This window comes from Streptomyces sp. RB17, assembly GCF_009604455.1.
In the GTDB taxonomy this organism is placed as follows: domain Bacteria; phylum Actinomycetota; class Actinomycetes; order Streptomycetales; family Streptomycetaceae; genus Streptomyces.
Map to the genome: position 1 here is coordinate 1 of NZ_WEGL01000009.1, position 57671 is coordinate 57671.

Here is a 57671-nt window from a genome sequence, read left to right on the forward strand (position 1 = left end):
TTGATGGGGTAAGGCTCCCAGTAGACGACTGGGTTGATAGGCCGGATCTGGAAGCCAGGTAACTGGTGGAGGTGACCGGTACTAATAGGCCGAGGGCTTGTCCTCAGTTGCTCGCGTCCACTGTGTTAGTTCTGAGGCAACGACCGTTGCCGGCTTTGAGCAGAACGCATAACTATAACTACAGAGTGTGCTTGTTCGCTCGAAACCATTAGGGTTTCGGTGGCCATAGCGTGAGGGAAACGCCCGGTTACATTCCGAACCCGGAAGCTAAGCCTCACAGCGCCGATGGTACTGCAGGGGGGACCCTGTGGGAGAGTAGGACGCCGCCGAACAATCTTTGGAAGGACCCCTGGTCCCAGCGTTCAGCTGGGACCAGGGGTCCTTTCGTTTTTACAATGCTTGCGGTAGTACCTAAGACAGGAGTCACCATGTCCACCAACTCTCCCGACGACCGACCGGAGCGCGACCAGCGGCGACGGGACAGTGGTGACCGGGGCGATCGCGGCGGCTACCGCGGCGACCGTGGCGGCTTCCGTCGCGACAACGACCGTCGCGAGAGCGACCGTGGCGGTTACGGCCGGCGGGACGACCACCGCGGCGACCACCGTGGTGACCGTGGCGGCTTCCGCCGTGACGACCGGCGTGATGACCGTCGTGACGATCGGCGTGATGACCGTCGTGACGACCGGGGTGGGTTCCGGCGTGACGACCGGGGCGGTTATGGCCGTAGGGACGATCGTCGTGAGGGTGACCGGGGTTCGCGTCCGGGCTTCCAGCGGGACGATCGTGATCGTGGGCCGCGTCGTGACGACCGGCGTGACGACCGGGGCTTCCGCCGCGACGACCGGGGCGGCGACCGTCCGCCCTTCCGCCGCGACGACGACCGGGGCAGCGACCGTCCGTCCTTCCGCCGTGACGACGACCGTGGCGGTTACGGCCGCCGCGATGACCATCGTGGTGACCACCGCGGCGACCGCGGCGGCTTCCGGCGGGACGATCGGCGTGATGACCGTCGTGACGACCGGGGTGGGTTCCGGCGTGACGACCGGGGCGGTTACGGCCGTAGGGACGATCGTCGTGAGGGTGACCGGGGTTCGCGTCCGGGCTTCCAGCGGGACGATCGTGATCGTGGGCCGCGTCGTGACGACCGGCGTGACGACCGGGGCTTCCGCCGCGACGACCGGGGCGGCGACCGTCCGCCCTTCCGCCGCGACGACGACCGGGGCAGCGACCGTCCGTCCTTCCGCCGTGACGACGACCGTGGCGGTTACGGCCGCCGCGATGACCATCGTGGTGACCACCGCGGCGACCGCGGCGGCTTCCGGCGGGACGATCGGCGTGATGACCGTCGTGACGACCGGGGTGGGTTCCGGCGTGACGACCGGGGCGGTTACGGCCGTAGGGACGATCGTCGTGAGGGTGACCGGGGTTCGCGTCCGGGCTTCCAGCGGGACGATCGTGATCGTGGGCCGCGTCGTGACGACCGGCGTGACGACCGGGGCTTCCGCCGCGACGACCGGGGCGGCGACCGTCCGCCCTTCCGCCGCGACGACGACCGTGGCGGTTACGGCCGCCGCGATGACCACCGCGGCGACCGTGGTGACCGCGGCGGCTTCCGCCGTGACGACCGTCGGGACGACCGGCGTGATGACCGCCGTGACGATCGGCGTGATGACCGTCGTGACGACCGGGGCGATCGCGGTGGGTTCCGTGGCCGGGACGATCGCGGTGGCCGTGGGCCCCGTCGGGACGACCGTGGTGGGCGGCCCGGTGGCTTCCGGGGGCGTGACGACCGGCGTGACGAGCGGCGCGACGACCGCCGGGGTGGCGGCCGCTTCCGCGACGAGCGGGACCGTGACCGGGACCGGGAGCCGATCAAGCGGCTGCCGATCCCGGAGGACGTCACCGGCGACGAGATCGACAAGGACGTGCGGCAGGAGCTTCAGAGCCTGCCCAAGACGCTCGCGGAGGACGTCGCCAAGAACCTGGTGATGGTCGCGCGGCTCATCGACGAGGACCCCGAGGGCGCATACGGCTACTCCAAGGTGGCCCTGCGCCTGGCGTCCCGCGTGGCCGCCGTACGCGAGGCCGCCGGGTTCGCGGCGTACGCCAGCCAGAAGTACGCAGAGGCCCTGGCCGAGTTCCGGGCCGCGCGGCGGATGACCGGCACCGTGGACCTGTGGCCGGTGATGGCCGACTGCGAGCGTGGGCTCGGCCGGCCGGAGAAGGCGCTGGACATGGCCGGTGCCCCGGAGGTGCACAAGCTGGACAAGGCCGGTCAGGTCGAGATGCGGCTCGTCGCGGCCGGCGCCCGGCGTGACATGGGCCAGCTGGACGCGGCCATCGTGACCCTGCAGAGCCCGGAGCTCGCCTCCAACTCGGTCCAGCCGTGGACCGCGCGGCTGCGCTACGCCTACGCCGACGCCCTGCTGGCCGTCGGCCGGGAGAGCGAGGCGCGGGAGTGGTTCGCGAAGGCCGTGGAAGCCGACCGGGACGGCAGCACGGACGCCTCCGACCGGCTTGCCGAGCTGGACGGCGTGGAGTTCGTCGACGCCCTCGACGAGAGCGAGGGTGAGCCGGAGAAGCCGTCGCAGGACGACGGCGACGGCGACAAGGACTGACGACAGCCACCGAAAGGCGGCAGTCACCGAAAAGGGGGCGGGTTCCGGTGGAACCCGCCCCCTTCGGCGTTTTGGGGCTCAGATCTCCAGCGCCCGCAGCACCAGCCCCGACGCCGGCTTCGGGCCGAACGACGTCGATTTGCGGGGCATCGTGACGCCCTGGCGGGCCAGGTCGCGTACGACCTCCTCGCGGACCGGGTGCATCAGGACGGCCGTACCGCCGTCGCGTTCGGCCTTGGCCACTGTCGCGGCCGTGTCGTGGATGTACGCGATGTGGGCCGGGGAGTCCTCGGGGATGTGCCAGACGTGGTCGAGGAGCGCGGCGTGCAGGACCGTGGCGTCCAGGGAGCGCCAGGCGGCCGGGCGGTCGGCCGGGATCGTCCGGGCCAGCAGGCCCGGATCGGGATGGTCGAGGAGGTGGAAGGCGCCGTCGCCGGCCAGCAGGAAGGCGTTGCCCGCGCAGGAGGCGTCCGCGAGTGCCTCCAGGGCCTCGGGGAGCGGTGCGTCGAGGTGCCGTACCCGGAACAGGCCCTCCACGGCCGCGAGGGCGTCTGCGACCGGCAGGCCGTGCAGCAGGCGGTGGATGGCGCGGACGCGCAAGGGGTAGCGGGCGGTGTCGACGAGCAGGACCAGGCCGTGGTCCCAGGGGCTGGGGGAGGGGTGCTCGGCGCGCAGCCGCAGGTAGGTGGCCCAGCGGTGGTGGCCGTCGGCGATCAGGGCCTGCTGGTGAGCGAGGTCGGACTGGATGCGGGCCAGGTCGGCGGGGTCGGTGACGTACCAGAGGCGGTGGTGGAAGCCGTCCTCGGTGGTCGTGTCCAGCAGCGGGGGCTTCTCCGCCGTGCGCTCGACGACCTCGGCCGCCGTACCGTCGCCGCGGTAGGTCAGCAGCAGCGGTTCCAGGTTCGCGCGCGTGGCCCGCATCAGGGCCGCACGGTCGGCGACCACGGGCGGCATGACGTCCTCGTGCGGCAGCACCACACCCTCGGCCGGTTCCGAGACGCGCAGCGCGCCGATGACACCGCGCTGGAGCATGCCGCTCTCGTCGCGCTGTTCGTAGACGTACAGGCCGGGCTCCGGGTCCGCGGTGAGGATGCCCTCGTCCAGCCAGCGGCGCAGGGTGTCCGCCGCCTGCTCGGTACGGGCGCTCGGGGTGCCGGCCTGGGGCAGGATCAGCCGGACGATGTTGTAAGGGTCCGCGGACTGGAGGTGGTGCACCCCGTCGGGGCGTACGACGACGTCGTACGGCGGTGAGGTGACGGAGGCGAGGCTGCCGACCCGGTCGGGGTCGTAGCGAAGGCCGCGGAACGGGGTGAGTTCCAGGCCTCGGCGCGCCGTTGCTTCCGAGTGACCTGCAGTGTTCATCCCGGCATCGTACGTGTGTCAGTGGCGTGCGGGATGATCGGGGGAAAGGCGATGGAAAGCCTTCGGACGTCGGCGAACGAGGAGCGATGTGGAATGAGCCAGGCGGTCAGGACGAGGCCCGAGGGCAGTGGGCAGCCCCTGAGCGAGGCGTACGACACGGCGCTGCTCGATCTGGACGGGGTGGTGTACGCGGGCGGGCACGCGATCGCGCATGCGGTCGACTCGCTCGCGGTGGCGCGCACCGGCGGGATGCATCTGGCGTACGTCACCAACAACGCGCTGCGGACCCCGGACGCGGTGGCCGAGCATCTGACGGAGCTGGGCATACCGACGGGCGCCGATGACGTGATCACCTCGGCGCAGGCGGTCGCGCGGCTGATCAGCGAGCAGGTGCCGGCCGGGGCGCGGGTGCTGGTGATCGGTGGCGAGGGGCTGCGGGTGGCGCTGCGCGAGCGTGGGCTGACTCCGGTGGAGTCGGCGGACGACGATCCGGCGGCGGTCGTGCAGGGGTACGGCGGGCCGGATCTGACCTGGGGCCGGTTCGCGGAGGCGTCGTACGCGGTGGCGCGCGGGGTGCCGTGGTTCGCGTCCAACACCGATCTGACGATCCCGAGCGGGCGGGGCATCGCGCCGGGCAACGGGGCGGCCGTGGAGGTCGTACGGATCGCGACGGGCAGGGAGCCGCAGGTGGCGGGCAAGCCGCTGCCGCCGATGCACAAGGAGACGATCATCCGGACCGGCGCCGAGCGGCCGCTGGTGGTCGGGGACCGGCTGGACACGGACATCGAGGGCGCGTTCAACGGCGGGGTGGACTCGCTGCTGGTGCTGACCGGTGTCACCGACGGCGCCCAGCTGCTCGCGGCGCCGCCGCAGCACCGGCCGACGTATGTGGACGCCGATCTGCGCGGGCTGCTCACCGGGCAGCCCGAGGTCACCGTCGGCAGTGACGGCTTCCGGTGTGGCGGGTTCACGGCGACGGCCGGCGCGGACCGGCTGGAGCTGGAGGGCGAGGGGGAGCCGCTGGACGGGTTGCGGGCGCTGTGCGCGGCGGCCTGGTCGGCGGCCGGTGACGGCTCCTGCGGACTGGACGGGGGGAAGGCGCTGGCGCGGCTCGGACTGTGAGGCGCTGATGCGGCTCACCACTGAGACGCATTCGCACCCCGGGGATCGAGAATCGAAGCGAGGGTAGGCTAACCTAACCTCGTGTTGGTCGACAGTCCTCCGGAACAGCGCGCGGAGACCGCCCCCGCGCCCCCAACCCGCCGGGCGGCAAGGGCCCTTGGGCTCCTGCTCTCCGCCGCGCTCCTGGTGCTCGTCGCCCTGGCGAGCATCGCGATCGGGGCGAAGGCACTGTCGCCGGACCAGGTCTGGCACGGCCTGTTCCACGACACGGGAACCTACGGCGACGTCGTCGTGGACGAGCGGCTCGCGCGCACGGTCCTCGGCCTGCTCGCCGGTGCCGCGCTCGGCCTCGCGGGCGCGGTGCTCCAGGCGCTCACCCGCAATCCGCTGGCCGACCCCGGGCTGCTCGGCATCAACGCGGGTGCCTCGGCCGCCGTGGTCACGGCCATCACCTGCTTCGGTGTCACCAGCTTCACCGGCTATGTGTGGTTCGCCTTCCTCGGGGCGGCGGCGGTCGGCACACTGGTGTGGTTCCTCGGCGGCAGCCGGGGCGCCACCCCGGTGCGGCTCGCGCTCGCGGGTACGGCGATCAGCGCCGCCCTGTACGGCTATCTCCAGGCCGCGATGATCCTGGACGACGCGGCGCTCGGCCGGATGCGCTTCTGGACGGTGGGTTCGCTGGCCTCGGCCACGGACTCGACCATCCTGCAGGTGCTGCCGTTCCTCGCGGCCGGCATGGTCCTCGCGCTCACGCTCGCCCGCCCACTGAACGCCGTGGCGATGGGCGACGACACCGCCCGCGCTCTCGGCGCGAACCTCAACCGCACCCGGGCCCTGGCCATGCTGGCCGCCACCGTGCTGTGCGGTGCCGCGACCGCCGCCTGCGGACCCATCGTGTTCGTCGGCCTGATGGTGCCGCACGTCGTGCGCTCCTTCACCGGCCCCGACCTGCGCTGGATCCTGCCGTACGCCACGGTCCTGTCGCCCGTGCTGCTGCTCGGCGCCGACGTCGTCGGCCGGGTCGTGGCCCGCCCCTCCGAACTTCAGGTCGGCATCGTCACCGCGCTCATCGGGGGCCCGGTCTTCATCTTTCTCGTACGACGGCGGAGGACGGCCCAGCTGTGAAGACCCGAACCATGAACCGGGCCGTACGCACCCCGGGCGGGCTCTCCCTGCGTCTGGACCTGCGGGCCCTGCTCGTCGTCGTCCTGCTGCTGGCCGCCGCGTGCGCCGCGGGCGTCGCGCTGATCGGCACCGGCGACGCGAAGATCCCGGCGTCCGACGTGCTCCGGACACTCGCCGGGAACGGCAACGCCTACCAGGACTTCATCGTCAACCAGCTGCGCCTGCCGCGGGTCCTGGTCGGCCTGCTGGTCGGCGCCGCGCTGGGCCTCGGCGGCGCGCTGTTCCAGTCCGTCTCCCGCAACCCGCTCGGCAGCCCGGACGTGCTGGGCCTGTCGCAGGGCTCCACGGCCGGCGCGCTGGTCGTCATCGTGCTGCTGTCCGGCAGCACCACCCAGGTCACCGTCGGCGCGCTGATCGGCGGCCTGGTGACCGGACTCGCCATCTACCTGCTCGCCTGGAGGCAGGGTGTGCACGGATACCGGCTCGTCCTGGTCGGCATCGGCGTCTCCGCGATCGCCACCGCGGTCAACGGCTATCTGCTCACCAAGGCCGACCTGGTCGACGCGGCCCGCGCGGTGGTGTGGATGACAGGCTCGCTCAATGGGCGGGACTGGGACCAGGTCTGGCCGCTGCTCGTCCTGTGCGCCGTCCTCGTCCCGCTGGTCCTCGTCAACGCGCGCGGGCTGAGGATGCTGGAGATGGGCGACGACGCCGCGAACGCCCTCGGCGTGCGCGTGCAGCGTGTCCGGCTCGTGCTGATGGTCTCCGCCGTACTGCTCACCGCGGCCGCCACGGCCGCCGCCGGGCCCGTCAGCTTCGTCGCGCTCACCGCGCCGCAGCTGGCCCGGCGCCTTACCCGCTCGCCCGGCCCGAACCTGGTGCCCTCCCTCTGCATGGGCGCCGCCCTGCTGGTCGCCGCCGACTGGGCCTCGCAACGCCTCTTCGGCGCCGACCAGCTGCCCGTCGGCGTGGTCACCGGCGTCCTCGGCGGCGGCTATCTGCTGTGGCTGCTGGTCACCGAGCGCAGGGCGGGCCGGATATGAGCGCCACCCCCGAGTCAGTCAGCAAGAGGAGCACCGTGAACCGCCTGTCCGCCGAGAACGTCACCCTCGCCTACGACCGGCGGGTCATCGCCGAGCAGTTGTCCGTGGAGATCCCCGACAACTCCTTCACGGTGATCGTCGGCCCGAACGCGTGCGGCAAGTCGACGCTGCTGCGGGCGCTGTCGCGGATGCTCAGGCCGAGCCAGGGCCGGGTGCTGCTCGACGGGCAGGTCATCCAGTCGACGCCCGCGAAGAAGGTCGCCCGGACGCTCGGACTGCTGCCGCAGTCGTCCCTCGCGCCCGACGGCATCACGGTCGCCGACCTTGTCGGCCGGGGCCGCTACCCGCACCAGGGCCTGCTGCGCCAGTGGTCGGCGGAGGACGAGCGGGTCGTGCACGAGTCGATGCGGCAGACGGGGGTGGCCGAGCTGGCCGAGAGGTATGTGGACGAGTTGTCCGGCGGGCAGCGGCAGCGGGTGTGGATCGCCATGGCGCTCGCCCAGCAGACCCCGCTGCTGCTCCTGGACGAGCCGACCACCTATCTGGACATCCAGCACCAGATCGACGTCCTCGACCTGTGCGCCGAACTGCACGAGGAACAGGGACGGACGCTGGTGGCGGTGTTGCACGACCTCAACCACGCCGCCCGCTACGCCACCCACCTCATCGCCCTGCGCGGCGGCGAGGTGATCGCCGAGGGCGCCCCGAACGACATCGTCACCGCCGAGCTGGTGGAGCGGGTGTTCGGGCTGCGCTGTCAGGTCATCGACGACCCGGAGACAGGGACGCCTCTGGTGGTGCCGGCGGCTCGAAGGGCACGGGTCACCGCAGCTTCCTGAGCCGAAGGTCTACAGCAGCTTCCTGAGCCGGAACAGATCGAGCAGGCTCGCCTCCAGCCTGACCCGGCCCTTGCCCCAGGCGGTCGCGAAGTTCAGCTCGCCGTCCACCAGGGCCACCAGGTCGTCGCCGGCCATGGCGAGCCGGATCTCGGCTCTCTCGCGCGGCGGGCCGGGACGGGTCTCGTCCACCTCGATCCGCCCGCCCGTCATCCGGCCGGTGAAGGTGACGTCCAGGTCGGTGATGTGACAGCTCACCGAGCGGTCCAGGGCGGCGGCCGCCCGGACGTCGCCCTCGGCGCCCTGCATGTTGTCCGAAAGCTTTCCCAGTGCGGCGCGGCACTCCTCGATCGTGGCCATCGCCCACGACGGTACCCCAGCGGTTCGGGGTAGCGTCGGGGCATGAACGACTCGGTTCCGGAGACGGAGATCCCGCAGGATTCGGTGCGGGAGGCGGTGGAGGCACCGGAGGCGTACGACCCCGCCTCGCCCGCCCCCCTGAACGTCCCGCGCACCCCCACCGGCAACGCCGAGGTCGACGCCCAGCTGGAGCGGCTGGCCGACGCCGACCACCTCGCCACCGACGGACACGTCGAGGTGTACGAGGATGTACACCGAGGGCTGCGCGACGCGCTCACCGCGCTCGACGCCCGCCCGGCACCACCGGCGCCCTCACCCTCGTACCGACAGGCGCCTTCACCGGCGTACCAAAACAGGAGCTGAACCCAACGTGGCAGGAGTCGCACGCCGTCGTCTGGACGCGGAGCTGGTCCGCCGGAAGCTCGCGCGCTCGCGCGAGCACGCCAGCCAGCTGATCGCCGCCGGGCGGGTCACCGTCGGCAAGACCGTGGCGACCAAGCCGGCCACCCAGGTGGAGACCGCCGCCGCGATCGTGGTGCAGGCCGACGACAGCGAGCCCGACTACGTCTCGCGCGGCGGGCACAAGCTCGCCGGCGCGCTGGAGGTCTTCGTCCCGCAGGGGCTCGTGGCCGAGGGCCGGCGCGCGCTGGACGCCGGCGCGTCCACCGGCGGCTTCACCGACGTCCTGCTGCGCGCGGGCGCCGCGCACGTCGTCGCCGTGGACGTCGGATACGGACAGCTCGCCTGGTCTCTCCGGAACGATGAACGCGTCACCGTCAAGGACCGTACGAACGTACGCGAGTTGACGCTCGAGGCGATCGATGGGGAACCTGTGGATCTTGTCGTGGGCGATCTGTCCTTCATCCCGCTCGGACTGGTGCTGCCGGCCCTGAAGCGGTGCGTGAAGCCGGACGCCGACCTGGTGATGATGGTCAAGCCGCAGTTCGAGGTCGGCAAGGAGCGGCTCGGCAGCGGGGGTGTCGTACGGAGTCCGCAACTGCGGGCGGAGGCCGTGCGGGGAGTGGCCGAGAAGGCCTGGGAGCTGGGGCTCGGGGTGCAGGGAGTCACCGCCAGTCCGCTGCCCGGCCCCTCGGGGAACGTCGAGTACTTTCTCTGGTTGCGGGCGGGGGCACCCCAGGTGGACCCGGCCGACGTAGACCGTGCAGTGGCGGAGGGGCCGCGTTGACACAGAACCTGGCGCGTACTGTTTTCCTGCTCGCCCACACCGGGCGGCCCGCGGCGATCCGCAGTGCGGAACTCGTCGTCAAGGGCCTGCTGCGGCATGGCATCGGGGTGCGGGTGCTGGAGGAAGAGGCGCGCGACCTGCCGCTGCCGGACGAGGTGGAGCTGGTCAAGGAGGCGACCCCGCAGTGCCTCGACGGGTGCGAGCTGCTGATCGTGCTCGGCGGTGACGGCACGCTGCTGCGGGGGGCCGAGTTCGCGCGGGCGTCCGGGGTGCCGATGCTCGGCGTCAACCTCGGACGGGTGGGGTTCCTCGCGGAGGCCGAACGGGACGACCTCGATCGGGTGGTCGACCGGGTGGTGGCGCGGTCGTACGAGGTCGAGGAGCGGATGACCGTCGACGTCGTCGTGCACCGCAACGGGGACATCGTGCACACCGACTGGGCGCTGAACGAGGCGGCCGTACAGAAGGCCGGCGCCGAGAAGCTGCTGGAAGTCGTGCTGGAGATCGACGGGCGCCCGGTGACGGGGTTCGGGTGCGACGGGGTCGTCCTGTCGACGCCGACCGGGTCGACGGCGTATGCCTTCTCCGCCGGGGGGCCGGTCGTCTGGCCCGAGGTGGAGGCGCTGCTGATGGTGCCGATCAGCGCGCATGCCCTGTTCGCCAAGCCGCTGGTGACCTCGCCGGATTCCGTGCTCGCGGTGGAGGTGCTGCCTCATGTTCCGCCGGGCGTGCTGTGGTGTGACGGGCGGCGGACGGTCGAGCTGCCGCCGGGGGCGCGGGTGGAGGTGCGGCGCGGGGCGGTGCCGGTGCGGCTTGCTCGACTCCATCACTCTTCGTTCACGGATCGGCTGGTTGCGAAGTTTGCGTTGCCGACGACCGGATGGCGGGGCGCGCCGCACCACTCGGCGGAGTGACAAAGGCGGGCCGTGTGCACGACCCACCCCGGACCTCGTATGGTCTGTTCCGTGTTGGAGGAGATGCGGATACGGTCGCTCGGGGTCATCGACGATGCCGTCGTCGAGCTGTCGCCTGGGTTCACCGCGGTCACCGGTGAGACCGGTGCGGGCAAGACCATGGTGGTCACCAGCCTGGGGCTGCTGCTCGGCGGCCGGGCGGACCCGGCGCTCGTGCGGATCGGGGCCGAGAAGGCGGTCGTGGAGGGGCGGGTCACCGTTCCCGACGACGCCGCCGCCGTCGTACGCGCCGAGGAGGCCGGGGCCGAGCTGGACGACGGGGCCCTGCTGATCAGCCGTACCGTTTCCGCCGAGGGACGCTCGCGGGCGCACCTCGGCGGGCGCAGCGTGCCCGTGGGGCTGCTCGCCGAGCTGGCCGACGACCTGGTGGCCGTGCACGGACAGACCGACCAGCAGGGGCTGCTGAAGCTGTCCAGGCAGCGGCAGGCGCTGGACCGGTACGCGGGCGACGCCGTCGCCGTACCGCTCGCCAAGTACACCGAGGCCTACCGGCGGTTGCGGGCCGTCGCCGTCGAGCTGGAGGAGATCACCACGCGCGCGCGTGAGCGGGCGCAGGAAGCCGACATGCTGCGGTACGGGCTCGAGGAGATCGCCGCCGTCGAGCCACGCGCCGGAGAGGACGCCGAGCTGGCCGAGGAGGCCGAGCGGCTGGGGCACGCCGAGGCGCTGTCGTCCGCCGCGACGGCCGCGCACGCCGCGCTCGCGGGCAATCCCGAGGACCCCGAGGGGATCGACGCCTCCACCCTCGTCGCGGGCGCCCACCGCGCGCTGGAGGCCGTGCGTGCGCACGACCCGGCGCTGGCCTCCCTCGCCGACCGGATCGGGGAGATCGGGATCCTGCTGGGCGATGTCGCCGGTGAGCTGGCGGGGTACGCCGACGACCTGGACGCCGATCCGCTGCGGCTGGCCGCGGTGGAGGAGCGCCGGGCCGCGCTGACCACGCTGACGCGCAAGTACGGCGAGGACGTGAACGCCGTCCTCACCTGGGCCGAGCAGAGCGCGGCGCGTCTGACCGAGCTGGACGGCGACGACGAGCGGATCGACGAGCTGACCGCCGAGCGGGACGCGCTGCGCACCGAACTGGGCGGGCTCGCACAGGCGTTGACGGACGCGCGGACGGAGGCCGCCGAGCGGTTCGCCGCCGCCGTGACCGCCGAGCTGGCCTCGCTCGCCATGCCCCACGCGCGCGTGTCCTTCGCCATCCGGCAGACCGAGGACCCGGAGGGCGTGGAGGTCGGCGGGCGTACGGTCGCGTACGGGCCGTCGGGCGTGGACGAGGTCGAGCTGCTGCTCGCCCCGCACCCCGGTGCCCCGCCGCGGCCCATCGCCAAGGGCGCGTCCGGCGGTGAGCTGTCCCGCGTGATGCTCGCCGTGGAGGTCGTGTTCGCGGGCACCGACCCCGTGCCGACGTATCTCTTCGACGAGGTCGACGCCGGTGTCGGCGGCAAGGCCGCGGTCGAGATCGGCCGCCGCCTCGCCAAGCTCGCCAGGACCGCGCAGGTCGTCGTGGTGACCCATCTGCCCCAGGTGGCCGCCTTCGCCGACCGGCAGTTGCTGGTCGAGAAGACCAACGACGGATCGGTCACCCGCTCCGGCGTCAAGGTCCTGGAGGGCGAGGAGCGCATCCGCGAACTCTCCCGGATGCTGGCCGGCCAGGAGGACTCCGAGACGGCCCGCGCCCACGCGGAGGAACTGCTGGCGACGGCCAGGGCGGATCTGTAGGCGGGCTCGGGTTCGGGTTCGGAGCGGGTGCTGACAGGGTGCTCGCCGAGGGTGCCACCCTCGGCGCCGCGCACTTCATGGGTCTCGAGCGCGTGGTGATTGGTCACATGGGGGCGCGCGTGCTCGGCGTCGCGCTGGGGGCGGCCGTCGTGGCGGGCGACCGGTGCGCGGGACTGCTCGCGCACGCCGGTCGCCGTCCTGGCCGCCGCCGTGCACGGGGACCGGGTGAGCGCCTGGGCGCAACCGCTGTGAGCGTCTGACCTGGCCGGACGCGGTCGCACGGCGTTCGGCCGCGCCGGGGTTTTCCTCACTCGTGTGGGTGACGTGCTCCGGCGCAGTGCCCCGGCCCGCCGCACAGTGCGCCCTCCGGATTTCCCGTAACGGCCGTTCCCCCTGGCATGCTTGAGCGCACACGGTCCGCGCGGCAGGCGCGCGGGGTACGTCCTTCCGCCCCCCTGAGCCCGCTACCTTCTGTACGTTTCCTCGTGACCGCCCACGCCGAACCAGGAGCCCCGGCCCCGTGAGCCCCCTGAGCAGCAACGCACCGCACGGCCAGTCGCCGCTGCGCACCGTGCAGGTGCTGGGGGGAGGCAACGCCGGCAGCAGCGTGCATGTGCGCTCGCTGGCCGAGGGGCTGGTGGCGAGGGGGGTGCGGGTCACCGTGTGCGCCCCCGTCGAGGCCGACCGCGCCTACGACTTCACCGGCGCCGGTGCCGAGCACGTGCACGTGCCGCGCAGCAGCGACCCCGTCTCGGTGGCCGCGCTGCGGACCGCCTGCGCCAACGCCGACCTGGTGCACGCGCACGGGCTGCACGCCTCCTTCCGGGCCGTCCTCGCACTCAGCGGCCGGAGCACCCCGCTGGTGGTCACCTGGCACAACCGGGCACGGGCGCAGGGCCCGCGGGCGCATCTGCTGCGGCTGCTGGAGCGGCGGGTGGTGCGGACGGCGGCCGTGGTCCTCGGCACCAGCTCCGACCTGGTGGACCGGGCCCGGGACACCGGGGCACGGGACGCCCGGCTCGCCCCCGTGGGCCTGCCGGGCCGGCGGCGGCCCGTCGTCCCCGACGACCCCGACCGGCTGCGCCCCAAGGTCCGGGCCGAACTGGGCGCCATCGGACGCCCGTTGCTCATCGCGGTCGGCTCCCTCGACCGGCAGCGCGGCTACGACCTCCTGCTCGACGCGGCCCGCGCCTGGCGGGACCTGGACCCCGTGCCGCTGGTCGTCATCGCCGGGGAGGGGCCGCTGCGGGCGGAGCTGCAGCGGCGGATCGAGGACGAGGAGCTGCCGGTGCGGCTCATCGGGCACCGGGGGGACGTGCCCGAGCTGCTCGCCGCCGCCGATCTGGCGCTGCTGACGAGCAGGTGGGAGTCGAGGTCCGTCCTCGCCCAGGAGGCCCTCTACGCGCGCGTGCCGCTCGTCGCGACCCGGGTCGGCGGCATCCCCGACCTCGTCGGCGACGCGGCCGAACTCGTCCCGTACGGCGACCCGGAGGCGCTCGCGTCCACCGTCGTGCGGCTCCTCGCGGACCCGGAGCGCCGGGAGGAGCTGCGCGAGCGCGGGGTGCGGCAGACTGCCGGCTGGCCGACCGAGGACGAGACGGTCGCCCAAGTGCTCAGTGTCTACGACGAGTTGACGCAGCCCCGGCCGCTCGCTTAGTGCCGGTGCCGAACGTGTGCCGCGCAGTTGCGACCGCGTCTCATGTCACCCAGAGTGACTTATCGTATCGATGAGATAGAAAAAATGATAACAGCTGTAATATCCCTATTATGCGGACGCGAACAGCGCAGACGCGGGAACGGATCCTGCATGCCGCAGCGGATCTGTTGACCCGCGAAGGTCGTGCGGCTGTTTCGACGCGGGCGGTGAGCGCCGCGGCCGGGGTGCAGCCGCCGACGCTGTACCGCCTGTTCGGTGACAAGGACGGACTGCTCGACGCGGTCGCGGCCTACGGGTTCCAGCAGTACCTCGCCGAGAAGCAGGCCCTCGGGGAAACCGACGACCCCATCGACGACCTGCGCCGGTCCTGGGACCTGCACGTGGGGTTCGGCCTTTCCCGGCCGGGTTGCTACGTACTGATGTATGGCGAAGGGCGTTACCGCAGGGACATTCCGGCAGGGCTGGAGACCATTGCGATTCTGCGCCGGAACATCGCCCGGGTGGCCGCTGCCGGCCGGCTTCGCATGAGTGTGGAGCGCGCGACCCAGCTCATGCACGCCAACGGGGTCGGAGTCGTGTTGTCGCTGCTCTCCACTCCGCCGTCCGAACGGGACCCCGAGCTGCCGGCGGTCGCTCGTGAACACGTGCTGCGAACGATCACGACGGTGGGTGACATCGAGCCCGAGGCGCCGGCGGACGTCGTGAGCCGGGCCGCGGCGCTGCGCGAGGCCTTGCGCGACAGCGGCACCAGGGCCCTGACGCAGGCCGAGCGCGCGCTGCTGGCCGATTGGCTCGATCGCCTCGCCGACACGGGCGAGCCGGGTCCTGCCGCCCGAGGAACACCCGGCAGAAGGGATGACCGCGATGCCCACAGGTGACCAGACGGCTCCGACGGCCGTGCGGGGAGCGCCGCGGTCGGCGGGGCAGATGATCGGCGCTGCCATCGCGGTCGTCGACGGGACGGGGACGATGGTGGGCTGGACGCAGGCTGCCCAGCGACTCACCGGATTCTCCGCCGCCGAGGTGGTCGGCCGCTCCGCCGCGGAGGTGCTGGCACCTGAGGACGGCGTGAAGGCATCGGAATGCGCGGAGCGGTGCCGTGTCGAGGGCGGCTGGTCCGGACTCGTCGGTCTTCGCCACCGCGACGGCGGCCGACTGGAGGTGAATCTGCGGGTCGCCCCGCTGGCGGGGCAGGACGGGCGGATGCGCTGGCTCGTCTCCGCGACCTGCATGGCCGACATCTCCTCGTCCCCGGTGAACGGACTGGGACTGGATTCCCTCCTGTCCAGTGCGCCGATCGGCATCGCCGTCCGTGATCCGGAGCTGCGCTGCACCTGGGTGAACGACGCTCTGGCGCTCCAGGACGGCATCTCTCGCGAACAGCGGCTGGGCCGACGTCTGACGGAGGTGCTGCCGGGATGCGACGCCGAAGTGGTCGAGGCGGTGATGCGGCGGGTACTGGAAAGCGGCATTCCGGCGGTGGACCACGAATACCGGCTGAGCCCGTCGGCGACGGTCCCGAGGCGGGAGCAGGCGTTCTCGGTCTCCTTCTTCCGCCTCGACGACAGGGAAGGCCGCGCGTCGGGCGTGTGCGCCCTGGTCGTCGATGTGACGGACCGCGAGCGGGCGCGTGAGCGGCTGGCCATCCTCAGCGAGGCCGGCACGCGGATCGGCAGCACGCTGGACGTGTTGCGGACCGGGCAGGAACTCGCCGACTTCGCCGTGCCGCGCCTCGCGGACTACGTCATCGTCGACCTGGCGGAGTCGGTGCCGCTGGGCGAGGAGTCGCCGGCCCGGCTCGGCGCGGTGGGCGGCCGCATACCGCCCTTCCGCCGGGCAGGGGTGGCGTCGATCCACGCAGGGGCCCCGGAGTCCCTCTGGCCGCGCGGGGAGCCGGTCTTCGTCCCCGCCTCCTCGCCCTTCGCCGAGGTCCTGACCTCCGGCAGATCCCACCTGGAACCGGTGCTGGACACCTCTCCCGGCACATGGCTCGACCAGGACCCGGGCCGGGCGGAGAAGATCCGCCGGTACGGGATGCATTCCCTGATGGTCGTGCCGATTCACGCGCGCGGGGCGGTGCTGGGTGTGGCGGTCTTCGTGCGCACCGCCGATCCCGCGCCGTTCGAAGCGGACGATCTGCTCTTCGCCGAGGAACTCGTCTCCCGTGCCGCGCTGTCACTGGACAACGCCCGCCGGTACGTGCGCGAACGCGCCGCGGCCCTCGCGCTGCAGCGCAACCTGCTGCCACGCCGCCTCACCGGCGGGGCCGCCGTCGAGGTGGCCTCCCGCTACCTCCCCGCGGACACGGAGGACGGCGTGGGAGGTGACTGGTTCGACGTCATCCCGCTCTCCGGCGCCCGGGTGGCGCTGGTCGTGGGCGACGTGGTCGGGCACGGGATCAACGCCGCGGCCACCATGGGCAGGCTCCGCACGGCGGTGCACACGCTCGCGACCATGGACCTGCCTCCCGACGAGCTGCTGGTCCAGCTCGACGACACGATCTCCCGGCTCGCCGAGGAGGACCTCGACGCCACGGACCGGACCGTCGCGGACGTGGGTGCCACATGCCTGTACGCCGTCTACGACCCGGTGACCCGCCGCTGCGCGATGGCACGTGCCGGGCATCCCCCGCCCGCGGTCGTCTCGCCCGACGGCCGGGTCACCTTCCCCGACCTGCCGCCCGGCCTGCCGCTCGGCATCGGCATGGCGGCCTCCTTCGAGGCCGTGGAGCTGGACCTCGCCGAGGGCTGCGTCCTCGCCTTCTACACCGACGGACTGATCGAGACGAGGGACGCGGACATCGACGCGGGGATGCAGCGACTGGGCGCTGCCCTGGCACAGCCCGGCCGCCCCCTGGAAGAGCTCTGTTCGGCCGTGGTCGACACCCTGCCGAGCCGGGCACCGTCCGACGACGCGACGCTGCTCCTGGCCCGGACCCGCGTGCTCAGTCCGACCCAGGTCGCCTCGTGGGAGCTGCCGCCCGATCCGGCCGTCGTCGGCGACGCCCGCGCGTTGTCCGCAGCCCAGTTGACCGAGTGGGGGCTGGAGCACCTGGCGCCCACCACCGAACTGATCGTCAGCGAACTCGTCACCAACGCCGTCCGGTACGGCACGGGCCCGATCACGCTGCGTCTGATCCGGCACCACGTGCTGGTCTGCGAGGTCTCCGACGCCAGCGACACCGTCCCACGCCTGCGCCATGCCCGGGCCACGGACGAGGGCGGTCGAGGACTGTTCCTCGTGGCACAGCTGTCCCACCGGCGAGGCACCCGTCACACGACCGGCGGCAAGATCGTCTGGGCCGAACAGGAACTGACACCCGCGCTCTGACCCGCGCTCTCAGGGGACATGCCGGCGAGCCCGCAGGGCCAGGCTCAGCGCCAGGACCGTCTGCGGGTCGTCGAGGTCGGTGCCCAGCAACTCCCCGATGCGGGCGAGGCGGTTGTACAGCGTCTGCCGGTTCAGGTGCAGCTCGCGGGCCGTCTCCGCCTTGCGGCCGGCGTGCGCCAGATAGGTCTGCAGGGTCGGCAGCAGCGCCGGCTTGGACCGGTTGTCGTGGTCGCGCAGCGGGCCGATCGCCCGGTCCACGAACGCCGCGAGGTCCGGGTGGTCGCGCAGCCGCCACAGCAGCAGGTCGATGTCGAGGCGGCGGGCGTCGTACCAGGGCCGGTCCGTGAGGCCCTGCGCCGCCGTCGCCGTCTCCGCCGCGTGCCTGAGCCCCGCCGAGGCGGCCGCCCAGCCGCCCGCCACGCCGACCACCACGACCGGCGGCGGCGAGCCCGGCCGGCGCATCCCGGCCCGCTCCACGCCCGCGCGCAGCGCCGCCGCCACCCGGTCGGCGACCGCCGGGCGCTCCGACTCCGCGCGCAGGCCCAGCAGCACCAGCACCCGGCCCTCCACCGGACGCACGCCCAGCAGCACCGGCACCCCCACGGCGGCCAGCTCCTCGGAGACCGCCCGCGCCAGCACCGCCCAGCCCCCGCCGGGGGAGAGGCTGTCCCCGATCCGCATCACCACGGGCAGCAGCGGGCTGTCGCCGGGCTTGAAGCCGAGGACCCGGGCCTGCGCCGGGGCGTCCTCCGCGGTGATCCGGCCCTCGGCGAGATCGGTCAGGAAGTCACCGCGTCCGCGCGCCGCCAGCTCCTCCTCCTGCCGGGCCTGCATCAGCACCACGGCCAGGATGCCCGCGGCCCGCTCGGCGGCGATCCGGTGCACGGGGGACAGCGGCGCGCGGACCGGCAGCAGGACCAGGCGGGCGCGCACCGAGCCCGCCGTACCGGGGCCGCCGCCCGGCACGTCCACCAGCACCGAACCGGCGGGCGGCGGCGCGTCCTTGTGCGGGCCGCGCAGCCCCTCCCACACCTGGAGCGGGTCCGCGCCCTCGGGGCCCTCCCCGGCGGCGTACAGCAGGCGGCCGTCGGCCGTCTCCAGGAACACCGGGTTGCCGCTGAAGCCCGCCAGGATGCCCAGCACCTGCGGCACCCCGCCGCCGCCCAGCAGCGCCTCGGTGCAGCGCCGGTGCACCTCCTCGGCCCGCTGCAGCAGGGCGTAGTGGCCGTTGACGATCTCGGTGTGGATCTCCTCGGTCACCGTCACGAACGGCACCTCGCGGTGCAGCTGGACCAGCGGCAGCCCGGCGGCGCGGGCGGTGTCCACCAGGGCCGCCGGCAGCCGGCTGAACCGCGGGCCCAGCTCCACCACCAGGGCGGCGATCCCGCGCTCGGCGAGGGTGCGCACGAACGCCCGCTGCTCGGCCGGGCGGGTGCCGAGGCCGTAGCCGGTGGTGAGCAGCAGTTCGCCGCCCTTGAGCAGCGAGGCGATGTTGGGCACCTCGCCCGCGTGCACCCAGCGCACCGTGCGCCCCAGCCGGTCGGCACCCGCCAGGATCTCCGGCAGCCCGCTGCGCAGCCCCGGCAGTTCCAGCGCCCGCTGAACGGTGATCCCGGCGCCCTGGGTGTCGAATCGGTTGTCCGTACGGCTGTCCATGCAGCGGACGCTACCTGCGTAAACGCCCTCAGGACAGCTTCCGCTCACGCCGGTTCGACGGTGCGGGCTACACCGGCTCGATGTTGTGGTTGAAGCGGAAGACGTTGTCGGGATCCCAGCGCCGCTTCACCTTCTCCAGCCGCAGCAGGTTCCCGGCGCCCAGGCCCGCCCGGACGCGCTCGGGGCCCTCGTCGCCGATGAGGTCGAGGCAGACGGCACCGGTGCTCCAGGGCCGTACCTCGGCGCACGCGTCCCGCACCCAGGCCGGCGCCCGCTCGTCGTCGGCCGGGTCCGCCCAGCAGGCGAAGGGGTGCACCAGCCAGGACGCGTCCCGGTACGACACCGGATACTCACGAGGTCCGGCGGCGATCGCACCGCCCAGCGGGAAGATCACGTGCTGGCTGCCGTTCGACGCGGGCATGCTGTCCGCACGGGCGGCCAGGAGGTCCACCAGCTCGTCGGGCAGGTCCGTCAGGCACTCGGCCGACCAGTGGTCACGGAGGCCGGACAGGGGTTCCAGCAGGCACTGCACATCCGCGTACGGCAGGGTCCCGACGACCTCGGCCTCGTGCGGCAGCGCCAGCAGCGGACCGGCGAGCCTGCGCAGCCCCGCCTCCCCACCCGCGTACGTCAGCAGCGTGCCGCACAGCACCCCGTCCGCGGCCAGATACATCACGGCGCCGCCCACCTCGTCCGGACCGGCGCGGACGATCTCGCGGAAGGCGCGGACCGCGTCCGGGCCGAACTCCGGCCGGCCCCGCAGCAGCGCCACCGAGAACTCCGGCAGCTCGTGCAGCTCCAGGGTGAGCGCGGTGGCGACGCCGAAGTTGCCGCCCCCGCCGTGCAGCGCCCAGAACAGCTCCGGGTTCTCGTCGGCGTTGGCGTGCACCCGCTCGGCGTCGGCGGTCACCAGCTCCACGCCGAGGAGGTTGTCCACGGCCGGGCCGAAGACCCGGTCCAGCCAGCCGGTGCCGCCGCCGAGCACGAAGCCGCCGACACCGGTGGACGGAGCCCGGGCGCCGGGGGTCGCGAGGCCGTACGGCTGCGTGGCCCGGTCCAGATGGCCCGTGGTGGCGCCGCCCTCGACCCGGACCGCCTCGGCCGCCGGATCGACGGTCACCCCGTGCATCCGGCGCAGGTCCACCACGAGCGCGCCGTCGATCCGGGCCCCCACCAGGCCGTGCCCGCCGCCGCGGACCGCGATGTGCAGGTCCAGGTCGCGCGCGAAGCGCACGGCGCGGACGACGTCGGCCGCGTTCGCGCACTGGGCGATCACGGCCGGGCGCCGGTCGGTCAGGGCGTTGAAGACGGCACGGGCCTCGTCGTAGCCCGGGTCCCCGGGGGCGAACACGTCGCCGACGAGATCCTCACGGAGCGCGGCGAGGGCCGTATGCGCCGTGGAACGGGTGGCCATGGCAGCCCCCTTCCCGACAGGGTGCTGCTGTTCAGCCTAGGCCGACCGCTCAGCCGCCGTACGCCCCGGACGCCGTCAGCCGCAGCGCCGTGTCGATCAGCGGCACGTGGCTGAACGCCTGCGGGAAGTTGCCCACCTGGCGCTGCAGCCGCGGGTCCCACTCCTCGGCGAGCAGGCCGAGGTCGTTGCGCAGGGCGAGGAGCCTCTCGAACAGCTTGCGGGCCTCGTCCACGCGGCCGATCATCGCCAGGTCGTCCGCCATCCAGAAGGAGCAGGCCAGGAAGGCGCCCTCGTCGCCGGGCAGGCCGTCGACGCCCGCGTGGGCGCCCTCCGTCGGGTAGCGCAGGATGAACCCGTCCGGGGTCGACAGCTCCCGCTGGATCGCCTCGATCGTGCCGATCACCCGCTTGTCGTCCGGCGGCAGGAAGCCCATCTGCGGGATCAGCAGCAGCGAGGCGTCCAGCTCCTGGGAGCCGTAGGACTGGGTGAAGGTGTTGCGCTCCTTGTCGTAGCCCTTCTCGCAGACGTCCCGGTGGATGTCGTCGCGCAGTTCCTTCCAGCGCTCCAGCGGGCCGTCCGCGTCCCCGGACTCGATCAGCTTGATGGTGCGGTCCACCGCGACCCAGGCCATCACCTTGGAGTGCACGAAGTGCCGGCGCGGTCCGCGCACCTCCCAGATGCCCTCGTCCGGCTCCTGCCAGTGGTCCTCCAGGTAGCGGATCAGCTTCAGCTGGAGCAGGGCGGCGTAGTCGTTGCGGGCCAGGCCCGTCATGTGCGCCAGGTGCAGGGCCTCGGTGACCTCGCCGTACACGTCCAGCTGGAGCTGGTGCGCGGCGCCGTTGCCCACCCGGACCGGGGCCGAGTGCTCATAGCCCGGCAGCCAGTCCAGTTCGGCCTCGCCCAGCTCGCGCTCGCCGGCGATGCCGTACATGATCTGCAGGTTGTCCGGGTCGCCCGCGACCGCGCGCAGCAGCCACTCGCGCCAGGCGCGGGCCTCCTCGCGGTAGCCGGTGCGCAGCAGGGAGGACAGGGTGATCGCGGCGTCGCGCAGCCAGGTGTAGCGGTAGTCCCAGTTGCGGACCCCGCCGATGTCCTCGGGCAGCGAGGTCGTCGGGGCCGCGACGATGCCGCCCGTGGGGGCGTACGTCAGGGCCTTCAGGGTGATCAGGGAGCGGATCACCGCCTCCCGGTACGGCCCGTGGTACGTGCACTGATCGACCCACTCGCGCCAGAACTCCTCCGTCGCCTCCAGCGAGGCCTCCGGCTCGGGCAGCGACGGCGGCTCCTTGTGCGAGGGCTGCCACGAGATCGTGAACGCGATCCGGTCACCCGGGGCGACCGTGAAGTCGGCGTACGTCGTCAGCGACTTTCCGTAGGTCTCGGCCTCCGTGTCGAACCACACCGAGTCCGGGCCGGCGACCGCCACCGTACGGCCCTCGTGCTTGTGCACCCAGGGGATGACACGGCCGTAGGAGAACCGCATCCGCAGCGCCGAACGCATCGGCACCCGGCCGGTGACGCCCTCCACGATCCGGATCAGCTGCGGGGCGCCCTCACGCGGGGGCATGAAATCGGTCACGCGGACCGTGCCGCGCGGGGTGTCCCACTCCGATTCCAGGATCAGCGAGTCGCCCCGGTAGCTCCGCCGGGCGGCCGCGGGCGGCTGCGCGTCGGCCGCGTGGGCCGGGCCGAGCCGCCAGAAGCCGTGCTCCTCGGTGCCCAGCAGGCCGGCGAAGATGGCATGCGAGTCGAAGCGGGGCAGGCACAGCCAGTCCACCGTGCCGTCCCGGCAGACCAGGGCTGCGGTCTGCATGTCTCCGATGAGTGCGTAGTCTTCGATGCGCCCGGCCACGTGCAACTCCAGTCGAACGGCCACGTCACCCCCGCGCAGGGGGCTGTCGCTAGTGCGGTCAAGGGGTCGTTGTTATGCGTCGTTGAGCGGTGAAGCAAAGCAGCCCGCCGAGCCCTGAGGCAATACGACAGTCTTTGCTCAACGAACTGCCGCGCTCAAGGTGTTCCGGGTGATGCTGGCGGGGGTGTGCCGTCGTTCCGGCCGGGCTCGGCAGCGAGTGTCCGAGCAGGATACGACGCACGCAGATGATCTGCGTGCCGGTGCGGGCAACCCGTGTGGGCCGAACGGGTGAGCAGCGGGTGATAACCATGTGACCTGTGCGTGCCTGTGCTGACATGTGGGGCGGGCCGTTCTGTACCCGGGCGAGCGCGGAGCGTGGCCGGAAGCCATCCACGCCAGGCGCTGATACCCTGGTAGCCCGTGGACCGGTGGGCCCCGAAGGAGAACAAAGGGGTCCCCCGAACCGCAGCGACGGCACCCCCGGAAGGCTCCGGGACGGCAGCCGCACCGCATCACAGACAGCGACCACGGGAGCCCCCTCTTGGCCATGCCGCCCAGTGCTTTTCGATCGAGCACAGCCACGACGACCAAGCACATCTTCGTCACCGGGGGCGTCGCCTCCTCGCTCGGCAAGGGCCTGACCGCCTCCAGCCTGGGCATGCTGCTCAAGGCCCGCGGCCTGCGTGTCGTGATGCAGAAACTCGACCCGTACCTGAACGTCGACCCGGGCACGATGAACCCCTTCCAGCACGGTGAGGTGTTCGTCACCAACGACGGAGCCGAGACCGACCTGGACATCGGACACTACGAGCGCTTCCTCGACCGTGACCTGGACGGCACCGCCAATGTCACTACAGGACAGGTGTACTCGACGGTGATCGCCAAGGAGCGGCGCGGCGAGTACCTGGGCGACACGGTGCAGGTCATCCCGCACATCACCAACGAGATCAAGCACCGCATCCGGCGCATGGCCACCGACGAGGTGGACGTCGTCATCACCGAGGTCGGCGGCACCGTCGGCGACATCGAGTCGCTGCCGTTCCTGGAGACCGTCCGCCAGGTCCGCCACGAGGTCGGCCGGGACAACGTCTTCGTGGTTCATATCTCTCTCCTGCCCTACATCGGGCCCTCCGGCGAGCTGAAGACCAAGCCCACCCAGCACTCCGTCGCCGCGCTGCGCAACATCGGTATCCAGCCGGACGCGATCGTGCTGCGCTGCGACCGCGAGGTCCCGACCGCGATCAAGCGCAAGATCTCGCTGATGTGCGACGTCGACGAGGCCGCCGTGGTCGCCTGCCCCGACGCCCGCTCGATCTACGACATCCCGAAGGTCGTGCACTCCGAGGGCCTGGACGCCTACGTCGTGCGCAAGCTGGACCTGCCGTTCCGTGACGTCGACTGGACCACGTGGGACGACCTGCTGGACCGCGTCCACAACCCCGACCACGAGATCACCCTCGCACTGGTCGGCAAGTACATCGACCTGCCCGACGCCTACCTGTCGGTGACCGAGGCGCTGCGCGCCGGCGGCTTCGCCAACCGCGCCCGGGTGAAGATCAAGTGGGTCACCTCGGACGACTGCAAGACCCCGGCCGGCGCCAAGGCCCAGCTGTCCGACGTCGACGGCATCTGCATCCCGGGCGGCTTCGGCGACCGCGGTGTGCAGGGCAAGGTCGGCGCGATCAAGTACGCCCGCGAGAACAAGATCCCGCTGCTCGGTCTGTGCCTTGGCCTGCAGTGCATCGTGGTCGAGGCCGCGCGCAACCTGGCCGACATCCCGGACGCCAACTCCACCGAGTTCGACCCGGCCACCGGCCACCCGGTCATCTCCACCATGGCCGAGCAGCTGGACATCGTCGCCGGTGAGGGCGACATGGGCGGCACGATGCGCCTCGGCATGTACCCGGCGAAGCTCGCCGAGGGCTCGATCGTGCGCGAGGTGTACGACGGCAAGGAGTACGTCGAGGAGCGGCACCGCCACCGCTACGAGGTCAACAACGCCTACCGCGCGGAGCTGGAGAAGAAGGCCGGCATCCTGTTCTCCGGCACGTCGCCGGACGGCAAGCTCGTGGAGTACGTGGAGTACCCCCGCGATGTGCACCCTTACCTGGTGGCCACCCAGGCCCACCCGGAGCTGCGCTCGCGTCCGACGCGTCCGCACCCGCTGTTCGCGGGCCTGGTGAAGGCAGCGGTCGAGCGGAAGATCTCGAAGTAACACAAGGGTTGTACGGTGGCCGGGGCGCGCGAGTTCAGATCGATCGCGCCCCGGCCGCTTGGCGCTTCGGGGAAGGACAGGGCATGACGATCAAGGACAACCCTCAGGAGTGGGAGATCCGGGCGACGCAGACGCCCTTCAGGGGCAACAAGACCTCCGTCCGCACGGACGACGTGGTCATGCCCGACGGCTCGGTGGCCCGCCGCGACTACCAGGTCCACCCCGGCTCGGTCGCCGTCCTCGCCCTGGACGAGGAGGACCGGGTGCTGCTGATCAACCAGTACCGCCACCCGGTGCGGCACAAGCTGTGGGAGATCCCGGCCGGCCTGCTCGACGTGCCCGGCGAGAACCCGCTGCACGCGGCCCAGCGCGAGCTGTACGAGGAGGCGCACGTCAAGGCCGAGGACTGGCGGGTGCTGACCGACGTCTACACCACGCCCGGCGGCTGCGACGAGGCCGTGCGGATCTTCCTCGCCCGTGACCTGTCCGAGGCCGAGGGCGAGCGGTTCGAGGCGGAGCACGAGGAGACCGACATGGAGCACGCGCGCGTGCCGGTCGACGAGCTGGTGCGCCGCGTCCTGGCCGGCGATGTGCACAACAACTGCCTGGTCGTCGGCGTGCTCTCCCTGGTGGCCGCGCGTGGCGGCGACGGCCTCGACACGCTCCGCCCGGCCGACGCGCCCTGGCCGGCCCGGCCCTTCCAGTCCTGACCGGGACCGTCACCTTCCGCGCCGTACCGTCACCTTTTCAGCCGCACCCGTCGCCGCCTGGGCCGTACCGGTCACCCCCTGAGCCGTGACCGTCACCCCGAACCGCACCCGATCGGCGTACTGATGTGACGATCGCCTGATCCGATCGGGGGACCTGTCCGTCGCCGTCCTCACGGCACCTCGCACAGCGTGAACTAGGCTCTTGCACGCCCGTAGCGGGAAGATCCGGCGGGTTTGCGCGTGCGGTGGGACGGGAGTGTGGCCCGTGACGGATCAGGCGGTGGACACAGGCGGCGTGCGACTGTCGGCACACGAGCGCACACGCGACCATTTCCTGGGCCGTACAAGGGAGTTGAAGGAGCTGCGCGCCGACATCGAGCGCGCGGGACTCGACACCCTCTCCGGCCGCAAGGCGCCACGCGCGCGTGTGCTGCTGATCGCGGGCCGTCCCGGCTCCGGCCGGACCGCGCTGGCCGAGGAACTCGTCCGGCAGATCGAGGACCGTTACCCCGACGGAGTGCTGCGGGCCCGGCTCAGCGAGCCCGACGGCACCCCCGTCCCGGTCGGCCGCACCGCCCGTGAGCTGCTCGCCGCGCTGGAGCTGCCGGCACCGGCCGGCGCCGCCGACGACGACCTCACCGAGGCGCTGCGCACCGCCCTCGCCGACCGGCGCGCCCTGCTGCTCCTGGACGACGCGGCCGGCGCCGAGCAGGTCGACGCGCTGCTCCCGGAAGCCCCGGACTGCCTGGTGGTGGCCGTCTCCTCGGGCCCTCTCACCGGTATCGCGGACGTCCGCCCCTGCACCCTGGGCGGCCTGGACACCAAGTCGGCGGTGGAACTCCTCACCCGCTACACCGGCTCCGTCCGTATCACGGTCGACCCGCGCTCCGCCGAGAGCCTGGTCGAGGCCTGCCAGGGCCATCCGACCGCGCTCGTGCTGGCCGGCGGCTGGCTCGCCGCCCGTCCCAAGGCCGCAGTCTCCGACCTCGCCAAACGGCTGCACACGGCCGCCGACGACGGCCCGGACGGCACCCCGCTGCCCCGTGTCTTCCGGCATGTCCTCGGCGACCTGCCCGGCCCGGCCGCCCGGCTGCTGCGCCTCCTCTCCCTCGCCCCGACCGGTCTGCTCGACCCGCACACCGCCTCGGCCCTCGCCGGCTGCTCGGTGAGTGCCGCCCGCGCCGGCCTGGACGAGTTCGTGGCCCTCGGCCTGCTGCGCGCGGTGGACTCTCCGCTGCCCCAGTACGACGTCCCCGGCTGCCTGCACCCGCTGCTGCGCGCCTGCGCCGAGAGCCAGGAGCGGCCGGCGGAGCTGCAGCTGGCCCGGGCCCGGATGCTGGAGCGGACCGTGCGGCTGCTGCAGTCGTGCCGGGCGATCACCGAGACGGACAGCCCGCAGGCCCGGGAGAAGCTGGGCGCGATGCCCCGCGAGCTGCGCTTCCCCAACCCCAGGGCGGCCGCCGACTGGCTGCGCATCCGGCGCGCCGCGCTGCTCGCGAGCGCACGCCTGGCGGTGGCCGACGGGGAGCTGGACAATCTCGCCCGACGGCTGATGTCCCAGCTGGTCAGGGCCATGGTGGCGCATGAGGGCACGCAGGCGGCGGCGGCCGACCTGTACGAGGTGCACAGCCTGGTCCTCGATGTCGCCGAGCGCCGCGGGCTGGCCCGGGAGCAGGCCGCGGCGCTGCTGAACCTGGGCGACGTGGACGCGCAGACCGGGCGTACCGCGGATGCGCTGGCGCGATATCGGTCGGCTCTGGCGGCCGGACGCAGAGCAAATGACCCGTACGCGATCGGTCGCGCAATGGAATCCGTAGGTGGTGCCTACCAGGAACTCGCGGACCACGACCGGGCCACGGACTGGTTCGGCCGGGCCCTCGCCGAGCGGCTGGCACGCGGCGAGCGCGAGCAGGCCGCCCGGCTGTACGGCCGGATCGCCACCGCCCACACCTACGCGGGCCGCTACGGCGAGGCCCTGCGGAACTGGCGGGCCGCCGTCGCCGGCTACCGCAGGGGCGGCGATGTCGCAGGCCACGCGCGGGCGTTGAGCGAGCTGGCCCGGGTGCAGGAGTACGCCGGACGGTTCGAGGAGTCCCTGCGCACCTGCCACGAGGCGGTGGAGTGGGCGCGGCGCGCCGACGACGTCCGGTTGCAGGCCGCGCTGCAGCTCCGGCTCGCCGACACGCTGGAGCACCTCGGCGACCCGGCCGCCGCCCGTCTGCACCGCGCGGCGGCCGGGCGCATGCTGGGGAAGGAGGGCTCTGAGGACGAGACAAGCCCGAAACCGGACAGCGATGCCTGCGAAATCCGCAGTGCATCCAGCGAAGATTGATGCAATGAAAGGCTAGACAGCCGGAACGCCTTCATTAGACTGGCTCTGCCGCACGTTCCCTGCGGTGTCTCCCGGTATGCCCCCGCATGTCTGGGTACGTCTGTAAAGCACCCCCATACCCTCTGAGCCAAGGACCGTGATCGACGTGAAGGTCGGCATCCCCCGCGAGGTCAAGAACAACGAGTTCCGGGTGGCCATCACCCCCGCCGGTGTGCACGAGCTGGTGCGCAACGGGCACCAGGTCGTCATCGAGCGGGGCGCCGGCCTCGGCTCCTCGATCACGGACGAGGAGTACGTCTCCGCCGGTGCCGGGATCCTCGACACGGCCGACGAGGTGTGGGCCACCGCCGACCTGCTGCTGAAGGTCAAGGAGCCCATCGCGCAGGAGTACCACCGCCTCCGCAAGGACCAGATCCTCTTCACCTACCTGCACCTGGCCGCCTCCAAGGAGTGCACGGACGCGCTCATCGAGTCCGGCACCACGGCCATCGCCTACGAGACCGTCGAGCTGCCGAACCGCGCCCTGCCGCTGCTCGCCCCGATGTCCGAGGTCGCGGGCCGGCTGGCCCCGCAGGTCGGCGCCTACCACCTGATGCGCGCGGCCGGCGGCCGCGGCGTGCTGCCCGGCGGCGTCCCCGGCGTGACCCCGGCCAAGGCCGTCGTCATCGGCGGCGGTGTCTCCGGCTGGAACGCCACCCAGGTCGCCGTCGGCATGGGCTTCGACGTGACCCTGCTCGACCGCGACATCAACAAGCTGCGCGAGGCCGACAAGATCTTCGGTACGAAGGTCAAGGCGATCATGTCCAACTCCTTCGAGCTGGAGAAGGCCGTCCTCGACGCCGACCTCGTCATCGGCGCGGTCCTCATCCCGGGCGCCAAGGCCCCGAAGCTGGTCACCAACGAGCTGGTGGCCCGCATGAAGCCCGGAAGTGTCCTTGTCGACATCGCGATCGACCAGGGCGGCTGCTTCGAGGACTCGCACCCCACGACGCACGCCGAGCCGACCTTCCGGGTGCACAACTCGGTCTTCTACTGCGTCGCCAACATGCCCGGCGCGGTGCCCAACACCTCCACCAACGCCCTGACCAACGCGACGCTGCCCTACATCGTGTCGCTCGCCAACAACGGCTGGGTCGAGGCGCTGCGCCGCGACGCCGCGCTCGCCAAGGGTCTCAACACCCATGACGGCAAGGTCGTTTACCGGGAGGTCGCGGAGGCGCACGGCCTGGAGCACGTGGAGCTGGAGACCCTGCTCGGCTGACCCGACCGACCTCTGTTGACCCGGCCGGCCCTGTGACCTGCTGAGTCGCTAAGTCGCCCGGTCATAAAAGGCGATTCGTCAACACGACTCGTCAACACGTCGCACCCGGCCGGACCTTACCCGACAAGGTCCGGCCGGATGTGTGTATGGTCACTTGGCGACTCTTGGTCAACTCGCCTCGAACGTAACCCTTCGACCGATTCGCACACCGGTGAAACCTGCTGTGCGACGGCCGTACGCCCTTGACAGCGAGATGTTTCATTGCCGACACATCCTGCCGGGTCCGGCGGATTGTGTTGCTGCGGACCGCCGACACGCCATAGAGTCGCCAACCGTCGGCATGGTGCCACGCTGACCTTGTCTAGAAGTTTCCTGGTCACCAAGGAGGTAAGACGACTTGTGAATGAGTCGACATTTTCTCCCGGGGGTGGTCAACCAGGAATGCCTGCACGGGGCCAGGGCCCCGCGGGATTCGAGGCTGTCGGCTCCGTAGCTGTGCGCACCTTCGCAGCCCACCAGAGTTCCGGTCCGCAGGCGGCCGGGACAGCACACCCGAGCATGGATGGCCATCACGTGAACGCCATGGCCGGCGACGGAAGTGGCGCGCCCCACAACCACCTCGCCGACTACGACGAACTGCCCGAGGGGCACTTCTACGACCCCGACGCCGAGTACGAGCCCGATCCGGAGTACGCGGCCACGCTCGCGCCCGACGCGGCCCGACAGCGCCGCGAGCGCGTCGGCCCGACCGGACGCCCGCTGCCGTACTTCCCGATCCCCGGCCCGCTGACCGACCACGGCCCCGCGAAGATCATCGCGATGTGCAACCAGAAGGGTGGCGTCGGCAAGACGACGTCGACCATCAACCTGGGTGCCGCGCTCGCGGAGTACGGCCGGCGCGTGCTGCTCGTGGACTTCGACCCGCAGGGCGCGCTGTCGGTGGGACTCGGCGTCAACCCGATGGAACTCGACCTGACGGTCTACAACCTGCTCATGGAGCGGGGCATGTCCGCCGACGAGGTCCTGCTGAAGACCGCGGTCCCCAACATGGACCTGCTGCCGTCCAACATCGACCTGTCGGCCGCCGAGGTCCAGCTGGTCTCCGAGGTCGCCCGCGAGTCGACGCTGCAGCGCGCCCTGAAGCCGCTGATGCCCGACTACGACTACATCGTGATCGACTGTCAGCCCTCGCTCGGCCTGCTCACCGTCAACGCCCTGACGGCCGCTCACAAGGTGATCGTGCCGCTGGAGTGCGAGTTCTTCGCCCTGCGCGGTGTGGCGCTGCTGACCGAGACCATCGAGAAGGTCCAGGAGCGGCTCAACCCCGACCTCGAACTGGACGGCATCCTCGCCACGATGTACGACTCGCGCACGGTCCACAGCCGTGAGGTCCTGGCCCGTGTGGTCGAGGCGTTCGACGACCACGTCTACCACACGGTCATCGGACGCACCGTCCGCTTCCCGGAGACCACGGTCGCCGGCGAGCCGATCACCACGTACGCCTCCAACTCCGTCGGCGCCGCCGCCTACCGCCAGCTCGCCAGGGAGGTGCTCGCCCGGTGTCACGCCGAGTGAGTCTGCCCGGGGCCGACGAACTCTTCCGCACGACAGGGGGGACGGCGCTGCAGCCGTCGACTCCCCGCCGCTCGGCCAACGGAGAGGCCCGGGTGCCGGCTCCCGCGGGGGAGAGCGACGACGCGGCCGCCGCCGAGGACGCGCCGCAGTCGGTGCCGGTCCAGGGCGGCGACGGCGAGGGCGCGGAGCATGTCGCCGCGGAGGCCGAGCAGGACGGGGCGGGCGAGTCCCGCACCCGCCCGGCGCGTCGTCAGGCGGCGCAGGACGGTTCTGATGCGCCTTCCGCCGCGGCGTCGCGGAAGCGGGGGCGGTCGCCGTCGCGGCGGCCCAGCGGCCGCGAGCGGCACGACGAGAAGATCACGGTGTATGTGTCCGCCGAGGAGCTGATGGACCTCGAACACGCTCGTCTGGTGCTCCGCGGGGAGCACGGGCTGGCGGTCGACCGCGGGCGGATCGTCCGCGAGGCGGTGGCCGTGGTCCTGGCCGACCTGGAGTCCCGAGGGGACGCGAGCATCCTCGTGCGCCGGCTGCGGGGGCGGTAGCGGTAGCCTGCGGGGGCTATGACCTCGAACGACGTTCCCGTCCCCGGCGCCGGCGCCGGCCGTCGGCGTGCGCTGGGGCGGGGTCCAGGGGTTCCGCGAGTGGCTCCGCCGGTTGCGCCGGAGACCGAGCCGGCGCCCGCGGCCCACACTCCGGCCCAGGCCGGCGGGCCCGACGCCCGGCCGGCAGAGGCACCCGCAGCCACCGCGCCCCCGCTGCCCGAAGACCGTACAGCGGCCGAGCCGGAACTACTCGCAGCTGCCGAGCCGGAAGCTTTGGCAGTCGCCGCCCCCCGAACTCCCGCAGTCACCGAACCCGAAGTTCCCACGGCCGGCGACCCGGAAGCGCCCGCAGCTGCGGACTCCGGCGGGTCCGCGCCTGTCGAGCCGGAGGGGCTGATGGCCGCTGGGTCGGAGGTTTTCGCGGTCGGTGAGCCGGAGGCGGCCGCAGCTGCGGGCTCCGGCGGGTCCGCGCCTGTCGAGCCGGAGGGGCAGGTGGGCACTGGGTCGGAGGTTTTCGCGGTCGGTGAGCCGGAGGCGGCCGCAGCTGCGGGCTCCGGCGGGTCCGCGCCTGTCGAGCCGGAGGGGCTGGTGGCCGCTGGGTCGGGAGTTTTCGCGGTCGGTGAGCCGCCGGCGGCCGCAGCCGCTGACTCCGAAGGGCCGGCGCCTGCCGAGTCAGAAGTTTTCTCAGCCGCCGAGCCCAAAGCTCCCGCAGCCGCCGAGCCCAAAGCTCCCGCGGTCGGCGAGCCCAAAGCTCCAGCGGTCGGCGAGCCGGAGGCTCCCGCAGCCGCTGAACGTGGAGAGACAGTGGAGCCCCAAGGCCCTGTCGACGGGGTCTTCAAGGTCCGGCTCGCCAACTTCGAGGGGCCCTTCGATCTCCTCCTCCAGCTGATCTCGAAGCACAAGCTGGACGTCACCGAGGTCGCGCTCTCCAAGGTCACCGATGAGTTCATGGCGCACATCCGGGCCATGGGACCCGACTGGGACCTGGATCAGACGACCGAGTTCCTGGTCGTCGCCGCCACGCTGCTCGATCTGAAGGCGGCACGGCTGCTGCCCGCCGCCGAGGTCGAGGACGAGGCCGACCTGGCGCTGCTGGAGGCGCGGGACCTGCTGTTCGCGCGACTGCTGCAGTACCGCGCGTACAAACAGATCGCGGACATCTTCAACCGGCGCCTCGACGACGAGGCCCGCCGCTGGCCCCGTACCGTCGGCCTGGAACCGCACCACGCGGAGCTGCTGCCCGAGGTCGTCATCAGCATCGGCCCCGAGGGCTTCGCCCGGCTCGCGGTCAAGGCGATGCAGCCCAAGCCCAAGCCGCAGGTCTACGTCGACCACATCCACGCCCCGCTGGTCAGCGTGCAGGAACAGGCCGGAATCGTGGTCGCGCGGCTGAAGGAGCTGGGCGAGGCCAGCTTCCGGGCGCTGGTCGAGGACGCCGACGACACCCTCACCGTCGTGGCCCGGTTCCTCGCCCTGCTGGAGCTGTACCGCGAGAAGGCCGTCGCCCTGGAGCAGGAGGCCGCGCTCGGGGAGCTGCTCGTGCGCTGGACCGGCGGTGACACCGACACGGCACCGATGGTCACCGACGAGTTCGACCGGCCGCCCGAGCGGGCCGAGGAGGAGAAGAAGGCATGAGCGAGACCACAGAGCTCCCCCCGGGGCTGCGCGGCGTCGCCGATCTCGACCTCAAGCCCGCCCTGGAGGCGATGCTCATGGTCGTGGACGAGCCCGCGACCGAGGAGCACCTGGCCAAGCTGCTGGAGCGGCCCAGACGGCAGGTCGCCGACGCGCTGCGGGAGCTGGCCGACGAGTACACCGTGCAGGGCCGCGGCTTCGAGCTGCGGTTCGTCGCGGGCGGCTGGCGCTTCTACACCCGCGCCGACTACGCGCCCGCCGTCGAACGGCTGGTCCTGGACGGCCAGACCGCCCGGCTCACCCAGGCCGCGCTGGAGACCCTCGCGGTCGTCGCCTACCGCCAGCCGGTCAGCCGCAGCCGCGTCTCCGCCGTACGAGGAGTCAACTGCGACGGTGTGATGCGCACCCTCCTGCAGCGGGGTCTGGTCGAGGAGGCGGGCACGGAACCCGAAACAGGTGCGATCCTGTACAGGACGACGAACTACTTCCTGGAGCGGATGGGCCTGCGTGGCCTGGACGAGCTTCCGGAGCTCGCGCCCTTCCTCCCGGAGGCGGAGGCGATCGAGGCCGAGACCCAGGAGGGGGCTTTGTCGTTCGACCCGGACGCGCCCGACGCGCCCGGTGCTCAGGACGCAGACGACTAAGACGGAAACCTTGATGCGAAGCAGCGGCAGCGGCAGGAACAGCGGCGGGCGCGGTAACTACCGCGGCGCCGGCAACAACCGGGACGAGCGGCAGGGGCAGGGCCGTCCCAGCAAGCCCCGCCCCGAGGAGCGCCGCTACGACGTGGGCCCCGGGGCCACGAAGGACGGCCCCAAGGCCGGGCGCGGCGGCGCGGCCCGCGGTGGCGCCAAGGGCGGCCCCAAGCAGGCCCAGCAGGGCGGCGGGCGCGGTCGTACGGCCCCCGCGCGCTCGCGTGAGTACGAGACGCGCGTCGAGGAGCGCAACCGCGAGCGCTACGCCGGGAAGAAGGACATCAAGCTGCCCAAGACCTTCCCGGGCGCCGAGCAGGAGGGCGAGCGGCTGCAGAAGGTCCTCGCGCGCGCCGGCTACGGCTCCCGGCGGGCCTGCGAGGAGCTGATCGAGCAGGCGCGGGTGGAGGTCAACGGCGAGATCGTCCTGGAGCAGGGCCGCCGGGTCGACCCGGAGAAGGACGAGGTCAAGGTCGACGGCCTGACGGTCGCCACGCAGTCGTACCAGTTCTTCTCGCTGAACAAGCCCGCCGGTGTGGTCTCCACCATGGAGGACCCCGAGGGCAGGCAGTGCCTCGGGGACTACGTCACCAACCGCGAGACGCGGCTCTTCCACGTCGGCCGGCTGGACACCGAGACCGAGGGCGTCATCCTGCTCACCAACCACGGCGAGCTGGCGCACCGCCTGACCCACCCCAAGTACGGCGTGAAGAAGACCTACCTCGCGGCGATCGTCGGCCCGATCCCGCGCGACCTCGGCAAGCGCCTGAAGGACGGCATCCAGCTGGAGGACGGCTACGCGCGCGCGGACCACTTCCGGGTCGTGGAGCAGACCGGCAAGAACTACCTGGTCGAGGTGACCCTGCACGAGGGCCGCAAGCACATCGTGCGACGCATGCTCGCGGAGGCGGGCTTCCCGGTCGAGAAGCTGGTCCGCACCGCCTTCGGGCCGATCACCCTCGGCGACCAGAAGTCGGGCTGGCTGCGCCGGCTGTCCAACACCGAGGTCGGGATGCTGATGAAGGAAGTCGACCTCTAAGTCGGCCAAGCCGACCCGCACAACGCCTTGCCGCGATCACACTCCCCCTTTATCGTCAGACTGACGATAAAGGGGGATGGTGATCCTATGTCCAAGCGTGCCGCCACCGGGGCACTCCTGGGCCTCGCCCTCGGGGACGCCCTCGGCTTCCCGGCCGAGTTCAACGACGTGCCCCAGATCCTCGCCAAGTGCGGGCCCTGGCGCGAGATGGAGCTGCCGCGGCGGGCCTTCGTCTCCGACGACACCCAGATGACCCTCGCCGTCGGGCGGGGACTGCGGACGGCCAGGGAGCGCGGGTACCTCGCGCCCAGGCGGCTGGAGCGGCCGCTGCGCGAGGAGTCCGTGGACTGGTTCCACGCGCCGGAGAACAACCGGGCCCCGGGCAACACGTGCCTGACCGCGTGCAATCTGCTCAACGACGAGCGTCGGCCGTGGCAGGACGCCGGCCAGGCCGGCTCCAAGGGCTGCGGTGCCAACATGCGGGTCGCCCCCGTCGGGCTCGCCCCCGGCCTCAGTGACGAACAGCGCGCCGGCGCCGCCCAGTTGCAGTCCGGGCTCACCCACGGCCACCCGACCGCGCTCGCCGCCTGCGACCTCACCGCCCGCGCCGTCCACCTGTTCGCGGGGCGCACCGACCCGACCGGACCGGTCGGCCGACTGCGCTCGTACGCCCTCGACCACCGCACGCTCCCCGAGAGCTCTCGGCTTCGCTCGAGCCGGGGGGACCCCAACCGACCACACCTGGCCCGGCGACCTGTGGACCCGCTCCAGGACTCCAGCCCCCGAGCACTTCATCGCGCGCGGCTGGGACGAGTGCCTGGCCGTGCTCCACCGGCTCCAGGAGGCCGTACGGACCGTCTCCCCGGAGACCGACGCCTGCCTGGCCACCGGCGCGGGCTGGATCGCCGAGGAGGCCCCTGGGCCCTGTCGCCGGATTCCCGCCTGCCCGGCGACGCCTGGCACGCACGCACCAGACGCCTCCGGGCCCGCCCTCCGGGCGGACGACGGGAATCTGACGACAGGGCCCAGCCACCGGGCTGCTGTGCTTCCTGCTCTTCCCCGACGAGCCCGTCACCGCCCTGCGCCGGGCCGCATGCTCCTCCGGCGACTCCGACTCCATCGCCTGCCTCACCGGCGCCTTCGCGGGCGCCTGGCTGGGCGAGGCGGCCTGGCCCGCCGACTGGGCGGAGCGGATCGGGTACCGGGGCGACCTGTTGGCGTTGGGTGCGCTCTGGGACGCTTGGGCCCATGATCGACGACCTCGACATCGACCTGAAGCCGGTGGTCGCGGAACAGCCCGACCCCCTGCTGTTCGCGACCGTCTCCGGAGCCCATCTGTACGGCTTCCCCTCGCAGGACTCGGACGTGGACCTGCGAGGCGTCCATCTGCTCCCGGCGGCCGACCTCGTCGGGCTGCGCGAGCCGGAGGAGACCCGCTCCCGGACCTGGGTGCGCTACGGCGTCGAACTGGACCTCGTCACGCACGATCTGCGCAAGTTCGTACGGCTGATGCTGCGCCGCAACGGCTATGTGCTGGAGCAGCTGCTCTCGCCGCTGGTCGTGCACACCGGGGACCCGCACCGGGAGCTGGCCGCCCTCGCCCCCGGCGTCCTCACCAGCCACCACGCCCACCACTACCGGGGATTCGCGGTGACCCAGTGGCGACTGTTCGAGAAGACCGGCGAACTCAAGCCGCTGCTCTACACGTTCCGGGTGCTGCTCACCGGTATTCACCTCATGCGCAGCGGCGAGGTCCAGGCCCACCTGCCCACGCTGCTGGACCTGGTGGACGCTCCCGGGTACGTGCCGGAGCTGATAGCCGCCAAGGGCGAGCGGGAGCACGGGGCGGCCGGCGTCGAGCACGCGCGCGTGGAGACCGACGTGGAGCGGCTGCACGCCGTGCTCGACGAGGCACAGGCCGCCTCAGCCCTGCCGGACGTGCCCGGTGCGTACGACGGCCTGCACGACTTCGTGGTCCGCGTCCGCCTGCAGGGCTGAGGCGCGGCGCACCCGGAACAGGAAGTCGGCCACGCGCGCGTGGTCCGGCTCGGGCGGGAGCGGGCTGCGCTGCACGGCCTGGTCCGTCTCCGCGCCCAGCCGGGCCATCCACCTCTCGACCTCGGCCCAGGAGACCTCGCCCCGCTTCACCGCGAGCAGCGGCTTCCGCTGGTCGCCGACGTCGATGCGCAGCTCGCCGGTGCGCAGCAGGTCGCGGGCGCTCATCAGCAGGCGCAGCAGATGCATGGCGTGCTTCCAGCGCGGGGCGCCCTGCGTGCGGACGTCGGCGTCGAGCTTCTTGCGCTGGCCGAGGGCATAGCGGGTGAAGGTGTCGTAGGCCCGGCGGGAGAGGAAGGCCTCGCGCAGGGAGAGCAGCTCCCGGCCGGTGTCGTCCACCCGCTCCACCAGCGGCGAGTGCAGACACTCCAGGATGTTGGGGTTGCCGCGCAGCGCCAGCTCGCAGAACCGCTCCAGCTCCCAGGAGAACTGCTCCTCGCCCGGCCCCTCCACATGCGTGGGCGGCTTCTCGAACCGCCAGAACAGGGGGGTGGGGGCGAGGAACACGCCCCGCCGGTCGGTGTCGCTCGTGTCCGTGGCCAGACCGAAGGCCCGGGAACCCATGACACAGGCGTAGACGGTGTGGTCGCGTACCAGGGTCTCGGGCTGCATGCCCGGAGCGTACGACGACTCCTCACGTCAGTTTGATCGAATTTCCCTGCACCTTGATCGACTTTGCCGGAAGCGGCCTTTTCGCAGGCCCGTGCGCCACCGAGCCGTCGGCGATGTGGAACTTGCTGCCGTGACACGGACAGTCGATCGTGCCGTCCGCGACTTTGTTCACCGTGCAGCCCAGGTGCGTGCAGATCGCCGAGAAGGCCTTGAAGTCGCCCTTCGTCGGCTGGGTGACGACGACCTTCTTGTCCTTGAAGACCTTGCCGCCGCCCTCCGGGATGTCCTTGGTGCTGCCCAGATCCCCGGCACTGGACCCGCCGGCGTTGCCGCCGCATGCCGCGACGGGTGCGACGATCGCCGCCGCGCCCGTCGCCAGAACCGTGCGCCGCGTCGCGCCCTCCGTCATGCCGGCCTCCATACAACACATCCAACACATCGAAATCGGTGAATACCGGATTCTCCGCATCGTCTCAGCGATCGGGCGCCGTGCGCCCCGTCCGCGCGGGCTGACTACGCTGGACGGACCAAGAAAAGATCCGCACGTCAGCAGGGAGCAGCGCCGTGGCGGTACGAGCGGTCCGGGGGGCCGTCCAACTCGAGCGGGACGAAGCCGGGCACATGGACGAGCAGGTCGGAGCCCTGCTCACCGCCGTCCTTGAGCGGAACGGGCTGACCGCCGACGACCTGATCAGCATCTGGTTCACGGCCACGCCGGACCTGCACAGCGACTTCCCGGCCGCCGCCGCCCGCAAGCTCGGCATCGACATCGGCGATGTACCCCTGATCTGCGCCCAGGAACTGGACATCCAGGGCGCCATGCCCCGGGTCGTACGGCTGCTCGCCCACATCGAGTCGGACCGGCCCCGCGCCGACATCAACCACGTCTACCTCGGCGCCGCGGCCGCACTGCGCAAAGACATCGCCCAGTGAGAACCGCACTCGTCATCGGCACCGGCCTCATCGGCACCTCCGCCGCCCTGGCCCTGGTCCAGCGCGGCGTCACCGTCCACCTCGCCGACCACGACCCCGAGCAGGCCCGCACGGCCGCCGCGCTCGGCGCCGGCACCGACGAGGCCCCCGAGGCCCCGGTCGACCTGGCGATCGTGGCCGCCCCGCCCGCCCATGTGGCCGGCGTCCTCGCGGACGCCATGCGCCGGGGCGTGGCCCGCGGCTACGTCGACGTGGCCAGCGTCAAGGGCGGCCCGCGCCGCGAGCTTCAGGCGCTCGGCCTGGACCTGTCGTCGTACATCGGCACCCACCCCATGTCCGGCCGGGAGAAGTCCGGCCCGCTGGCCGCGACCGCCGACCTCTTCGAGGGCCGCCCCTGGGTGCTCACCCCCACCCGGGACACCGACACCGAGGTGCTGAACCTCGCCCTGGAGCTGGTCTCGCACTGCCGGGCGGTACCGGTCGTCATGGACGCCGACGCCCACGACCGCGCGGTCGCGCTCGTCTCCCACATGCCGCACCTGGTGTCCAGCATGGTCGCCGCGCGCCTGGAGCACGCCGAGGAGGCCGCAGTACGGCTGTGCGGGCAGGGCATCCGGGACGTGACCCGGATCGCCGCCTCCGACCCGCGCATGTGGATCGACATCCTCTCCGCGAACCCGGGACCGGTCGCCGACCTCCTCTCCGACGTCGCCGCCGACCTGGGCGAGACCGTCGAGGCCCTGCGCGCCCTGCAGTCCTCCGACGAGGCCAAGCGGCGCGAGGGCAGCGCCGGCATCGAGGACGTGCTGCGCCGCGGGAACGCCGGCCAGGTGCGGGTACCCGGCAAGCACGGCTCCGCCCCGCGGGTCTACGAGGTCGTGGCGGTGCTGATCGACGACCAGCCGGGGCAACTGGCCCGCATCTTCGCCGACGCGGAACGGGCCGGCGTCAACATCGAGGACGTACGGATCGAGCATGCGACGGGGCAGCAGGCCGGTCTCGTCCAGCTCATGGTCGAGCCGAAGGCGGCGGCGGTGCTGAAGGAGGCGCTGCGGGAGCGGGGCTGGGCACTGCGGCAGTAGGGCGATGCACAGGCGTCCGGACGAGTGACCCGCACCCAGTAACCTTGTGCAGGGCGCTCCTGCCCCCGCACCCGCCCACACCGCACCAGGAAGGTGTCCCTCCGTGGAAAACGGCGCCGCCCCGACCGCCAAGTCCGTGATCGTCGCGATCGACGGCCCCTCCGGCACGGGCAAGTCGAGCACGTCGAAGGCCGTCGCCGCGCAGCTCGGCCTGAGCTACCTGGACACCGGCGCCCAGTACCGGGCGATCACCTGGTGGATGGTGAACAACGGCATCGACCTGGAGGACCCGACCGCCATCGCCGCCGTCGCGGGCAAGCCGGAGATCGTCTCCGGCACCGACCCGGCCGCCCCGACCATCATGGTCGACGGCACCGACGTGGCCGGCCCGATCCGCACCCAGGAGGTCACCTCCAAGGTCAGCGCGGTCAGCGCGGTGCCCGAGGTGCGCACCCGGATCACCGAGCTGCAGCGCTCCCTGGCGGCCGGCGCCGAGCACGGCATCGTGGTCGAGGGCCGCGACATCGGTACGACCGTCCTCCCGGACGCCGACCTGAAGATCTTCCTCACCGCCTCCCCTGAGGCCCGCGCGGCCCGCCGCAGCGGCGAGCTGAAGGGCGCCGACGTCCACGCCACCCGCGAGGCCCTGATCAAGCGGGACGCGGCGGACTCCTCCCGCAAGACCTCGCCCCTCGCCAAGGCCGGCGACGCGGTCGAGGTGGACACCACCGAGCTCACCCTCGCCCAGGTCATCGAGTGCGTCGTCACCCTGGTCGAGGAGAAGCGGGCCGGGAAGTGACCCAGTCCGTTCCCTCCCGGAGGGGGGCCGAGGTCGGCCGGCGCATCGGCGTCGGCCTGATGCACGGGCTGTTCAGGCCGCGCGTGCTCGGTGCCTGGAAGGTGCCGGCCAGTGGCCCGGTGATCTTCGCCGTGAACCACTCCCACAACATCGACGGTCCGATGGTCATGGGCGTGGCACCCCGGCCGACGCACTTCCTGATCAAGAAGGAAGCCTTCATCGGCCCGCTGGACCCCTTCCTGACCGGCATCGGCCAGCTGAAGGTGGACCGCGCCACCGCCGACCGCACCGCGATCACCCGGGCCCTCGGCGTGCTGGAGGCCGGGGGAGTGCTGGGCATCTTCCCGGAGGGCACCCGGGGCGAGGGAGACTTCGCCTCGCTGCGCGCCGGGCTCGCCTACTTCGCCGTACGCAGCGGGGCGCCGATCGTGCCCATCGCCGTACTGGGAAGCGCGGAGAGGCCGGGACGGTTGATAAAGGCACTGCCCCCGCTGCGCTCCCGCGTCGACGTCGTCTTCGGCGACCCCTTCGACGCGGGCGACGGCAGCGGGCGGCGCACGCGCAGGGCGCTGGACGAGGCGACCGAGCGCATCCAGAAGCAGCTCACCAGCCACCTGGAAAACGCCAGGCGCCTGACCGGGCGCTAGGCGACACTTGAGTAGTGGATCAGCCCGTGCGGGGCTTTTCCACCGATCACCACGAATGAACGACGAGGTACGGACTTCATGAACGACGACATCCAGCCCGGCGACTCGGCTGAGCACGAGTACGACCACGGGGCTCTCGGCGACGCCGAGTACGCGGAGTTCATGGAGCTCGCCGCGGAAGAGGGCTTCGACATCGAGGACGTCGAGGGCGCCATCGAGGCGGCGGGCCACGGTCCGCTGCCCGTGCTCGCCGTCGTCGGCCGCCCCAATGTCGGCAAGTCGACCCTGGTCAACCGGATCATCGGCCGCCGCGAGGCGGTCGTCGAGGACAAGCCCGGTGTCACCCGCGACCGCGTCACCTACGAGGCCGAGTGGGCCGGCCGCCGCTTCAAGGTCGTCGACACCGGCGGCTGGGAGCAGGACGTCCTCGGCATCGACGCCTCCGTGGCCGCCCAGGCCGAGTACGCGATCGAGGCGGCCGACGCGGTGGTCTTCGTCGTGGACGCCAAGGTCGGCGCGACCGACACCGACGAGGCGGTCGTACGGCTGCTGCGCAAGGCCGGCAAGCCGGTTGTGCTGTGCGCCAACAAGGTCGACGGCCCGAGCGGCGAGGCCGACGCGGCCTACCTGTGGAGCCTCGGCCTCGGCGAGCCGCACCCCGTCTCGGCACTGCACGGCCGCGGCACCGGCGACATGCTGGACGCCGTCCTGGAGGTGCTGCCGGACGCGCCGCGCGAGACCTTCGGCGGAGCCGGCATCGGCGGCCCGCGCCGCATCGCGCTCATCGGCCGCCCGAACGTCGGCAAGTCCTCCCTGCTGAACAAGGTGGCCGGCGAGGAGCGTGCGGTCGTCAACGAGCTGGCGGGCACCACCCGTGACCCGGTCGACGAGCTGATCGAGCTGGGCGGCGTGACCTGGAAGTTCGTCGACACGGCGGGCATCCGCAAGCGCGTCCACCTCCAGCAGGGCGCCGACTACTACGCCTCCCTGCGCACCGCCGCCGCGGTGGAGAAGGCGGAGGTCGCCGTCATCCTGATCGACGCCTCCGAGAACATCTCCGTGCAGGACCAGCGGATCGTCACCATGGCCGTCGAGGCGGGCCGCGCTGTGGTCATCGCCTACAACAAGTGGGACACCCTCGACGAGGAGCGCCGCTACTACCTGGAGCGGGAGATCGAGACCGAGCTGGGCCAGGTCGCCTGGGCCCCGCGGGTGAACGTCTCGGCGCGCACCGGCCGCCACATGGAGAAGCTGGTCCCGGCGATCGAGACCGCCCTCGCCGGCTGGGAGACCCGCGTGCCCACCGGCCGCCTCAACGCCTTCCTCGGCGAGCTGGTCTCGGCCCATCCGCACCCGATCCGGGGCGGCAAGCAGCCGCGCATCCTGTTCGGAACCCAGGCCGGCACCAAGCCCCCGCGCTTCGTCCTCTTCGCCTCCGGCTTCATCGAGGCCGGCTACCGGCGTTTCATCGAGCGCCGCCTGCGCGAGGAGTTCGGCTTCGACGGCACCCCGATCCACATCTCGGTGCGGGTGCGCGAGAAGCGCGGCGCGAAGAAGAAGTAACGGCGGTACGACGTGAAGGGCGGCCCCTGGTCCTCCAGGGGCCGCCCTTCACGCCGTGTCCCCGGCACTCGCCCCGTCACACGCCCCGGCGCGGCCCCGGAGGCAGCGCCGCCGGAACGTGCTGCATCCCGGAGTCCTGCTGCCGCCCCAGCGTGCCCACCCGCTGCCACTGCGAGTGCTGCCGCGCGCTGTACGCGCCCGCGCTGTAGGCGCTGTACGAGCTGCTGAACGACCCCGCCCGATGGCCCCCGTAGCCGCCCGTTCGGTCCGGAAGCTGCCCGAAGGGGCTGAACGCCAGCTCCTCCTCCCCGCTCCGGTCGCCCGGCAGCGTACGGAAGGTCTTGACCCACTCCGCGTAGAGCGAGTCGTAGATCGGCGTGGCCGAGGCAGCACCGCCCGCCTCCTGCGCCAACCGGGCAGAGGGAACGGAGACGAAGGTGGACCGGCGAGGAGGGGGAGCGTCGTATGTGTGCACGTATGTCCAAACGACGGCGTCCCTGAAGAGATGCGGTTCTGCAGCATGCCTTTAGGGACGCGGGGGCTGTGTGGATATGCGGCTCCGCCGCGTGGGCGCGAGCAGCCACAGCGCACGCGCACGCGCGAACGCGCCGCAGCTCCCCACCCACCGGGCGAAAAGAGTCACGTACCCGCGAGAGGGAGCGCCGCCGCGACCAGCTTCCCGTTCGCCGCCGCCTTGTCGAGAGACTCCCGCAGCAGATCCTCCCGCGGCTGCCGCCCGATGGACCCCACCGGCGCCGCGAACAGAAGCACCTGCTGGTGCTTGTTCGCGGCGGCCCGCCAGCTGTCCGTGACCTGCAGCGGCTGATGCGCCTGCCACCAGGCCACCGGCTGCCCGCCGTTCGCCGACGGCTGCAGCACCGCGTGCAGCTGGCCCACGGCGAGCAGCACCGACCAGCCGTGCAGCACCGGCGGCACGGACGCCAGCTCGGTCAGCGGCATGAACCCCTGCTCGATGAGCAGCGGAAGGAAGTCGTCGCCGGCCCCGGTGGAGCCCGGCCGCACGATCGGCGAGGTCGGTTCGACGACGAGCGCGGGGTGCAACTCGCCCTCGATCAGGACGAGTCCGCTGGTCACGCCGAGCACCGCCTGCTCGGGCACGGCCCTGTGCGGCTCGCCCGCGGCAGCGGAGCCCGCGGCGACGCCGCCGATGGACCGGACGGCGCCCCGCAGCTGCTCCTCGGTGACCTGGACGACCTGCGAGGGCAGGCAGCTGGCGTGGGCGAAGGCGAGGACGGCGGTCTCGTCGCCGACGAACAGAACGGTGCTGGTGCGCTCCTGCTCGGAGTCGCCCGGGGTGCGACAGGACGTGCAGTCGTAACTGCCCGGGGCGTTCTCTCCGGCGAGCAGCCGGTCGGCTTCTTCATCGCCGATCTCGGCGCGTACGGCGTCACTGACGTCGAGCATGCGCGGCACGGTGGCTCCCTCGGGATGCGTGCTGGGGTCGGCCGGGTGGCTCCCGGCCGCTGAGTCCCGGGGTTCCGGGCTCATGAAGAAGACAACGGACGTCCTGTGGTAGGGGTCACGCTCCGGGGACAATCGGTTCGAACCAACCAGCGCTCACGGTCACCAACGGTCCGGAATCCGCTACTCCCGGTCAACTCGTCGCCAAGTCAAGGAACTTGGATGGGTGAAGTGGGTCACAGATCGCTTCAGTCGTTGGTCGATAAATCAGGAAATCATCGCATGTAGTGGGTGGCCGGAAATCGCCGATACCCGCGGTAACCGGCAACTGGCCTCGAATGACAGGAGGTTGGTTGATTCCGACCGCTCGTCCTCCCTACATTCCTCCGCCGTGTGCAACGAGCACCGCTCGGGTACGTCCGACGCCCGGCACCGGCACAGCACCAGCGCCGGCACCGGTCACGCGGACGGGGCGGGCACGAGCGACCGCGGTCCTGCGCGGCGAGGCGTGCTCCGCCCGGGGGAGCCCGGGTTAGTGGAGAGGGAATTACATGTCCGAGTGTGCCGATACCACCCGCAACACCGCCCGTCCCGAGGGCGCCCGCAAGGGCCGTACGACCGCGGCGCTGGCCGGAGCCGTGCTGCTGGCCCCGCTGGGACTGCTCGCCGCCACCGGCAACGCCGCCGCGGCGGACAACGGAGTGTGGGACCGCATCGCCCAGTGCGAGAGCGGCGGCAACTGGCACATCAACACCGGCAACGGCTACTACGGAGGGCTCCAGTTCTCCGCCGGCACCTGGCGCGCGTACGGCGGCGCCGCCTACGCCCCGACGGCCGACCAGGCCTCCAGGAGCGCCCAGATCGCCGTCGCCACCAAGGTCCAGCAGGCCCAGGGCTGGGGCGCCTGGCCGGTCTGCTCGGCCCGCGCCGGAGCCTCCGGCGCCGCTCCCGCGGCGGCGCACACAACTTCCTCCGGTACGGCGGCCCCGAAGGGCGGCGTGACGACGAAGTCCGCCCCGGCGAAGACGCCGGAGCGCCCGGCCGGCCACACCAACCGCAGTGAGTCCCGCGGCACGGGTGACTACACCGTCCGCGAGGGCGACACCCTGAGCGCCATCGCCGAGCGGCACGGGACCACCTGGCAGCGGATCTACGCCGCCAACAAGAAGGTCATCGGCGACGACCCCGACCTGATCGTGCCCGGCCAGCGCCTCGCGCTCTGAGCGACCGAGCACTCGCACCAGGAACAGCCGCTGTCCGTCGAGGACAGCGGCTGTCCGCCATCCCTGACAGACTCGGCCCCATGTTGGAGACCTCGGCACGTCTGCTGCGGCTGCTCTCGCTGCTCCAGGCCCACCGCGAGTGGTCCGGCGCCGAACTCGCCGACCGGCTCGGCGTCACGACGCGTACGGTCCGCCGGGACGTGGACCGGCTGCGCGAGCTGGGCTACCCGGTCAACGCCAGCCCCGGTACCGGCGGCGGCTACCAGCTGGGCGCGGGCGCCGAACTCCCGCCGCTGCTGCTGGACGACGACGAGGCCGTTGCGGTGGCCGTCGGCCTGCGCACCGCCGCCGGGCAGGGCATCGAGGGCATCGGCGAGACCTCCGTACGCGCCCTCGCCAAGCTCGAACAGGTGCTGCCGGGCCGGCTGCGCCGCCGGGTGAGCGCCCTGAACACCTTCACGGTGCCGATGCTGCGCGGCGGCCCGCCGGCCGCGGACGTCGACCCGGCGCTCCTGACCGAACTGGCCAACCTGTGCCGGGACACCGAACGGCTGCGCTTCGCGTACCGCACGCACGACGGCGCCGACAGCCGCCGTACCGTCGAGCCGCACCGGCTGGTGTGCACCGAGCGGCGCTGGTACCTGGTCGCATGGGACACCGACCGGGCGGACTGGCGCACCTTCCGCGTCGATCGCATCACCCCCAGGCCGCCGCACGGGCCCCGCTTCACCCCGCGCGAGCCCCCGGCCGAGGATCTGGCCGCCTATGTCTCCAAGGGCGTCTCCACGCGCGCGTACGCCACGCACTCCGCCGTACGGCTGCTGGTGCCGCTGCACGAGGCCGCGGAGCGGATCTCGCCGTCGGCCGGGACGCTGGAGGCGGACGGGGAGGACGCCTGCATCCTGCGCAGCGGAGCGCCGAACCTCGAGGTGATGGTCATCCACATCATGATGACCGGCTTCCCGTTCGAGGTGATCGAGCCCGCCGGGCTGACCGAGGAGATCAGGAGGATCCGGGACCGGCTCGACGCGGCTCTGGCACGGACCGCGGCTCCTGCTCCTGCGCCGCGTACTCCGGGTGATGCAGGTCGAACGCCGGGGACTCCGAGCGGATCCGGGGCAGCGTGACGAAGTTGTGCCGGGGCGGCGGGCAGGAGGTCGCCCACTCCAGCGAGCGGCCGTAGCCCCAGGGGTCGTCGGTCTCGACCTTCTCGCCGTACTTGGCGGTCTTCCAGACGTTGTAGAGGAACGGCAGCGTCGACAGGCCCAGCAGGAACGCGCCGATCGACGAGACCGTGTTGAGCGCGGTGAAGCCGTCGGCCGCCAGATAGTCGGCGTACCGACGGGGCATGCCCTCGGCGCCCAGCCAGTGCTGCATCAGGAACGTGGTGTGGAAGCCGACGAACAAGGTCCAGAACTGGATCTTCCCGAGCCGCTCGTCCAGCATCTTCCCGGTGAACTTCGGCCACCAGAAGTAGAAGCCGCCGAACACCGCGAAGACGACCGTGCCGAACACGACGTAGTGGAAGTGCGCGACGACGAAGTACGAGTCCGTGACATGGAAGTCCAGCGGCGGGGACGCCAGGATCACCCCGGTCAGGCCGCCGAACAGGAACGTCACCAGGAAGCCCGTCGCCCACAGCATCGGTGTCTCGAAGGACAGCGAGCCGCCCAGCATCGTGCCGGCCCAGTTGAAGAACTTCACGCCCGTCGGCACCGCGATCAGGAACGACATGAAGGAGAAGAACGGCAGCAACACCGCACCCGTGGCGAACATGTGGTGCGCCCACACCACCACCGACAGCCCGGTGATCGCCGTCGTCGCGGCGACCAGCGTCAGATAGCCGAAGATCGGCTTACGGCTGAACACCGGGATGATCTCCGTGATGATCCCGAAGAACGGCAGCGCGATGATGTACACCTCGGGATGCCCGAAGAACCAGAACAGGTGCTGCCACAGCAGCGCCCCGCCGTTCGCCGCCTCGAACACCTGCGAGCCGAACCGCCGGTCCGCCTCCAGCACCAGCAGTGCTGCCGCCAGCACCGGGAACGCCAGCAGGATCAGGATCGACGTGAACAGCGTGTTCCAGGTGAAGATCGGCATCCGGAACATCGTCATGCCCGGCGCGCGCATCCCGACGATGGTGGTGATGAAGTTGACCGCGCCGAGGATCGTCCCGAAGCCCGACAGCGCCAGCCCCATGATCCACAGGTCCGGACCGACGCCGGGTGAGTGCAGGGAGTTGTTGAGGGGCGCGTAGGCGAACCAGCCGAAGGCCGCCGGCCCGTCCGGAGTGAACAACGAGCCGAGCACGATCAGCCCGCCGAAGGCGAACAGCCAGTACGACAGCATGTTCAGGCGCGGGAACGCCACGTCCGGCGCGCCGATCTGCAACGGCATCAGCTCGTTGGCGAAGCCCGCGAAGCTCGGGGTCGCGAAGAGCAGCAGCATGATCGTGCCGTGCAGCGTGAACAGCTGGTTGTACTCCTCGTTGCTCATGATCTGCAGCCCCGGCCGGGCCAGTTCGGCGCGCATCAGCAGCGCCATGACCCCGCCGGCCAGGAAGAAGCCGAACGCCGTGATCAGGTACAGATGCCCGATCTTCTTGTGGTCGGTGGTGGTGAGCCAGTCGACCACCACCCGGCCGGCCCGGTTCCTGCCGCGCACCGGCCCTGCCGCCGCCCCTACGGTCTCGGTCCCCATCGCTCGCTCGCCCCTTCGCATCGTCGCGCTCGGGCCCGCCGGCCCGCGTACCCGCGGGCCGGCGCCATGATGCTCGCGGGGTCACCCGCTCCGACAGGGTGCGTACGGCGGTGATGTGCTGAATCCGTGAAAATTCCTATGCGGCGTCAGGTGCCCGGGCATCGCTGCCGGATTGCGCGCGGAATCACTCCCCTGGACGCCTCCGGATCCCGGCGGCGGAGCTTTCCGCGGGTAATTCGACGGGCTGCGCAGGGGCGCGGTGAATTCTGTTCGATTACCCCGGTGCCCGCTGCGGAAACGCCCGTACGTGTGACTGAGTTCGAAGGAAACGAGGCCGGGCGGCTGTGACAGAAGTGTGACGGGAGCCTGATACGACTCTTACCTTGTGCTGCGCGGTAGCGTGGCGGCATGGCACCGATTCCCACTCCGCCAGCGGAGCCCCAGGACAGTCCGGACGGGTACGTCGGCCTCGACGCCGCGCATGCCGAGCGGCTCGCTCGGGAGCGGGGGTGGTCGACGGTACGGTCGCTGCCGCCGGGCGCGATCATCACCATGGAGTACCGGGTGGGGCGGCTGAACTTCGAGGTGCGGGAGGGCGTGGTGGCCCGCGCCTGGAAGGGGTAGCGCTCCGCTGGGTTCCACCGACGTCGAAGGCCCCGTTTCCCTCCTCCGGGAAGCGGGGCCTTCGTGTGCGTGCCGTTGTGCGTACCGGTCTCCGCGTCAGCCGCCCGTCAGTGGCCGGGCCGGCTGGGGCGTGCCGCGCGGGCGGTGGTCGGTCTGGGGTGGGCGGCGGCTGCCCGCCGGGGTGACCGGGGTGCGTTCCGAGCGGGTGGTGTGCGGTCCCGGCGCCAGATGCGCCAGCCCTCTGGAGGCACGGGTCGAGGCGACCGGCTCGCGCGCCGGGGCCGGCTGCTCGGCCGGTGTGCCGAGCGGCCTGAGCACCACCGGCGTGACCGGCACGGCCGGTTCGGGCACGGGACGGCCGCGGCGGGCGCGCCAGCGGTCGCGCAGATCGAACAGCGCGGTCTCGGACTTGGCGATCAGCGGCTCGAACCACGGCAGGGCGAGCAGGATCAGCAGACCCGCGGCCCAGCCCAGCAGCACGTCGCTCAGCCAGTGCGTACCGAGGTAGACGGTGGTCATGCCAACGCCGAGCGAGGTGACCGCGGACAGCGCCGACAGCCAGCGGCGCGCTCTCGGGGTGGAGGCCAGATAGGCCAGGATGCCCCAGGTCACGACCGCGTTGGCGGTGTGGCCGCTGGGGAATATATCGCCGCCCCGCATCATCTCGTTCGAGCCGATCACGGTCGCGTAGTGCGGACCGAGGCGCCCCATGCCGTACTTGGCGGCGCCGACCGTGATGTTCAGCAGCAGCAGCGAGGCGGCCAGGGTGAGCAGCGGGCGGAGGGTGTGCTGCCGCCAGGAGCGCCAGCCGAGCCAGGCCGCGACCATCACCGCGGTGGGGCCGCGCTGGCCGAGCACCACGTAGTAGTCGAGGAAGGCGTGGATCTGCGGCCACTGCTGGTACGGCCGGAAGAACATGACCTGCCAGTCGAGCCGGACCAGCCAGGACGTGATCACCACGGCCCACACGATCGCCAGGTAGAAAGCCAGGGTCGCGGTGAACAGAACGACCCGGTGCCGGCTCATCCTTGGCACATCGATGTGGGCCGGTCGTTCCGGCTCACGGTCGAGTCTGGCGAACACCCGGTCCAGACGCCGGGTGAGGTTTCGTTCGGTACGCACCCAATCGACGTTACAGCGAGTGAGCTGTGTTCCCGGTCGAAACAGCGGGTTTGTGATGACGATGTGATGTGGGAAACCTCTCAAGGGTGGCCCGAATTCCAGGCATTCCGCAATCCTGTGAGGCGGTTCCCTTCAATTCCTTTGATCATGCCGGGCGTTGTTTATATGGCGCTTATGAATGCGTTAACCCGGTCCTGGCGTGGAATTTTCCGGAGCGTCATCGGCCGTCGATGTCGATCATGGGGGACCGGATCCGTTCAGCCAGAACGCCCCGTAGACCGCCGTGGCGGCCGCCAACCCGGCCGTGACCAGCACGGATCGGGACGTGCGCAGCCGGGCGAGGGCGCAGGCGAGCGGCAGCAGCACGGGGAAGGCGGGCATCAGCAGCCGCGGCTTGGAGCCGAAGTAGCTCGACGCGCACAGGGCGAGGGCGAGGACGACACCCGTGTACACCAGCAGTTCGATCGGTTGGCGCCGGCGGACACCGGTTACGTACAGCCAGAGCAGCAGGGCCACCCCGATGATCAGTCCGACGCCGGCGAACGCGGACGGAAATGACGTGAACTTGTCGGCCACGAAGCGCGCGAACGCATAGCCGCCGTCGAACCCGTTGCGCCATCCGGCCTGAACGTCCAGGTATCCGAGCAATCCCTTCCCCGTGCGCCGGCCGACCCAGAGCACATAACCGGCGGCGCCGAGCGGAGCGAGAAGCATGCCGAGCGCACGGCGCCATGCGGGGGCGGGTGGGGCGGCGGGGGCTCGGGTGACTGCTGGGAGCTCAAGAGCATGTGGGTGGTGCGAAGCAGTGTCTGCGCCCGGTGTGCGCGCGGAGGCTCGTGTGACATCGGATGCGCCGGGTGTGCGCGCCGGGGTGTGATCGTCGTCGTACGCGCCGGGCGCGCGCATCGCGCTCCGGTCCCGTACGAAGGAGAGCACGCCCGCGACCCACACCGCCGCGACCACCGCCGCCCCCACCGGCCGGGTCAGCCCGGCCAGCGCCGCCAGCGTGCCCGCGGTGATCCAGCGGCCCGTCAGCAGCGCGTACAGCGACCAGGCCGCCAGCGCCGTGAACAACGACTCGCTGTACGCCATCGACTGCACGATCCCGACCGGCAGTACCGCCCACAGCAGGACGGCGCAGATCCCCACCCGGGGGCCGTACACCCGCTCGGCGACGGCGAAGATCCCGCAGGCCGCCGCGAGCGAGGCGAGCAGGCTGACGACGAAACCGGCGTCCGCGTACGACAGCGGCGTGACCGCGTGCCCCAGCCGCTCCAGCCACGGCAGCAGCGGAAAGAACGCCAGATTGGAGTGCACGTCGCCGTTCGGCAGCCGCACCTCGTAGCCGTACCCCAGCTCGGCGACCCGGGTGTACCACAGCGAGTCCCAGCGGGCGGTCAGCACGGTGTACGCGCTCTTGCCGCGCGCGGCGCTCCACAGCGCCAGCACGACCAGCCCCAGAGCGCGGACCGCCGCATAGCCCAGGAGGGCCGGGGCCGCCCGGCGCAGAAGGGGGGCGTGGGGTGGGGCCACGCGCGTGTCAAGATCGGTCACGGACCCGATTATCGACGGGCACCGGAACCGGAACGGCCCCCGGGGCGTGGTCAAGAGCGAACGATGTGGTGTACGCCACACGGGTTCCGTCCCGCGTGTGAGAGGTCCGCCACGTGACCCCGTGGTGAACTCGCGTAGGCTGACGAGTCACCCGCTTGGGTTTGCGCGGGCCGGAGACACCGCTCCTCTCCGGCCGTACGACAGGGGAGTCCCCACCCCGTCGGTCCGCACCTCGCGAGGCACATCTGGGAGGTACGTACATGTCCGGGACGACCACGGCTGCCGTACGGCCGCGCCGTCGGACGGCCGGGCCCGGTGCCAACCGCTGGGTCGTCCTCGTCGTCCTGTGCGTCAGCCTGCTGCTCGTCGCCCTCGACGCGACCGTGCTGCACGTGGCGGTGCCCGCCGTCACCGAGGACCTCAAACCCAGTGCCATAGAACTGCTCTGGATCGTCGACGTCTATCCGCTGGCCTGCGCCTCGTTGCTGATCCTCTTCGGCACCCTCGGCGACCGGGTCGGCCGCAGACGCGTCCTGCTGCTCGGCTACGGCCTGTTCGGCGTCGCCTCCGCCGTGGCCGCGCTCGCGCAGACGGCCGAGATGCTGATCCTCGCCCGCGCGCTGCTCGGCGTCGGCGGCGCCATGATCATGCCCGCGACGCTGTCGATCCTGCGTCAGGTCTTCCCCGACCGGCGCGAGCGCGCGCTCGCGATCGGCCTCTGGAGCGCGGTGGCCGCCGTCGGCGCGGCCGTCGGACCGCTGCTCGGCGGCTTCCTGCTGGAGCACTTCTGGTGGGGCGCGGTCTTCCTCATCAACATTCCGCTGATGCTGGTCAGCCTCCCGGTGGGCCGGATCCTGCTGCCCGAGTCCCGCGGTGACCGGCGCGGCCCCTGGGATGTCACCGGCGCCCTGATGGCGGCCGGCGGCCTCTTCGGTGTCGTACTCGGCGTGAAGCGGCTGGGCGGCGGAGAGGCGTCGGCGAGTCCTTTCACCGTGCTGCCGCTGCTGGTCGGCGCGGCCCTCCTCGTCCTCTTCGTCCGGCGGCAGCGCAGGCTTCCGCATCCGCTGGCCGATCTGCGGATGTTCCGCAGGCCGGCGTTCAGCACCTCGGTCGGCTGCATCGTGCTGGCGATGCTCGCGCTCGTCGGCCTGGAGCTGATCGCCGCCCAGTACTTGCAACTGGTGCTCGGCCTCTCCCCGCTGCAGACCGGCCTGCGGCTGCTGCCCCTGACCGTCGCGGCGATGGCGGCGGGCCTGGCGGGCGCGCGGATGCTGCGCCGCTTCGGGCCGCGCCGGATGGTCTGCTTCGGCTTCTGCCTCACCGCCGTCGCGGTCCTGACACTCACCGCGATGGGAGAGGACGACAACGCACCGCTGCTGCTCTCCGGTTTCGTCCTGCTCGGCTTCGGTCTGGAGACCACGCTCTTCGGGGCCTACGAGTCGATGCTCAGCGAGTCCCCGGCCGACCAGGCCGGCGGCGCGGCGGCGATCGGTGAGACGTCGTACCAACTCGGCGCCGGCATCGGCATCGCGCTGCTCGGCAGCGTGATGAACGCCGCCTACGCGCCGCATCTGCGCTCGGTGCCGGGCGTTCCGCGGCAGGCCTCGGACGCGGCCGGGCACTCGCTCGGCGAGGCCTACGACGTCGCCGGACGGCTGGGCGGGTCCACCGGGGCGGCGCTGCGCCGGGTCGCCCGGGACGCCTTCGTGCACGGGCTGCATGTGACGCTGCTGGTGAGCGCGGGGCTGTTGCTGCTGGGCGCGGCGATGGCGCTGCGGCTGCCGCGGGTCATGCAGTGCGCGGAACCGGTGGAACCTGCAGAGACGGTGGAGGCGGTGGAGGCCGTGGAACTGCCCGCGCAGCGGGACGTCGCGGAGTCCCGCGTCTCGGCCTGACGTACTGGACGTGCGGGACACCGCGCCGTAACGTCGGCGGCACATATGTGATTAGCAGTGCTAGTTTTCTGTGTGCCGGAGGGTGTCCATGTCCGCGTCCGCGAAGTTGCCCCCTTTCGATCCCGCCGACCCGCTCGGGATCGACGACCTGCTGGAGCCCGAAGACCTGGCCGTGCGGGACACCGTGCGGGCCTGGGCGGCGGACCGGGTGCTGCCGTTCGTCGCCGAGTGGTACGAGAAGGGGGAGCTGCCCGGCATCCGTGAGCTCGCGAAGGAGCTCGGCGGGATCGGGGCGCTCGGGATGTCGCTCAGCGGATACGGGTGCGCGGGGGCCAGTGCCGTGCAGTACGGGCTGGCCTGCCTGGAATTGGAGGCCGCCGACTCCGGGATCCGGTCCCTCGTCTCCGTGCAGGGCTCCCTCGCCATGTACGCGATCCACCGGTTCGGCAGCGAGGAGCAGAAGCAGCAGTGGCTGCCGCGTATGGCGGCCGGCGAGGTGATCGGCTGCTTCGGGCTGACCGAGCCCGACCACGGCTCCGACCCCGCCTCGATGCGCACGCACGCCAAGCGCGACGGCGGGGACTGGGTGCTGAACGGCCGCAAGATGTGGATCACCAACGGATCGGTCGCCGGCGTGGCCGTCGTCTGGGCGCAGACCGAGGACGGCATCCGCGGCTTCGTCGTCCCGACCGACTCCACCGGCTTCTCGGCGCCGGAGATCAAGCACAAGTGGTCCCTGCGCGCCTCCGTCACCAGCGAACTCGTGATGGACGACGTACGACTGCCCGCAGCCGCCGTACTCCCGGAGGTCGCCGGACTGCGCGGACCGCTCAGCTGTCTGTCCCATGCCCGGTACGGCATCGTCTGGGGTGCGATGGGCGCGGCGCGCAGCAGCTTCGAGGCGGCGGTCGACTACGCGAAGACGCGGGAGCAGTTCGGGCGGCCCATCGGCGGCTTCCAGCTCACCCAGGCCAAGCTCGCCGACATGGCGGTGGAACTGCACAAGGGGATCCTGCTCGCCCATCATCTGGGGCGGCGGATGGACGCCGGCCGCCTGCGTCCCGAGCAGGTCAGCTTCGGCAAGCTCAACAACGTCCGCGAGGCCATCGAGATCTGCCGTACGGCGCGGACGATCCTCGGCGCCAACGGGATCTCCCTCGAGTACCCCGTGATGCGGCACGCGACGAACCTCGAGTCGGTGCTCACCTACGAGGGCACCGTCGAGATGCACCAGCTCGTGCTGGGCAAGGCGCTCACCGGGCTCGACGCCTTCCGGTGAGCACCGGGGCGGGCAGGGCCGGTGAGCGGCCCTGCCTCAGCTCTGGTTGAAGAAGCCGTCCTCGCGGTGCGAGGAGGCGTCCCCGCTGATGATCTGGGTGTCGGCCGGCGTGAGCAGGAACACCCGGTTGGACACGCGGTCGATCGAGCCGCGCAGACCGAAGATGAGCCCCGCCGCGAAGTCCACGACCCGCTTGGCGTCACCGGGCTCCATGTTGGTGAGGTTCATGATGACCGGGACCCCGTCCCGGAACAGCTCGCCGATGGCGCGGGCGTCCCGGAAGCTGTCCGGGGTGACCGTGCCGATCCGGCGGCCCTTCTCCTCGGCCGTGTCCGAGGCCACCTTCACCCGCGGGTCGGTGACCCAGGCGGCGTCCCCGGATTCGGAGCCCTCGGAGTACTCGTCGTCGTAGTAACGCTCGTCATCGTTGTCGTCGACGAGGCCGAGCCACGCACTCGCCTTGCGTACCGATCCCATGGACGCCTCCTCTCACAGCGGTCTTTTTCTGCTTTCCGCGTCCCTATGGTCATCCATGATGCGGACGGCGCGCCAAGTGGATAGACGCCGCGCGGGGGGTTTGTGACGGTACTGGTGCACAGCCGATCCGTCGAGAGTCCTTGTGTCCCAAGGGTCGCAACACATACGGCTGCTGACTGAGAGTGAAATATGATAGTCGTCGGCGGATGGGTGATGATCGGTGCGTCCGGGTGAACCTCAACGTCGTACCACATCACGGGGGATCGTCGTGTTCGGAATCGTCAGACCGTGCTCTCATCGGCTCGGTGAAAGCCTCAAGGCCGAGTGGATGGCGCACTTGTGCGGGCTCTGCCTCGCCCTGCGCCGCGACCACGGACAGCTCGCGCGTGTCGTGACGAACTATGACGGCCATCTCATATCGGTCCTGACGGAGGCTCAGACCGGGCGGACCGCCCGCGGCCGCCGCACGGCCGGGCCGTGCGCGCTGCGCGGGATGCGCACCGCGTCCGTCGCCCGGGGCGAGGGCGCCCGGCTCGCCGCCGCCGTCTCGTTGGTGCTCGCCGCGGCGAAGGTGCGCGACCATGTCGCCGACCGGGACGGACTGCTGGCCCGCCGGCCCATGGCCGTCGCCGCGCGCCGGGTCGCCGCGGGCTGGGGCAGGGCCGGCGCCCACAGCGGCGCCGCGGTCGGCTTCGACACGGGCGTCCTCGTCGATGCCGTCGACAGGCAACTCGGCCTGGAGACCCTCGCCGGGTACGGCACCCCGATCCTGACGGTCACCGAGCCGACCGAGACCGCGACCGCCGCCGCCTTCGCCCACACCGCGGTGCTGGCCGGACGGCCGGGCAACGCGACCGCGCTCGCGGAGGCGGGCCGGCTCTTCGGCCGGCTCGCGCATCTGCTGGACGCCGTGGAGGACCAGGAGGCCGACGCCGCGTCGGGCGCCTGGAACCCCCTCACCGCCACCGGCACCTCCCGGACCGAGGCCCGCCGGCTCGCCGACGACGCCCTGCACGGCATCCGGCTCGCCCTGCGCGAGGCCGAGTTCGCCCACGGCAGGCTGGTCCATCTGCTGCTCGTGCACGAACTGGAGCGCTCCGTGGACCGCGCGTTCGGCACGCGCGCGTGCGGACACGCGCCCGAAGCCTCCTTCGGACCGCCGCCCGGCCACCACGCGCCGAACGCGCCGGGCCACCCGTACGGCAACCCCTTCGGCGGGCAGCCGCCGCGTCCCGACAAGCGGGGCTTCTGGGCCGGCTGCGCGGCCGCCCTCGGCCTGTGCTGCACCTGCAAGGTGTGCTGCGCCGACGAGTTCGAGGGTCCCTGGTCGCGGAAGAAGCGCGAGGGCGCTTGCGCCAACTGCGACTGTGACTGCGACTGGTCGTGCTGCGAGGCCTGTGAGTGCTGCGAGTGTTGTGAGTGCTGCTCGTGCTGTGACTGCGGGCTGTGACCGTCCCGCTCGGTTCGCTTGATTCCGGCGGGCTGTGCAGCGTGCGAGGGGAGGGGTGCGCGTGTGAAGGCGAGGAAAAAGAGCGAAGGTGCTTGCCCGGAGGCCGGGCGCCCGCAGGGGGTCGGCTCAACAGGAAGAGGACCACACGCGACCGAAGTCGATGTGGGAGCGCGTGACCAGCCACTGCTGTGGATGCATGGGCCAAGTGGAACAGGCATCCGGTTCCGCGTCAACTGACCTGAGACGTACGGCTCACAGTGTGGACACGGGCTCACAGTGTGGACACGCTTGACAGACGCGGCAAACGCCCACGTACTCTCGGTGCACGGCCCTGCTGAGGGGCTCGGCCGTACCCGCGCCGCACGGCGCGCCCGTGTGAAGGCATCACCCGTGTTCTGACGTCACTTCGCGTCACGGAGCCTTCGCATGTCATCCGACACCCTTGCCCAACCCCCCACCTCCTCGGGGATTCCCGAGCCCGCGCACGCCCCGCGGAGCATCCCGCGGCGCGGGACCGGCCGCCCGACGAGACCGCAACTGGTGATCGTGGGAGCCGGGCCGCGGGGGACCGGACTGCTGGAGCGCATCGCCGCCAACGCCCCGGAGCTGTACGCCGGTCCGGGCCTCGACATCCATCTGGTCGACCCGCATCCGCCGGGCGGCGGCCGCATCTGGCGCCAGGCGCAGTCACCGCTGCTGTGGATGAACTCGCACGCCGAGGACGTCACCATGTTCACCGACGAGACGGTGACCATGGACGGACCGGTCCGCGAGGGCCCCACCCTGCACGAGTGGGCGGGCCTCGACGGCAGCACCTTCGCCGACCGGCAGCTCCAGGGCCGCTATCTGCGCTGGGTGTACGAGCGCGCACGCGCCGAGCTTCCCGAGGGCATCGCCGTTCACCACCATCCCCGGCGTGCCGTGCGGATCAGCGGTCCGCGCGAGGGCCGCCAGCAGGTGTGGCTCGAGGGCCGTCCACGCCCTCTCCCCGCCGACCTGGTGATCCTCGCGATCGGCCACCTGGACGCCCAACCGGACGGCGAACAGGCGGCGTTGGCCGCGTACGCCCGCGAGCACGGCCTGGTGCACCTGCCGCCCGACTTCACCGCCGACAGCGACCTGTCCCCGCTGCAGCCCGGCGACCCCGTCCTCGTACGCGGCTTCGGGCTGGCCTTCGTCGACCTGATGGTGCTGCTCACCGAGGGGCGCGGTGGGCGGTACGAGGGCGACACCTACGTTCCCTCGGGGCGGGAGCCGGTGCTCTACGTCGGCTCGCGGCGCGGAGTGCCGTACCACGCGAAGATCGGCTACGACTGGACCGGCGACCGGCCCCCGCTGCCCCGCTTCCTCGGCCCGGCCGAGGTCCAGGCCCTGCTGGCCAGGCCGGAGGGCTTCGACTTCCGGCGCGATGTGTGGCCGCTGGTGGAGAAGGAACTGGGCTTCGCCCACTACCACCGCCTCTTCACCGCCCACGCCGAGCGTACGGCGATGACCTGGGCCGACTTCGAGGAGAAGTACGCGGCGGCGAGCGGCATCGCCGAGGTGCGGGCGCTGGTCGCCGCCGCCGTGCCGGATCCGGCCGACCGGCTCGACCTCACCGCGCTCGACCATCCGCTGGACGGGGTGAGCCATGCCTCGCACGAGGACTTCCAGGAAGGCTTGCGGGGGTACATCGAGGCGGACCTGAGCCGCCGGCACGACGCCTCGTACAGCGCGGATCTCGGCGTCTTCCTCGGGCTGCTCTCCGTCTACGGGCAGCTCGTCCGCCTCGGGAACATCGGCCCCTGGTGGCACGGCTTCTTCAGCTACCTGGCGTCCGGGCCGCCCGGACCCCGGCTGCGGCAGATGCTCGCACTGTCCCGGGCCGGACTGCTCAGGTTCGTCGGCGCCGACATGACCGTCACCGCCGAGGACGGCGTGTTCCGGGCCACCAGTCCCACCGTGCCGGGCTTCTCCGTCCAGGCCCGGGC

The 57671-nt window shown here is 71.9% G+C and carries 46 protein-coding genes, 2 rRNA genes and 4 pseudogenes (1 of these 52 running past the window's edge); 39 read left to right on the forward strand and 13 right to left on the reverse strand.

Features of this window, described 5'->3' with window-relative positions; translation table 11 throughout:
- The 4 genes and pseudogenes from SRB17_RS33815 to SRB17_RS45610 form a co-directional block, all read left to right on the forward strand.
- Positions 1-105, forward strand: a 23S ribosomal RNA gene (locus SRB17_RS33815); the annotation flags it as partial.
- 110 nt (positions 106-215) lie between these two features.
- Positions 216-332 (forward strand): 5S ribosomal RNA (gene rrf / locus SRB17_RS33820).
- 63 nt (positions 333-395) lie between these two features.
- A pseudogene (locus SRB17_RS48625) lies at positions 396-1631 on the forward strand (hypothetical protein); the annotation flags it as partial.
- A 252-nt stretch (positions 1632-1883) separates the two neighbouring features.
- Positions 1884-2621, forward strand: a complete 738-nt coding sequence (locus SRB17_RS45610) for a tetratricopeptide repeat protein (protein ID WP_194294234.1) — start codon at positions 1884-1886, stop codon at positions 2619-2621.
- A 78-nt stretch (positions 2622-2699) separates the two neighbouring features.
- Here the strand turns inward: SRB17_RS45610 and SRB17_RS33830 are convergent, their stop codons facing one another.
- Entirely contained in the window at positions 2700-3983 is a 1284-nt protein-coding gene (locus SRB17_RS33830) for a DUF1015 domain-containing protein (protein ID WP_153544224.1), read from the reverse strand.
- A gap of 93 nt (positions 3984-4076) precedes the next feature.
- On the opposite strand from SRB17_RS33830, the gene SRB17_RS33835 reads away from it, so the two are divergent.
- The 4 genes from SRB17_RS33835 (at position 4077) to SRB17_RS33850 (ending at position 8112) form a co-directional block, all read left to right on the forward strand.
- The gene (locus SRB17_RS33835; protein ID WP_153544226.1) at positions 4077-5105 is read left to right on the forward strand and encodes an HAD-IIA family hydrolase; all 1029 of its coding nucleotides are present in this window, start codon (positions 4077-4079) and stop codon (positions 5103-5105) included.
- An 81-nt stretch (positions 5106-5186) separates the two neighbouring features.
- Positions 5187-6230 (forward strand): FecCD family ABC transporter permease, encoded by a 1044-nt coding sequence (locus SRB17_RS33840; protein ID WP_323376637.1) that lies wholly within the window; start codon positions 5187-5189, stop codon positions 6228-6230.
- A gap of 11 nt (positions 6231-6241) precedes the next feature.
- The gene (locus tag SRB17_RS33845; protein ID WP_153544859.1) at positions 6242-7273 is read left to right on the forward strand and encodes a FecCD family ABC transporter permease; all 1032 of its coding nucleotides are present in this window, start codon (positions 6242-6244) and stop codon (positions 7271-7273) included.
- Positions 7270-8112: an ABC transporter ATP-binding protein gene (locus SRB17_RS33850; protein WP_153544228.1), complete on the forward strand. Its 843-nt coding sequence runs from the start codon at positions 7270-7272 to the stop codon at positions 8110-8112. The genes SRB17_RS33845 and SRB17_RS33850 overlap by 4 nt, the downstream gene beginning before the upstream one ends.
- Positions 8113-8121: 9 nt before the next feature.
- Here the strand turns inward: SRB17_RS33850 and SRB17_RS33855 are convergent, their stop codons facing one another.
- Positions 8122-8469 (reverse strand): sterol-binding protein, encoded by a 348-nt coding sequence (locus SRB17_RS33855; RefSeq protein WP_153544230.1) that lies wholly within the window; start codon positions 8467-8469, stop codon positions 8122-8124.
- A 42-nt stretch (positions 8470-8511) separates the two neighbouring features.
- Here SRB17_RS33855 and SRB17_RS33860 point away from each other — a divergent pair, with 42 nt between their 5' ends.
- The 7 genes from SRB17_RS33860 to SRB17_RS33890 all read left to right on the forward strand — a co-directional run bounded on the left by SRB17_RS33860 (position 8512) and on the right by SRB17_RS33890 (position 17338).
- A complete protein-coding gene (locus SRB17_RS33860) occupies positions 8512-8832 on the forward strand; it encodes a hypothetical protein (RefSeq protein WP_153544232.1) in 321 nt (106 codons plus the stop codon).
- A 7-nt stretch (positions 8833-8839) separates the two neighbouring features.
- On the forward strand, positions 8840-9655 hold the full coding sequence (locus SRB17_RS33865) for a TlyA family RNA methyltransferase (RefSeq protein ID WP_323376638.1): 816 nt from the start codon (positions 8840-8842) through the stop codon (positions 9653-9655).
- Complete coding sequence (locus SRB17_RS33870; protein WP_153544234.1) at positions 9652-10569, forward strand: NAD kinase; 918 nt, start codon at positions 9652-9654, stop codon at positions 10567-10569. The genes SRB17_RS33865 and SRB17_RS33870 overlap by 4 nt, the downstream gene beginning before the upstream one ends.
- A 39-nt stretch (positions 10570-10608) precedes the next feature.
- Positions 10609-12351: a DNA repair protein RecN gene (recN, locus tag SRB17_RS33875; RefSeq protein WP_194294229.1), complete on the forward strand. Its 1743-nt coding sequence runs from the start codon at positions 10609-10611 to the stop codon at positions 12349-12351.
- 520 nt (positions 12352-12871) lie between these two features.
- Positions 12872-14008, forward strand: coding sequence for a glycosyltransferase family 4 protein (locus SRB17_RS33880; RefSeq protein ID WP_323376639.1), 1137 nt, complete (start codon positions 12872-12874; stop codon positions 14006-14008).
- Between the two features lie 110 nt (positions 14009-14118).
- Entirely contained in the window at positions 14119-14886 is a 768-nt protein-coding gene (locus SRB17_RS33885; protein WP_153544236.1) for a TetR/AcrR family transcriptional regulator, read from the forward strand.
- A complete protein-coding gene (locus SRB17_RS33890) occupies positions 14873-17338 on the forward strand; it encodes a SpoIIE family protein phosphatase (RefSeq protein WP_323376640.1) in 2466 nt (821 codons plus the stop codon). Before SRB17_RS33885 ends, SRB17_RS33890 begins: the two co-directional genes overlap by 14 nt.
- A 9-nt stretch (positions 17339-17347) precedes the next feature.
- Here SRB17_RS33890 and SRB17_RS33895 read toward each other — a convergent pair whose 3' ends face one another.
- From SRB17_RS33895 to SRB17_RS33905, 3 genes are all read right to left on the reverse strand, one after another.
- A complete protein-coding gene (locus tag SRB17_RS33895; RefSeq protein ID WP_153544238.1) occupies positions 17348-18994 on the reverse strand; it encodes a PucR family transcriptional regulator in 1647 nt (548 codons plus the stop codon).
- 67 nt (positions 18995-19061) lie between these two features.
- Complete coding sequence (locus SRB17_RS33900) at positions 19062-20408, reverse strand: FAD-binding oxidoreductase (protein ID WP_153544240.1); 1347 nt, start codon at positions 20406-20408, stop codon at positions 19062-19064.
- 49 nt (positions 20409-20457) lie between these two features.
- On the reverse strand, positions 20458-22260 hold the full coding sequence (locus SRB17_RS33905; protein WP_323376855.1) for a glycoside hydrolase family 15 protein: 1803 nt from the start codon (positions 22258-22260) through the stop codon (positions 20458-20460).
- Between the two features lie 547 nt (positions 22261-22807).
- Here SRB17_RS33905 and SRB17_RS33910 point away from each other — a divergent pair.
- The 12 genes and pseudogenes from SRB17_RS33910 to SRB17_RS33965 all read left to right on the forward strand — a co-directional run bounded on the left by SRB17_RS33910 (position 22808) and on the right by SRB17_RS33965 (position 36259).
- On the forward strand, positions 22808-24475 hold the full coding sequence (locus SRB17_RS33910; protein WP_153544244.1) for a CTP synthase: 1668 nt from the start codon (positions 22808-22810) through the stop codon (positions 24473-24475).
- 83 nt (positions 24476-24558) lie between these two features.
- Positions 24559-25185, forward strand: coding sequence for an NUDIX domain-containing protein (locus SRB17_RS33915; RefSeq protein WP_153544246.1), 627 nt, complete (start codon positions 24559-24561; stop codon positions 25183-25185).
- A gap of 265 nt (positions 25186-25450) precedes the next feature.
- On the forward strand, positions 25451-27517 hold the full coding sequence (locus SRB17_RS33920; RefSeq protein ID WP_323376641.1) for a tetratricopeptide repeat protein: 2067 nt from the start codon (positions 25451-25453) through the stop codon (positions 27515-27517).
- Positions 27518-27662: 145 nt separating this feature from the next.
- Complete coding sequence (ald, locus tag SRB17_RS33925) at positions 27663-28778, forward strand: alanine dehydrogenase (RefSeq protein ID WP_323376856.1); 1116 nt, start codon at positions 27663-27665, stop codon at positions 28776-28778.
- A 441-nt stretch (positions 28779-29219) separates the two neighbouring features.
- Positions 29220-30353, forward strand: coding sequence for a ParA family protein (locus SRB17_RS33930; protein WP_153544250.1), 1134 nt, complete (start codon positions 29220-29222; stop codon positions 30351-30353).
- Complete coding sequence (locus tag SRB17_RS33935) at positions 30338-30895, forward strand: hypothetical protein (RefSeq protein WP_323376642.1); 558 nt, start codon at positions 30338-30340, stop codon at positions 30893-30895. Before SRB17_RS33930 ends, SRB17_RS33935 begins: the two co-directional genes overlap by 16 nt.
- Positions 30896-31483: 588 nt before the next feature.
- Positions 31484-32530 (forward strand): segregation and condensation protein A, encoded by a 1047-nt coding sequence (locus SRB17_RS46850; RefSeq protein WP_416237114.1) that lies wholly within the window; start codon positions 31484-31486, stop codon positions 32528-32530.
- Positions 32527-33174, forward strand: coding sequence for an SMC-Scp complex subunit ScpB (gene scpB, locus SRB17_RS33945; protein ID WP_153544254.1), 648 nt, complete (start codon positions 32527-32529; stop codon positions 33172-33174). The genes SRB17_RS46850 and scpB overlap by 4 nt, the downstream gene beginning before the upstream one ends.
- Before the next feature lie 13 nt (positions 33175-33187).
- On the forward strand, positions 33188-34261 hold the full coding sequence (locus SRB17_RS33950) for a pseudouridine synthase (protein WP_153544256.1): 1074 nt from the start codon (positions 33188-33190) through the stop codon (positions 34259-34261).
- Positions 34262-34348: 87 nt separating this feature from the next.
- A pseudogene (locus SRB17_RS33955) lies at positions 34349-35177 on the forward strand (ADP-ribosylglycohydrolase family protein); the annotation flags it as partial.
- A 112-nt stretch (positions 35178-35289) separates the two neighbouring features.
- Positions 35290-35502 (forward strand): annotated as a pseudogene (locus SRB17_RS33960) (ADP-ribosylglycohydrolase family protein); the annotation flags it as partial.
- Between the two features lie 7 nt (positions 35503-35509).
- The gene (locus SRB17_RS33965) at positions 35510-36259 is read left to right on the forward strand and encodes a DNA polymerase beta superfamily protein (protein ID WP_153544258.1); all 750 of its coding nucleotides are present in this window, start codon (positions 35510-35512) and stop codon (positions 36257-36259) included.
- On the opposite strand, the gene SRB17_RS33970 is transcribed toward SRB17_RS33965, so the two are convergent.
- Together SRB17_RS33970 and SRB17_RS33975 are read right to left on the reverse strand one after the other, a co-directional pair.
- The gene (locus SRB17_RS33970; RefSeq protein ID WP_153544260.1) at positions 36185-36928 is read right to left on the reverse strand and encodes a DNA polymerase beta superfamily protein; all 744 of its coding nucleotides are present in this window, start codon (positions 36926-36928) and stop codon (positions 36185-36187) included. The two genes, SRB17_RS33965 and SRB17_RS33970, sit on opposite strands and share 75 nt — an antisense overlap.
- 22 nt (positions 36929-36950) lie before the next feature.
- Positions 36951-37337, reverse strand: coding sequence for a Rieske (2Fe-2S) protein (locus SRB17_RS33975; protein WP_153544262.1), 387 nt, complete (start codon positions 37335-37337; stop codon positions 36951-36953).
- Positions 37338-37492: 155 nt separating this feature from the next.
- Between SRB17_RS33975 and aroH the strand changes: the two genes are divergently transcribed.
- From aroH to der, 5 genes are all read left to right on the forward strand, one after another.
- Entirely contained in the window at positions 37493-37861 is a 369-nt protein-coding gene (gene aroH, locus SRB17_RS33980; protein WP_323376643.1) for a chorismate mutase, read from the forward strand.
- Entirely contained in the window at positions 37858-38943 is a 1086-nt protein-coding gene (locus SRB17_RS33985) for a prephenate dehydrogenase (protein ID WP_323376644.1), read from the forward strand. Before aroH ends, SRB17_RS33985 begins: the two co-directional genes overlap by 4 nt.
- 103 nt (positions 38944-39046) lie before the next feature.
- Positions 39047-39742 (forward strand): (d)CMP kinase, encoded by a 696-nt coding sequence (gene cmk / locus SRB17_RS33990; protein WP_323376645.1) that lies wholly within the window; start codon positions 39047-39049, stop codon positions 39740-39742.
- A gap of 59 nt (positions 39743-39801) precedes the next feature.
- Positions 39802-40389: a lysophospholipid acyltransferase family protein gene (locus SRB17_RS33995; RefSeq protein WP_153544872.1), complete on the forward strand. Its 588-nt coding sequence runs from the start codon at positions 39802-39804 to the stop codon at positions 40387-40389.
- 78 nt (positions 40390-40467) lie between these two features.
- Complete coding sequence (gene der / locus SRB17_RS34000) at positions 40468-41952, forward strand: ribosome biogenesis GTPase Der (protein WP_153544264.1); 1485 nt, start codon at positions 40468-40470, stop codon at positions 41950-41952.
- 76 nt (positions 41953-42028) lie between these two features.
- On the opposite strand, the gene SRB17_RS34005 is transcribed toward der, so the two are convergent.
- Positions 42029-42427: a hypothetical protein gene (locus SRB17_RS34005; RefSeq protein ID WP_323376646.1), complete on the reverse strand. Its 399-nt coding sequence runs from the start codon at positions 42425-42427 to the stop codon at positions 42029-42031.
- Between the two features lie 164 nt (positions 42428-42591).
- Positions 42592-43386, reverse strand: coding sequence for a hypothetical protein (locus SRB17_RS34010; protein ID WP_323376647.1), 795 nt, complete (start codon positions 43384-43386; stop codon positions 42592-42594).
- A 539-nt stretch (positions 43387-43925) separates the two neighbouring features.
- Between SRB17_RS34010 and SRB17_RS34015 the strand changes: the two genes are divergently transcribed.
- Together SRB17_RS34015 and SRB17_RS34020 are read left to right on the forward strand one after the other, a co-directional pair.
- Positions 43926-44597 carry a transglycosylase family protein gene (locus SRB17_RS34015; protein WP_153544270.1) on the forward strand — a complete coding sequence of 224 codons (672 nt, stop codon included), beginning with the start codon at positions 43926-43928 and terminating at the stop codon, positions 44595-44597.
- Positions 44598-44677: 80 nt separating this feature from the next.
- Positions 44678-45724 (forward strand): helix-turn-helix transcriptional regulator, encoded by a 1047-nt coding sequence (locus SRB17_RS34020; protein ID WP_153544272.1) that lies wholly within the window; start codon positions 44678-44680, stop codon positions 45722-45724.
- Here SRB17_RS34020 and ctaD read toward each other — a convergent pair.
- Positions 45615-47300: pseudogene (gene ctaD, locus SRB17_RS34025) on the reverse strand (cytochrome c oxidase subunit I); the annotation flags it as partial. The gene SRB17_RS34020 and the pseudogene ctaD overlap by 110 nt on opposite strands.
- A 408-nt stretch (positions 47301-47708) precedes the next feature.
- On the opposite strand from ctaD, the gene SRB17_RS34030 reads away from it, so the two are divergent.
- Complete coding sequence (locus SRB17_RS34030; protein ID WP_153544274.1) at positions 47709-47924, forward strand: I78 family peptidase inhibitor; 216 nt, start codon at positions 47709-47711, stop codon at positions 47922-47924.
- 96 nt (positions 47925-48020) lie between these two features.
- Here the strand turns inward: SRB17_RS34030 and SRB17_RS34035 are convergent, their stop codons facing one another.
- Positions 48021-49046 (reverse strand): phosphatase PAP2 family protein, encoded by a 1026-nt coding sequence (locus SRB17_RS34035; protein WP_323376648.1) that lies wholly within the window; start codon positions 49044-49046, stop codon positions 48021-48023.
- A gap of 237 nt (positions 49047-49283) precedes the next feature.
- Entirely contained in the window at positions 49284-50600 is a 1317-nt protein-coding gene (locus SRB17_RS34040) for a glycosyltransferase family 39 protein (RefSeq protein ID WP_323376649.1), read from the reverse strand.
- 260 nt (positions 50601-50860) lie between these two features.
- On the opposite strand from SRB17_RS34040, the gene SRB17_RS34050 reads away from it, so the two are divergent.
- Positions 50861-52495: an MFS transporter gene (locus tag SRB17_RS34050; RefSeq protein WP_153544280.1), complete on the forward strand. Its 1635-nt coding sequence runs from the start codon at positions 50861-50863 to the stop codon at positions 52493-52495.
- 88 nt (positions 52496-52583) lie between these two features.
- On the forward strand, positions 52584-53774 hold the full coding sequence (locus SRB17_RS34055; protein WP_153544282.1) for an acyl-CoA dehydrogenase family protein: 1191 nt from the start codon (positions 52584-52586) through the stop codon (positions 53772-53774).
- 36 nt (positions 53775-53810) lie between these two features.
- Here the strand turns inward: SRB17_RS34055 and SRB17_RS34060 are convergent, their stop codons facing one another.
- Positions 53811-54251, reverse strand: coding sequence for a cell division protein SepF (locus tag SRB17_RS34060; protein ID WP_153544284.1), 441 nt, complete (start codon positions 54249-54251; stop codon positions 53811-53813).
- A gap of 268 nt (positions 54252-54519) precedes the next feature.
- Between SRB17_RS34060 and SRB17_RS34065 the strand changes: the two genes are divergently transcribed.
- Both SRB17_RS34065 and SRB17_RS34070 read left to right on the forward strand, forming a co-directional pair.
- Positions 54520-55701 (forward strand): DUF5685 family protein, encoded by a 1182-nt coding sequence (locus SRB17_RS34065; RefSeq protein WP_323376650.1) that lies wholly within the window; start codon positions 54520-54522, stop codon positions 55699-55701.
- 426 nt (positions 55702-56127) lie between these two features.
- Positions 56128-57671: the 5' portion of an FAD/NAD(P)-binding protein gene (locus SRB17_RS34070; RefSeq protein WP_153544287.1), read on the forward strand. It continues 316 nt past the right edge of the window; 1544 of the gene's 1860 nt are visible here — the first part of the coding sequence; the start codon lies at positions 56128-56130; its stop codon lies beyond the right edge, outside the window.

What these genes read in the sequence shown, in the direction of transcription:
- SRB17_RS33830 (WP_153544224.1), bottom strand. Translation starts at nt 3,983, where the DNA reads ATGAACACTGCAGGTCACTCGGAAGCAACGGCGCGCCGAGGCCTGGAA.
- SRB17_RS33835 (WP_153544226.1), top strand. Translation starts at nt 4,077, where the DNA reads ATGAGCCAGGCGGTCAGGACGAGGCCCGAGGGCAGTGGGCAGCCCCTG.
- SRB17_RS33845 (WP_153544859.1), top strand. Translation starts at nt 6,242, where the DNA reads ATGAACCGGGCCGTACGCACCCCGGGCGGGCTCTCCCTGCGTCTGGAC.
- SRB17_RS33850 (WP_153544228.1), top strand. Translation starts at nt 7,270, where the DNA reads ATGAGCGCCACCCCCGAGTCAGTCAGCAAGAGGAGCACCGTGAACCGC.
- SRB17_RS33855 (WP_153544230.1), bottom strand. Translation starts at nt 8,469, where the DNA reads ATGGCCACGATCGAGGAGTGCCGCGCCGCACTGGGAAAGCTTTCGGAC.
- SRB17_RS33860 (WP_153544232.1), top strand. Translation starts at nt 8,512, where the DNA reads ATGAACGACTCGGTTCCGGAGACGGAGATCCCGCAGGATTCGGTGCGG.
- recN (WP_194294229.1), top strand. Translation starts at nt 10,609, where the DNA reads ATGGTCTGTTCCGTGTTGGAGGAGATGCGGATACGGTCGCTCGGGGTC.
- SRB17_RS33885 (WP_153544236.1), top strand. Translation starts at nt 14,119, where the DNA reads ATGCGGACGCGAACAGCGCAGACGCGGGAACGGATCCTGCATGCCGCA.
- SRB17_RS33890 (WP_323376640.1), top strand. Translation starts at nt 14,873, where the DNA reads ATGCCCACAGGTGACCAGACGGCTCCGACGGCCGTGCGGGGAGCGCCG.
- SRB17_RS33895 (WP_153544238.1), bottom strand. Translation starts at nt 18,994, where the DNA reads ATGGACAGCCGTACGGACAACCGATTCGACACCCAGGGCGCCGGGATC.
- SRB17_RS33900 (WP_153544240.1), bottom strand. Translation starts at nt 20,408, where the DNA reads ATGGCCACCCGTTCCACGGCGCATACGGCCCTCGCCGCGCTCCGTGAG.
- SRB17_RS33910 (WP_153544244.1), top strand. Translation starts at nt 22,808, where the DNA reads ATGCCGCCCAGTGCTTTTCGATCGAGCACAGCCACGACGACCAAGCAC.
- SRB17_RS33915 (WP_153544246.1), top strand. Translation starts at nt 24,559, where the DNA reads ATGACGATCAAGGACAACCCTCAGGAGTGGGAGATCCGGGCGACGCAG.
- SRB17_RS33930 (WP_153544250.1), top strand. Translation starts at nt 29,220, where the DNA reads ATGCCTGCACGGGGCCAGGGCCCCGCGGGATTCGAGGCTGTCGGCTCC.
- scpB (WP_153544254.1), top strand. Translation starts at nt 32,527, where the DNA reads ATGAGCGAGACCACAGAGCTCCCCCCGGGGCTGCGCGGCGTCGCCGAT.
- SRB17_RS33950 (WP_153544256.1), top strand. Translation starts at nt 33,188, where the DNA reads ATGCGAAGCAGCGGCAGCGGCAGGAACAGCGGCGGGCGCGGTAACTAC.
- SRB17_RS33965 (WP_153544258.1), top strand. Translation starts at nt 35,510, where the DNA reads ATGATCGACGACCTCGACATCGACCTGAAGCCGGTGGTCGCGGAACAG.
- SRB17_RS33970 (WP_153544260.1), bottom strand. Translation starts at nt 36,928, where the DNA reads ATGCAGCCCGAGACCCTGGTACGCGACCACACCGTCTACGCCTGTGTC.
- SRB17_RS33975 (WP_153544262.1), bottom strand. Translation starts at nt 37,337, where the DNA reads ATGACGGAGGGCGCGACGCGGCGCACGGTTCTGGCGACGGGCGCGGCG.
- SRB17_RS33995 (WP_153544872.1), top strand. Translation starts at nt 39,802, where the DNA reads ATGCACGGGCTGTTCAGGCCGCGCGTGCTCGGTGCCTGGAAGGTGCCG.
- der (WP_153544264.1), top strand. Translation starts at nt 40,468, where the DNA reads ATGAACGACGACATCCAGCCCGGCGACTCGGCTGAGCACGAGTACGAC.
- SRB17_RS34015 (WP_153544270.1), top strand. Translation starts at nt 43,926, where the DNA reads ATGTCCGAGTGTGCCGATACCACCCGCAACACCGCCCGTCCCGAGGGC.
- SRB17_RS34020 (WP_153544272.1), top strand. Translation starts at nt 44,678, where the DNA reads ATGTTGGAGACCTCGGCACGTCTGCTGCGGCTGCTCTCGCTGCTCCAG.
- SRB17_RS34030 (WP_153544274.1), top strand. Translation starts at nt 47,709, where the DNA reads ATGGCACCGATTCCCACTCCGCCAGCGGAGCCCCAGGACAGTCCGGAC.
- SRB17_RS34050 (WP_153544280.1), top strand. Translation starts at nt 50,861, where the DNA reads ATGTCCGGGACGACCACGGCTGCCGTACGGCCGCGCCGTCGGACGGCC.
- SRB17_RS34055 (WP_153544282.1), top strand. Translation starts at nt 52,584, where the DNA reads ATGTCCGCGTCCGCGAAGTTGCCCCCTTTCGATCCCGCCGACCCGCTC.
- SRB17_RS34060 (WP_153544284.1), bottom strand. Translation starts at nt 54,251, where the DNA reads ATGGGATCGGTACGCAAGGCGAGTGCGTGGCTCGGCCTCGTCGACGAC.